This window comes from Streptomyces sp. NPDC048297 (assembly GCF_043201585.1).
Taxonomy (GTDB): domain Bacteria; phylum Actinomycetota; class Actinomycetes; order Streptomycetales; family Streptomycetaceae; genus Streptomyces.
Window position 1 is genome coordinate 57,672 of the sequence record NZ_JBICZA010000008.1, and the last position, 55,883, is coordinate 113,554.

Here is a 55,883-nt window from a genome sequence, read left to right on the forward strand (position 1 = left end):
AGACTACCCGCACAAAATTTCTACGCGAGTAGAGTTGGAGGAAACTACGTGAGGCGCATCACGATCGGGTGTCGAACGCGGATCACCGTGAAAAGTTCTGGGAAAGTTCTACGGTTCGTCCACGACATCTATTGCACCCGGACACGCGGACGGATTTAGTCGGGCTTCACAATGCAATGCCGGGCACTGTACAAATGAATTGGCAATAGCCGATACTCGGCACGTCATCGCCGTGAGCTGTATCGACGTGCCGCACGAAGGGACCGATATTCGTGGCGCAAAAGGTCGTGGTCACTCTCTTTGACGACATCGACGGCTCGGAAGCGGCGGAAACGATCGCCTTCGCGCTGGACGGCAAGTCGTACGAGATCGACCTGAACGAAACCAACGCCAAGAAACTGCGCAAGGCGCTCGCGCCCTACGTGGAGGCCGGCCGCAAGCGGTCGCGGTCCGGCAAGGCGTACAAGCAGACGGAGGTCGCGCCCGACCCGGCGGCCGTCCGCGCCTGGGCCCAGGCCAACAAGATGGACGTCCCGACGCGCGGACGTATCCCGAAGAAGGTCTACGAGGCGTTCAGCTCCGCCCAGTGAGCCCGCGAAGGGGCAGCTCCTCAGGGTCCGTCAGCGGGCCCTGGGAGCCGTTCACTTGACCTCGTTCCCGGCCGCGGGAGAGCCGGCCCGCGGCCTCGGGGGAGCCGACTTGCGTTACCCCCCTGCGGATCAGCTAATGTCTGGGACACGCCGAGGGGCGAGGCCGGAAGGCCGGATCCCACGGACCGTGCGGGTGTAGTTCAGTAGCAGAACATCCCCCTTCCAGGGGGAAGGCGCAGTGTGCAATTCCTGTCACCCGCTCTGGCACCGGTCGTCATGACCACTCTTGTGGATCAGGTAGGCTGGTGCTCGCACCGATCGGTGGGAGCCGGTCGGGGGCAGTGCGGACGTAGCTCAGTTGGTAGAGCGCAACCTTGCCAAGGTTGAGGTCGCGAGTTCGAGCCTCGTCGTCCGCTCCAGGAAAACCCCGGTCTTCGGACCGGGGTTTTTTCGTTCCGTGTCGCACGATCGCGGCGTCGCACGATCGCGGCGTCGCGCGGTCACGACATCGTGCGATCTCGGCATCACGCGATCACGTGAGGGAGATCACTGACGGGGTCTGCGACCCCCGGGGCGATCGGCGGGGCGTGGTGCCCAAGTGGCTCGCGTGGCAGTCCCACTCCACGGCGGTTCGTTGCACCCCTGCGGGGTTGCTATAGTTGCTCTCGCGCCACGGCGCAGTGCGGACGTAGCTCAGTTGGTAGAGCGCAACCTTGCCAAGGTTGAGGTCGCGAGTTCGAGCCTCGTCGTCCGCTCCATGACGAAAGGCCTCCGGTTTCCACCGGGGGCCTTTCGCGTTCGGGTTCTTCGGTGTCCGGGCTACGACCAGCTCAAGCCGGTGAGGCGCTCGTAGGCCTCCACGTACTTCTGCCGCGTCGCGTCCACGACCTGCTGCGGCAGCGCCGGCGGCGGCTGCTCGCTCCTGCGGTCCCAGCCGGACTCGGCCGAGGTCAGCCAGTCGCGGACGAACTGCTTGTCGTACGACGACTGCGCGCGGCCCGGCTCCCACTGGTCGGCCGGCCAGAAGCGGGAGGAGTCCGGGGTGAGGACCTCGTCCGCGAGGACGAGGGTGTCTGCCTCGAAGCCGAACTCGAACTTGGTGTCCGCCAGGATGATGCCCCGGTCCCGGGCGATGCCCCGGGCACGGCCGTAGACGGCGAGGGTGGCCTGACGCAGCTGGGCGGCGGTCTCGGCGCCGACCTGGCGGGCGACCTCCTCGTAGGAGACGTTCTCGTCGTGCTCGCCGACCTCGGCCTTGGTGGCCGGGGTGAAGATCGGGCCGGGCAGCTCGGAGCCGTCGACCAGACCCTCGGGCAGGGCGAGGCCGCACACGGTCCGGGACTCGTTGTACTCCAGCAGCCCGGAGCCGGTGAGATAGCCGCGGGCCACGCACTCGACCGGGACCATCCGCAGGGACTTGCAGATCAGCGTGCGGCCCGCCCAGTCGGCCGGAGCGCCCTCGGGCAGCTCGGTGCTGATCACATGGTTGGGCGCGAGATCGCGGAGCTGGTCGAACCACCACAGGGACAACTGGGTGAGAACGCGGCCCTTGTCGGGGATCTCCGTGGGCAACACCCAGTCGTAGGCCGACATACGGTCACTGGCGACCATCACGAGGTCGCCCGCCTCGTTCTGGTACAGCTCGCGCACCTTTCCGGTGTGCAGGTGCACCAGGCCCGGAACCTGGATCGGCTCGGGCTTTTCTACGAATCCGGACACGGTTCCTCCCCGTGGATATGACCAAGTGCCTCGATTCTCCCTTATCAGGGCGATCGGTTTCGGCCAGGGGTCGGTCGTGGTCCGTTCCCGGTTCCGTCGCGCGTTCGGTCGGGGTTCCGTCGCGCGTTCGCTCGCGGTCTCAGTCGCGCTTGCAGATACGGTCCAGCAGGTTCGCCGTGGCTCGCTGGATGCGGCTTTCCACATGGCCGGGGCGGTCGAGGGACGGGGACCAGGCGAAGGTGCCGGCGGCGAAGACCCAGGCGCCGGAGGGGGCGCGGTAGAGGGAGGTCTCCTGGTGGCGCAGGACGCCGTCGTTGTCGGTGTAGGGGGAGTGCGCGAGCAGGATGCGCTCCTCGTGGTCGGGGAGCGCGGTGCGCGGGAAGTAGCGGTCGGCCTCCCCGGCGACCAGGCCGTCGATCTCGTCGCCCTCGTGCGCGCCCGTCGCGTCCCACAGCCAGTGGCCGGCGTTGCGGACGACCAGCGGGGAGGGTTCGGGCACCCGGCCCGCGTACTGGATGCCGACCACCTGTTGCTCGGGCCGGTCGATCTCGCGCCACAGCACCGGCCTTCCGGGGCCCTTGCGCTTGCGGCAGGTCAGCAGCCGGTCGGGGACGCCGGACGGGGAGGGGCCCAACTCCACCTGCCAGTACATGGTGTTGGCGGAGAGGAAGACCAGTGAGGTGCCCCGGTCGCGGGCGTCCTCGACGGCGCGGCGCATCGGCACCGACCAGTACTCGTCGTGGCCGGGGAAGACCAGGCCCCGGTAGCGGCTCGGGTCGACGCGGCCTGCGTGCAGGTCACGGGCGTCGGCGTAGGCGAGGTCGTAGCCGTAGCGCTCGGCCCAGCGGATGAAGTCGTAGGCGTGGCCGACGTGCAGGGGCAGGCCCGCGCCCGCGTACGGGCGGTCGAAGGAGACCGTGGTGGCCGCGTCGGCCTCGCCGAGCAGCCGGCCCTTCGCGTCCCAGGCGTGGTAGAGGCTGGCGCCGGTGTGGCCGTCCTCCGGGTAGAGGTTGTACGCCTGCCAGGTGACGTCGGGCAGCAGCAGGAGCAGGTCGGCGCGGCGGGTGTCGCGGACCGTGAAGGGCACGTGTGAGCGGTAGCCGTCGGCGGTGGTGAGGACGGCCACGTGGGCACCGACGCTCCAGTGGGCGGGCACCTGGAGGCGCCAGGACAGCCACCAGTGGTGGCAGGAGACCGTGCGGTCGGCGGTCAGCGGCGGGGGCTGGACGATGCCGGACAGCCGGGGGCTCGTGGTGATCTTCGAGGCGCCGTCGCCGCCGTAGTGGCCGATCCGGTAGATGTCCACGCTGAACTGCTGGGGCGGGTCGACCGTGATGTGGAAGTCGATCGCCTCGCCGGGCGCGACCGCCCCGCTGGAGGTGAACCCCTTGATCTGGCGGTGCACGTCGTCGGCGGAACGGGGGCCGGGGCCCGACGTGCGCGGCGCGGGGACGCGTGCGGCCGCCGTGCTGGTGTGCTGCTGGGTGGCGTCGACGTACCAGGGGACGACCTGGCCGGTGTCGTCGAAGTACGTCTCGCTGCCGCGCAGCCAGGGAACCGGGCCCAGGCCGAAAGGATCGGTGACCGCGTGCGCGAGTGCTCCGGACTCCCAGCGGCGGATGTGGTCCGAGGCCATGGCCGCTCCCCTCCCTCGTGCCCCCGTCGGCAGTGTCGGCGGTGCGTCGGTGTCGGCAGTGCGTCGGTGTCAGTGGTGTGTCTGCGTCGGCAGTGCGTTGATGGTGGTGGCGTGTCCGCGTCGGCAGTGCGTCTGCGTCGGTGGTGCGTCTGCGTCGGTGGTGTGTCTGCGTCGGTGGTGTGTCGATGCGCCGGTTCGGGCGGTCCTCCGTGCCGGTCGTGCGTGGAGGTGCTGTCGTATGTCGCGCGCCCTTGCCATATGCGCGGTCGGTCCAGCACATCACATAAAGCACGGGTTTGGTCACTGTTCGTTGCGAATTGACCTTAATTGGAAGACGCCACTCCGGTACGGCGGGGTCCGGGCGGGGTCAGACCAGGCGGACCGGCTTCTCCGGGCGTATGCCGGACGCGGCCAGCCAGTCGCGCAGCGGGCCCGGGTCTCCCTCCTCGATCAGGCTGAGCACCTTCGGCGCGAGGTCGGCGGCCCGCTCGCCGTCCAGCAGCAGGGACGGGCCGTCCAGCCAGTCCAGGCCGGGAACCGCGCCGGCCGTGTCGACGGCGGCACAGCACACCATCGCGGTGACGTGGTCGGCGAGCAACTCCCGCCCGGTGCGCGGGGGCTGCAGCGGGAACAGCGGGAGGGCGCCGTCGTCCCAGAGCGCGCCGGCGGGCCCGGTCGCGGTCGCGTCCTTCGGCTCGCACACCTCCTCCCGGGCGAGCGCGGCGCTCAGGCCGGCGGCGAGGGCGGCGCTGCGTTCGGTGGAGGGGTCGTCGGAGTCGTCGGGGTCGTCGGGGTCGTCGGGGTCGTCCAGGCCGACTGGGTCGCCGTGGTCGCCGAGACCGGCAGGTCCGTCAGGTCCGTCAGGTCCGTCAGGTCCGTCAGGTCCGTCAGGGAGGAGATCGGGGCGGTCGGGGCGGTCGGGGCGGTCGGGGCGGTCGGGGGCGTCCGCACCGTCGGGGTATCCGTCCTCGTGGCCGTCCGCCCCGAGGTGGGTGGGTACGGGCTCGGCGGCGTGGGCCGTGTCCGCGGCCGGTGCGGGACCGGACGCGTGAGGTTCGGGCGCGTGGGGTTCGGGCGCGTGGGGTTCGGGCGCGTGGGGTTCGGCGAGGTGGTCCAGGACGCGGGCCAGGGTGGCGCCGGGGTTCGGGGTCGCCGGGCCGGCGGCGGGGCGGACGCCGAGGGCGTCGAGGACGCGGTGGAGGCGGGCCGCGTCGGCGCGCCAGGTGCGGTCGACGACCTCCTCCGGGTACGCCGTCCAGTCCACCGGCGACCACTGCGGGCCGGACTCGGCGGGGCCGCCGTGGAAGAGGCGGGCGGCGAGCAGGGAGGCGGCCTCGTCCGCCAACCCGGGCTCCTCCAGCAGGTCGCAGGCGGGGCGTTCGCCGAGCCGGGAGGCGAAGCCCTCGGCCAGACGGTCACGGCGGGACAGCTCGGTCAGCGCGGCCACCACGCCCGCGTCCAGCCGGGAGGGCCAGCGCCCCATGCGCCACGCGGGCAGCGCCACCCTGGTCAGCAGCCGGTCCCAGCCCGCGTAGGCGAGCCCGACCTGCTCCTGGGCGACGATCCGCAGGCCGTAGTCGACCGCCTGGGCGCGCTCGGCAGCCGCCGCCGCGACCCCGCGCTCCATCAGGACGGCATGGTCCCGGCAGGCCCGCAGCAGCAGCCGGGGCACCCAGCCGAGCGCCGCGCACACGCCCCGGGCCAGCGGACAGCGGCCCGGAGTGGCGGCGACGGCCACCGCGGCGTCGAGACCGCGCACGAAACGGCGGGCGGCGAATATGTCCGGGTGCGCGGAGGGTCCCGTACCGGCGACGACCGGCGCGAGGACCGCGCGCAGCTCACCGACGCGCATCCACCACAGGAACGGGGAGCCGATGACGAGGACCGGCGCGGCGACGGCCCGGTGGCGGGCGTGGGAGCCGGAACCGGGACCCGCTATCTCGTCGTGCGCCCGCGACGGGGGCGGGCCGTGCGCGGGGTGGGTGCGGTCCTCCAGCCAGCTGTCGCAGTCCGGGGTGAGCGCTATGGCCGAGGGGGCGGGGACGTCCAGCCGGTCGGCGAGGTCGCGCACCAGCCGGTACAGGTCCGGGGCGGACTTCTCCGGGATCGCGACCGTGGGGGTCACGGCGGGGCGCGCGCGGGCCACGACCGCGGCGATACCGGCGGCGACCAGCAGCACGAACACGGCGAGCGCGCCCACGACCCAGCGGGCCACGTCCCAGCCCCGGCCGACGAGATGCCCCGTGGAACCGCCGGTCAGCAGGATCACCTCGGTGGCCGCGGGCAGCACGGCCACGGCCAGCGCCCGGCCCCGGACGCGCAGCACGGCCAGGGCCCGGGAGCGCGCGGCCTGCGCGCCCGCTTCCGCACCGATTCCGGTCATGAGCGGATCTCGCCCCCTCCCTGCCGATCACGCGCTGTCCTGGCGTTGCCCACTCCCCCACTGTGACACCCGTCACTGACATCGCAATGCCGGTGGGCCAAGTGCCGGAACACTTGCGCCGCACCCTAGTTGGGGCTCCGGCCCAAGTCAGCCGGATGGCCGATTGCTCACTCGATGGAATGGCTTTGGTCAGAGGTGCGTGACAGAAAGCAAAGATCAGGCCCCGGATTCGCGGGCGGAATCCGGGGCCTGGGTGCGTGCGGGGTGTGTGCGTAAAGCGTGTGCATTACGCGGGTGCGTTACGCACAGGCACCTTACGCGGGTGCGTTACGCACAGGGCGCCTTGCCCGTGTGCGTAACGCGCGTGCGCTTTACGCCTGTGCCGCCTTCGCGGCGATGTCCGTGCGGTGCTGGGAGCCGTCGAGGCCGATACGGGCCACCGCCCGGTACGCCCGCTCGCGGGCCTGGGAGAGGTTCTCGCCGGTGGCCGTGACGGACAGCACGCGGCCGCCCGCGCTGACGACGGAGTCGCCCTCGCGCCGGGTGCCGGCGTGCAGGACGTACGCGTCCGGGGCATCCTGGGCGGCCACCTCGTCCAGACCGGTGATCGGGTCGCCGGTGCGCGGGGTGTCCGGGTAGTTGTGCGAGGCGACGACCACGGTGACGGCCGCGTCCCCGCTCCAGCGCAGCGGCGCCAGGTCGTCCAGGGTGCCCGTCGCGGCGGCGTGCAGCACACCGGACAGCGGGGTCCTCAGCCGGGCCAGCACGACCTGGGTCTCGGGGTCGCCGAAGCGGGCGTTGAACTCGATGACCCGGATCCCGCGCGAGGTGATCGCGAGACCGGCGTACAGAAGCCCGGAGAAGGGGGTGCCGCGCCGGCGCATCTCGTCGACGGTCGGCTGCAGCACCGTGCGCAGCACCTCGTCCACCAGCGTCGGGGCCGCCCACGGCAGCGGGGAGTACGCGCCCATGCCGCCCGTGTTCGGGCCCTCGTCGCCGTCCAGGGCGCGCTTGAAGTCCTGGGCGGGCTGGAGCGGTACGACGGTCAGGCCGTCGGTGATCGCGAAGAGCGACACCTCCGGGCCGTCGAGGAACTCCTCGATGACGACCTGCTCGCACGCGGCCGCATGCGCCTTGGCGGCCTCGATGTCGTCCGTGACGACGACGCCCTTGCCGGCGGCCAGCCCGTCGTCCTTGACGACGTAGGGGGCACCGAAGGCGTCGAGTGCCTCGGCGGCCTCCTCGGCCGTGGTGCAGACGTACGACCGGGCGGTCGGCACCCCGGCCCCCGCCATGACGTCCTTGGCGAAGGCCTTGGAGCCCTCCAGCCGCGCGGCCTCCCCGGAGGGGCCGAAGACGGGGATGCCCGCCTCGCGCACGGCGTCGGCGACCCCGGCGACCAGCGGGGCCTCCGGGCCGACGACGACGAGTTCGGCACCGAGGTCGACGGCCAGCGCGGCCACGGCCTTGCCGTCGAGCGCGTCGACCGGGTGCAGCTCGGCGACCTCGGCGATACCGGCATTGCCGGGGGCGCAGTACAGCGCGGTGACGTCGGGGTCGAGGGACAGGGAGCGGCACAGGGCGTGTTCGCGGGCGCCGCTGCCGATGACGAGGACCTTCACGGGGGTCAGCCTATCGGCTGGGTCACCGAAGACCGGCAGGCGGGGAAACCGTATGTTCCTACAAAGGGGGCGGAAGCGCGTGGGCCGGGCACCGGGCGCCGACCCCGGTCACTGATCGGGTCACTCGTCGGTCGCGCATCGGGTCATTCGCTGGTCACTGATCGGGGCACTCGTCGGTCACCCATCCGGCCACCCATCAGGTCATTCGTCGGTCACTCGTTGGAGAACTCCTCCATGACCGTCGCGCCCAGCTCCCGCACGATCAGTTCGTGGCCGGACAGGGCGGACTCGTCGAGGTCGGGGTCGTCGTCCTCGGGGGTGTCGTCCTCGGGGGCGACCGGGGGCGGTTCCGGAGCGGCTGCCGGCCGGGGAGCCGACGTGGCCGGTGCCGGGGCCGCCGGGGCGCTGCCCTGGGATGCGCCGGGCGCCGGGGCGGACGGCTGGGCCGGGGCGGGGCGCGACGTGGCGGGGGCGCCGTAACCACCGCCGCCGGGCGCACCGCCGTAAGCCTGGCCACCGCCACCACCGCCACCACCGCCGCCGCCACCGCCGCCTCCACCGCCTCCGCCGAAGCCCGGCGCCCCGCCGGACGGCGGGGGTGCGGAGCCGCCCGAGGGGTCGACGATCGCGTCGATCTTCCACTGCACGTTGAACTGCTCGGCCAGCGCCTGCCGCAGCACGTCCTCGCTGCCGCTGCTCGCGAAGTTGTCGCGGGCACCGGCGTTGACGAAGCCGAGCTGGAGAGTGGTGCCGTCGAAGCCGGCCACCTGCGCGTTCTGGCTGAGCAGGATCCACGTGAAGCGGCGGCGGTTCTTGACGGCCTCCAGGATGTTCGGCCACAGCATGCGGGGGTCGAGGCCACCGGCGGGGGCGGCCGGGGCCGGGGGCGGCGCCGGGGTGTGGCTCTGCGGTGCGGCGGCGGGCGCCTGGGGCTGCTGAGCGGGCTGGGCCGCCGGGGCCTGGCCCTGCTGCGCGCCCGCCTGAGCGGCCGTGGGCCAGCCACCGGGCCGCCGACCGCCACCGGCCGGGGCGGCGGTGGGCCAGGCGCCGGGGGCGGCGGCGGAGGGCCCTGCGGGAGCGGGCGCCGACGGAGCGGGGGGCGCCGCGTCGGGGCTGGGAGCAGCGGGGGCGGGGGCGGCAGCCGCAGGGGCCGCGGGAACCGCCGAAGCTGCCGGAACCACCGGAGCGGGTGCGGCCGGAGCGGCAGCAGCCGGAGCGCCGGTCACCGCCGGCGTCCCGCCCGAGCCCCGTACGGCCGCACGTGCGGCGGCAGGACCACCACCGGGCGGCACCGGCGCACCACCCTCGGCACCACCCGCTCCACCCGTACCCGTCACTCCACCCGTACCCGCACCCGCTCCACCCGCGGCCATACCCATGTGGGCCTCGGGGCCGGGGACGTACCCCACGGCGGGGGCGCCGGCGCCGGCCGAGAAGTTCACGCCGCGCTCTAGGCGGTCGAGGCGGGCCATCACGGATCGCTCGTCGCCGTAGGCGGCGGGGAGCAGGACGCGGGCGCAGATGAGTTCCAGCTGGAGGCGGGGCGAGGTGGCGCCGCGCATCTCGGTGAGGCCCGCGTTGACGAGGTCGGCGGCGCGGCTCAGCTCGGCGGCGCCGAACGTGGAGGCCTGGGCCTGCATACGTTCGAGGACGTCGACGGGCGCGTCGATGAGCCCCTTCTCCGCGACGTCCGGGACGGCCGCGAGGATCACCAGGTCCCGCAGCCGCTCCAGCAGGTCGGCGACGAACCGGCGCGGGTCGTTGCCCCCCTCGATGACGCGGTCGACGACCTCGAAGGCGGCGGCTCCGTCCCCGGTGGCGAAGGCCTCGACGACGGAGTCGAGCAGGGACCCGTCGGTGTAGCCGAGGAGAGAGGTGGCCATGGCATACGTCACACCCTCTGCCCCCGCCCCGGCGAGCAGCTGGTCCATGACGGACATGGAGTCACGCACGGAACCGGCACCGGAGCGCACCACCAGGGGCAGCACGCCTTCCTCGACGGGGATGTCCTCCTTGCCGCACACCTCGGCGAGGTAGTCCCGCAGGGTCCCCGGCGGCACGAGCCGGAAGGGGTAGTGGTGCGTACGCGACCGGATGGTCCCGATGACCTTCTCGGGCTCGGTCGTGGCGAAGATGAACTTGAGGTGCTCCGGGGGCTCCTCGACGACCTTCAGCAGAGCGTTGAAGCCGGCCGACGTGACCATGTGGGCCTCGTCGATGATGTAGATCTTGTACCGACTGCCGGCGGGTCCGAAGAAGGCCTTCTCGCGCAGGTCACGGGCGTCGTCCACACCACCGTGAGAGGCCGCGTCGATCTCGATGACGTCGATGGACCCCGGGCCGTTGCGCGCGAGGTCCTGGCAGGACTGGCACACGCCGCACGGGGTCGGCGTGGGACCCTGCTCACAGTTCAGGCAGCGGGCCAGGATCCGCGCGCTGGTCGTCTTGCCGCATCCGCGCGGACCGCTGAACAGGTACGCGTGATTGACCCGGTTGTTCCGCAGCGCCTGCTGCAGCGGGTCGGTGACATGCTCCTGCCCAATGACCTCGGCAAAGGTCTCCGGGCGATAGCGGCGGTACAGCGCGAGAGACGACACGCATACGAGGTTATAGGCGTCCACTGACAAGCAACCCCGCCGAAGGCTCCCGCTCCGCCCCCGCGCTGCAGCCGGACTGCACCCGGGCGGCACGCCCCGCAAACGCAAGCGCCCCCCACGCACCCGCCAGAGCCGACCTACCCTTGCTGCCTTCCGGCCCTGGGGGAGTTCAGTCAGATAGCGCCGCGTGAGGGGCTGCGCTCCACACTACCCGATCGCGGCTCGCGGGCAGTACCGGATCCGGCCCCGATCGGGACCCGATCCGGGCCTGCGGGAACGGGTTCGCGAGCACTCCCCTCGGTCATGTAATGTTTCCGGCGGAGGATTCGCCTAGAGGCCTAGGGCGCACGCTTGGAAAGCGTGTTGGGGGCAACCCCTCACGAGTTCGAATCTCGTATCCTCCGCCAGTGCCTCACCGGGCACGATGTCGAAGGGCCCCACCGTTCGCGGTGGGGCCCTTCGACGTTGTCCATACGCCTCGTTGTCCTGGTCTTTGTCCACAGCGGGGTTTCCCGGGGCTCCCCAGATGGCGCGCTCGATCTTCCGGGCCGCTTCCTTGAGTATGGGATCGGTCACGTGCAGGTACCGCGCCCGCATCCGGGCGGCGCCGTCCGGCTCCCAACCCACGGGGGCCGCAGCTCATCACTGCTGTAGAGGCCGCGCGGGAGCGCCCCGCAGCGCGTGGCTGCGGGGCGCCCAGTGGGGTTCAGTCGACCATTTGCCCGTCGTACATGCCGCCCTTGCAGGTCGGGGTCCCGGCCGCGGACGTGTGCGACCAGTTGACCGTTCCGCCGCCCTGCTCGCACTCACCCGGGGTGAGGCTGGCGGCGCTGGCGGTGGTGGCGCCTGTGAGGCCGAGTCCGGCGAGGGCTGCCGTGGCGATGACGGCGGCGAGGATTCGTCGAATGCGCATGTGGTTCGCCTTTCACGGATTGCCTCGGTTGGGACACCACTCAGCTTGATGTTGATCCATGCGGGTGACACGTCATGTTGGGCCGTTCGAGTGACATTGCTGCCGAGTGCGGGGAGGCGGTGACGCGAGCCGTCAGAGCAGTGGCCGGCGGTCTTCGGTGGCTGACCCTCAGTCCGCGCAAATGGACGCTTCGCAGGTCAGGAGCATGTGCCGGGCGCGCATCCGTCCGCGCGAGCGGGCCTCTTCGCTCAGAAGAAGCCGCCGTCCACGGGCAGTGTCCGGCCGGTCATGTAGGCGGCGTCGTCGCTGGCGAGGAAGGCGACCGCGGAGGCGATCTCGGCGGGGTCCGCAAGGCGCTCCAGGGCGATCTGCGTCCGCAGCCACTTCTCCAGGGGCAGCTCCAGGCCGGGGTGCCGATACGCCTCGCCGTGTTCGGCGGCCATGTCGGTGGCGGTGCCCCCGGGAGCGATGGCGTTGATGGTGATGCCTTGACGGCCGAGTTCGGCGGAGAGGTTGAGGACCATCGACTCCACCGCCGCCTTGCTGGCCGCGTACAGGGTGTGGTGGAAGATCGCCCGAGTGGCACTGACCGAGGACGTGAGCACGATCCTGCCCCCGGTACCCATGTGGCGGGCGGCGTGCTGCACGGCGAACAGCTGGCCGCGCGTGTTGACGGTGAAGACGCGGTCGAAGTCGCCCGGTGTCAGAGTCTCCAGGGGGCCGAAGTGCTCGATGCCCGCGAACGAGGCGAGCACGTCCAGCCGCCCGAAGGCGCGCACGGTCTCGTCCACGAGGTGGCCGGTCTGATCCGGGTCGGCGACGTCCGCCTGTAAGGCGATCGCCCGGCCGCCGTCGCCGGTGAGCCGCGCGACAAGGGCGTCGGCGGCATCGTGGTTGCCGCGGTACCCGATGGCCACCGCCGCTCCTTCGGCGGCCAGCCTGGTGGCGACCGCCGCTCCGATGCCGCGGCTGCCGCCCGTCACCACCGCCACTTTGCCCGCGAACCGCTTGTCCATGTCCGAACCTGCTCTCTTGGGGTCGTCCGGCAGCCGCACGGGGCGCGGTCGCCTTGATGTGCCGATAGTAATCGAAGGAAATCCTTCACTTAGGGGAGAGGTGAGGAGAGACGGGTGCCGTCGACGCGAAGAGGGATGATGGTCCTTCCCACCGGTCCCAGAGCGACGAAAGGCGTCTCCCCTCGTGACCACTGGCTCCGACCCGGGCAGCACTGGCGGCAGGCCGCGGTTGCGCGCAGACGCCGCTCGCAACCGCGAAAGGGTGCTGTCGGCGGCGAGGGAGGCCTTCCGTGAAAGCGGCACCGCCGCCCCACTGGATGACATCGCCCGGCGTGCGGGCGTGAACATCGCCACCCTCTACCGGCGGTTCCCGGACCGGAACACGCTCATCCGCGAGGTCGTCCTGGACGGTTTCCACTTCGTCCTCGCCGCTGCCCGCACCGCCCGCGACACCCCTCTCGATCCCCTGACGGCTGTTGAGGCGATGTTGCTCCACTTTGTCGACAACCGAGAGCTGCTGGTGCTTCCCCTGATCGGCGGCCCGTCTTTTGAGGACGACCAGATCGTGGAGGTGCAACGGCGGATCGCGGAGGCCCTGGAGGACGTCCTGGCCGCCGGCCGCCGACGCGGGGTTGTCCGCGAGGACATCAACGCCGTCGACCTGATCACCACCGGTGCCCTGGCCTGCCGACCGCTCCCTCACCTCCCTGCCGAGGACGCCACCGCCCTTGCCGTGCGACACGTCCGCATCTTCGTCGACGGGCTGCGGCCCGCAGCGGCCCACCCACTGCCTCCCGCCGTCGCTCATGACCGGATCACCCGGCCCAGCACCTGAACGGCGATCACGAGCGGCACACGTCAGTACGGCTCGACGGGGCTTCCGGCGGTCTTCGGTGGCAGCAGCAGCCGGACTCCGGTCGTCAGCGCGGTCGTCACCGCGGGCGGTGGGAGGTCGGGGGTTCCCGGGGAGGTGCGGCGGCCCTGGGTGCGGGCGGCCAGCGGGAGTTCGAGCTGGACGCCGCCCTCGGCGGTGAGGTTCACCGGGTTGCGGGGGTTGAGGCCGCGCAGGCCGGGCGGGATGTCCGGCAGGGCCGTCACGGGGTCGAAGTCCGGTGCCTCGCGGGCCAGGGCCTGACGGAGGGTGTGGGCCGCCTCGCGGTTGGTGCCGCCCAGGAAGATCGAGCGGGGCGCCGAGCGGCGGAAGTGGCCGTGCAGGGAGACCGTGAGGCTCACGTGGGCCAGGAAGTCACGCAGGGCCGCGCTGTGGGGCACCGACATCCGGTGCGAGGGAATGTGCACCGGGTCGCCGGCGGGCTGCGTGAAGACCAGGCAGCTGGCGCCGGTGCGGGCCGCCACCTCGTACGCCAGCTCCGCCGTACCGCCCTCCTTGCTGCCGTGCAGGGCCAGCACGCCGATCCGCGACCCGAGCGTCAGGGTGGCGAGGAACTCGGCGCCCTCGATCTCGATCCGCTCCTCCATCAGCTCCCCCATCCGTCCGCTCTCCCATCAGTTCCCCCATCGGTCCGCTCCTCCGTCCGCTCCTCCGTCCGCTCCCCCGTGTGTCCTCCCGCCCGATCCTCCGTCCACCCTCACCGCGTCACGCGCACCGTTCGGGACACGGTCACCTGGTCCAGCTCGGACACCCGTACCGTCGCCTTCATCGTCCACTCCCCGGGCATCGGCAGGTCGAAGGAGTCGGCGGCCCAGTAGCCGCCCCGGTCGGTGATCCGGGTGTCCAGGGGGCCGATCCGTCGGGCGGGCAGGGTCAGGGTGACGCGGAGTTCGGGAACCGAGGACAAGCCGCCGTCGGGGCCGTAGACCACCGCTTGGACGGAGGTCGCGCCGACCCGGCCGGGGTCCAGGGTGATCTGCACCTTGCCGTGGCCGCCGGGTGTGCCGACGTCGAAGGGGATGGTGGTGACGGAGGCGACCGGGATGCCGGTCCCGGTCGCCGTGCCCGCCGCGGACCGCGCCGCCTCGGCCGCCGTGCGGCCCGGCACCGTGCTCGTCAGCAGCGTCGTCAGCACGAGGACCACCATGCCCACGGCCACCTCGGCCAGCACTGAGCGGCGCAGATGGCCGGGTCGGTGATGGGCGGTGCCGGTCGTCAGGCGGCGGGACCAGGCCGCCGCCGCGAGCAGCACGGCCACCGCCGCGAGCTTGGCCAGCAGGACGCGCCCGTACGAGGTGCCGGTGAGCGCCTGCCAGGAGCCCAGGCCGCGCCAGGACTGGTAGACGCCGGTCACCACCAGGACCGTCACCGAGGCGAAGGCCAGCCGGGAGAAGCGGGTGACGACCTGGGCCGGCGCGGCGAGCGGGTCCGGTGGTGTGCCGCGCAGGGTCAGCAGCAGGGCCGGCAGACCGCCGAGCCAGGCCGCAGCCGCCAGCAGGTGGAGCGAGGTGGAGACGATGGCCAGGGGGACCTGGAGACCCGCCGAGGCGTGTTCGGCGGCCGACCAGGTCAGGGAGAGGGCGACGGCGAGGATCGCGCCGGCCGCGAGGACGGCCCGGCGGGGGATCCGGCGCCGCCCTCTCCTCAGGAACAGCGCGCAGGCGGCCGTGAGGAGGAGCAGGGCCAGGCGGACCAGGAGGAGTTCGCCCGGACGGGTGGTCGCCGTGCGGGTCAGGGAGGACAGGGCGAAGGCCCGCACCGGGGAGACGCCCTCCTCGTACGGGCCCCGCAGCAGGAACTGGGCGATCGTCGAGGCGAGCAGGGCCGAGCCGCCGGTGCGCAGCAGGACCAACAGGGGCGGCTGGAGGAGCGGGGGGAGCAGGTGGGATCGCGACGGCGGGCGGCAGTACGCCACGAACGCCGCCGTGCCCAGCAGGAGGGCCGCGGCCAGGTAGGAGAGGTAGCGCGCGATGTCGTACAGGCGCGTGGTCGTCCCGTTCTCCGCCGGGCCGGGCGGACTCGCCGGCCGGGCCGTGCGCTCGCCCACCGAGAACGTCAGTGCCCCGGACACCGGGTGGCTGTCCGCCGACACCACCCGCCAGGCCACCGTGTAGGTGCCGGTGCCCAGGCCCGCGGGGAGGGTGACACGGACCGTGTCGGAGCGGCCGGGGGCGTGGTCCGGCTCGCCCGTGCGGACCCGGCGGTTCCCGGGGTCGTAGACACGGAACGAGTCGGCCGGCAGCCCCACCGACTCGGTGAAGGTGAGCGTGACGTGCCGGGGAGCGCGCTGGAGGACGACTCCGTCGCCGGGGTCCGTCTCCCGCGGGGCCGCGTGGGCGAAGGCGGGGGCCGCGGAGCCGAGGAGAAGGGCGAGGAGGAGGGCGAGGAGGCCTGCCGCCGGCACCAGCGGTGTGCGCGGGCGCACGACGTCGTGCCCGCCGTGTTCTTCCCGCACGTCACCCCCCGCCCGCCCGCTGTCCCCGGACCCGTCGCTTCCTCTTCCGCACCCGCTTCCTCTTCCGCACCCGCTTCCTCTTCCGCACCCGCTTCCTCTTCCGCACCCGCTTCCTCTTCCGCACCCGCTTCTGCTCCCGCTCCCCGCATACGTACGTACGGACGGATCCGGGGCGGTGCTCAACCGGATACGGAAAGCACTGGCGGACGGAAAGCACGGCGGGCGGACCGCGGACCCGCGCGGGATCATCGACCCATGGACGTCACCCTGCACCGCTCCCAGGACCCCGAGGCCGACGCGCTGCTCGGGCGCAGTCCGCTCGCCGCGCTGACCGGGATGCTGCTGGACCAGCAGATTCCGATGGAGTGGGCGTTCAAGTTCCGTGTCCAGTCTTGGCGTGTTGCGTATCAGCCCGCGCGTGCCTGATGCGCTCGCCATAAGACGCCCCGGGCCCTGGCTCTCCGATGCCCCCATCTTCAGCAGTTGTGATGGAACCCCTGCCTGCAGCCTGTCCTCTCAGCAGGGCCGCTGCACCAGGTGCGTAGTCCACGGATTCAGGCCCTCGGTATGAACCAGAGTGGGCAGGTCAGATCCCGGCAGCCCTTCGAGTTCGACGGCAGCCTGACCTGAGGCATGCGCTGCGCCGATGGACTGCCCATTGGCGATCGCAGCGTAGAACTGCGCCGCGTAAGTGATCGCGGCCAGGTCGTCGACAGAGTCGGTCATGCCGATCGCGAACGGGGTGATGGCATCGGCCAAGTGCTCGATCTGGCCCGCCGACCGGCAAGAGTTGAGTACCACAAGCACCGGCGGGTCGTCAGTCGCTCCGACTGCCTTAGCGAAGGCGCCAGCAGTCACGACAGCTCCATCGTTGAATGAGTCGACATCCTGCTCAAACACGATGAGGTCCTCATTGCTGTGTCCAGAGAAGTGGACCACGTGGGGTCGGAACCTCGTGATGCCGTCAAGTAGATCGCCCGTGGTCGCCGCAGGCCTGAAGTCGAACTCAACGTGATCAGCGTGACGCCCGCGCTCAACCGCCTCACGGATCTTCTTCTGCTCACGAGGCACCCGCAAATCACCCTCCCCGGAGGAGGCGAGCATCAATATGCGTAGCTTCTCGGGGCGGGGTTCGCGTGCAGCCCGCGCCGTGGTGGGCGCGGGTTCGCGGGTCGGCCCGACGAGTTCCCTGACGGTGTCCAACCGACTGCCGATAGCAACGCGGAGATTCTCGATCAAGTCGGCGGCATCAGTCTGCTCGTAAATGTCCCGCGGGTTCCCGGTGACACGGTCCGCGACGGGGCGGTCCAGATACCCGCGCGCGTAATCATCGAGACTCTCGACCCACTTTGCCCCCTTTTCGATGGCCCGGTGTTTCGCTTCTTCCGCGAAAAGGCCGAGAGGCCTTGAGGAGAACTCCAGCTCTCTCGGATCGAGGCTGGGGACACCGAGGCGGCGAAGTGAGGCGTTGATCGCCTCCATCCTCTCGTCGCCCTGCCGAAGGTATGTGCGGAGCTTCTTGACGACGCTGGCGGAGAGTTCCGGGGTAGGCATGAGCCTCAGTGTGCATGAGTCTGCCCCTGCGGAAAGGCCCGGATGTTGTTGTCCTGTGGTTTCCGCAGCTGGGCATTCTCGACCTCCAGGACGTGGATCACTCGGACGAAGGTAGCCAGGCGTTCTTTCAATTCCCGGTGTTCCTGCCGTAGGGATACGAGCTGCTCGCGAAGCCGGTCGTTGTCATCTTGGAGCCGCTGGGCGATCTGCGGCCGGTGGTCCTGTGCTTGGACGAGGGCATAGAAGAGGTCCTTGAGCCCGGTGTGCTTGTGCGTCAGTTTGTGACGCTTGAGCTGGGCTTCCGCAGCCAGTGACTTGACGGTGAGCTGCCCGTCGGAGTGCAGGGGGACGCCGGCCAGGAGGCGGATCATGGCGTCGGTGATCGCGCGGATCTCTGCGCGGTCCTCAGCGTTCCCGTCTCCCGCGATCTCGGTGGCGATGGTCAGAGCGGTGCCGATGGTCTCGGCCAGTGCAGGAGGTGCGGTGTCAGGCATGGGCAGCCTCCGGAGTGTTGGTGGTGCGGGTTTGGCGGTGGTCCTCGATCAGGGCGGCGAGTGTCTGCCGTCGCTGTTCAAGGCGTCGTCGGATGGGGTGTGGCAAGAGTCCGTCGCTGACTTCGGCGTTGATCCGCTCGATCTCTGTCGATGCGAGGTCCATGTGTGTGTCGGTGCGGGCGATGTTGGGGCAGGCGGAGTGACAGCGGCTGTGGCTCGGGGTGCGCTGGGCGGTGGCGTCGCCTTTCCCTCGTGCGGGGTTGCAGAGCGCTGTGTGAGGGTCGTAGTTGCAGGTCAGGAACGATTCCGGGTGGTCGAAGACCTGAAGGCGGGGGTTGGCGATGAGCGCCTTGTGCTGCCGTTTACTGAGGAACCCGCCCGCGTAGGTGCTCTGGAACTCGTTGGCTGCGGCGATGTAGCGGCCAACGGCGGGACCGCTGACGCATTCGCCGGCGGTGAGGCGTTCGGCAGCGGCGGCGAGGGTTTCCGCGCTCGCCAGCGCTTGCTCCAAGTCGAGGAGTTGGAGCATGTCGGCGGTTGAGCGGCCTCCGTAGCCGTCCGCGAGCGAGGCTGTGACGTGGCCGTATTGGATCCCCAGGGCGATGCGGCCGGAGGGGCGGCGGACGATGAACCAGGCGATGGTGCGGCGGAAGCGTCGCAGGGTGATGGTGCCCTCGGGGTCGTCCAGGATGAGTTCGTGGTCGCGTCCGTGTTGGCGGGCAAGCTCGTTGGCCCAGGCGGTGAACCGGCGGATGCGGGCGATGGCCAGGGCCGGGGTGAGTGCTGAGCCGAGGTAGGTGCGGGGTTTGTGGCACTTGGACAGCGAGCGAGGGAAGAGGAGTCGGCCGTCGGTCAGGTCCTCCAGGGCGGTGACGGCTTGTTGGACGGGAGCGATGACTGTCCAGGGGTGGTCGCGCACGGCGCCCTGGGGGATGTGGTTCCCGCGGTTGTCGGTCACGGTCTTGAAGTGGCGCCCGGTGATGCGGTGGCGGACGGTGCCGTCGGGCCGGTGCTCGGTGGTGCAGCAGCTCCGCTCCAGTTGCAGAACCTCTTGAGGGCGGATGCCAGAGAGGTAGGCGATGACGATCAGGCCCGCGGTCATCAGGTGTTCGGACAGGTCCTGGACTTCTTCGAAGTCGATCACACCGCGCCATGGGCGGCCATCGATGCGGCCGGTGATCTCAGTGGACAGCGGGGCGCCGTCGCCGGTCGTGAGCCCGGGAAACGCCTGCATGATGGTGCCGATGCTCTGGTTGACCTGGCTCACGGACACACCAAGCAGGCCCGCGATGTACTGGTTGTGGTTCGGTAGCGGGGGCGGCGCCGCGTTCGTGCGCCGCATGTGGGCTTGCCGAATGGTCTGGACTCGGAGGCTGTTGAAGCCGGGGACCGGCTGGCCGGTCTCGTCCAGGTGCTGGAGGTAGGCACGGAGCTTGTCCCGGCCGCCGGGTTGGGCGTTTCGGGGAGCGCCATTGAGGATCCTGCGCATCTCCGCGCGCGCCTCCAGGATGTCCGGGGCGAGGTCCGTGAGCGTGCGTAGGGCCCAGACCAGCAGTGGTGACATCACGGAGGGGTGGATGGGGGCGGTAGCGTTCTCACCGCCGCGCTGCCACTGCCTGAGCCCGTCGGCGTAGGCCCCGGTTCCGCCGACTTCCGGGTTCTCCCAAGGCGGCATGGGAATGCGGTCCTCGGGCAGCAGGAACGGGGCAAAGGCCCAGAGCCGGGTGATGGAGAACAGTTCATGAATGAGGACCCGGCGGTCGATTTCCTGGCTCCCTCGCTCGGTGGCGTACTCCTCCATGAGTTCGGGCGTGATCTCCGCCAGTGAGCCGATGGGACGCGTGCCGAGCCAGCGAGCGAGGTAGCCCCAGGATCTGATCACGCTGCGGAGGGTGGCGACGGCTGGGCGTTCCCGGGTGGCGGCCCGTGACCCGGTCAGCAGTGACTGCGGGGTCGGGAGGTTGAGCAACGCCCAGCCTGCTCGTTTGAGGCCCAGCAGCAGGGGCGTGGGCTCCTTGTCCCAGACGACGCTGAGGTTCGTCGTCGACTCCCCGTGAGAGAGGGCTGCAAGGTTCCAGGTTGGATCGCCAAAAAGAGGGATGTCCCTGGCTGCTGTTCCGGGGCGGGCCCGGTCGAGGGCGAAGACCGGGGTGTCCGGTGCGGGGTTGACCAGTACGGCGTCGTGCTGGACGAGCGGATGGATCACGGGTCGAGGCGCCTTTCCAGCATGCGGTCGATCAGGGTGCGGTCGTCGTCCGTCAGCTCCGCCAGAAACTGGCGGCGGCTGTGCTCGGTGGTGTGGTCCTCGACCAGCGCAGAGACGCGGGCGAAATGCTCTGCCCAGTCGGCGGCCCAGACCTCAGGCGTGACCGTGGTGCGGACTGCGGCGAGGGCTTGGTGCAGGTAGGCGATTCGGGGCAGGTGGCGGCTGGTGGCCACCGCGTTGGGACAGGCGAAACACATCAGGAACGACACCGCGCAGGGCCCGGCCGGGGTGAACGGGCTGTGTTCGAAGTCGGTGCAGGCGGCGACGGGGGTGTCGAGTCCTCCACCAATGACGTCGAGGGCCGCGGCAGGCGTCAGACCTGAGGCGGCGGCCACGGCTTCCGCGCTCTCCCCGCTCGGGGAGGGTGTCGCGACGCGCATCCTGACCTGTGCGTATGCGTGCTCGACTGCCGCGTGCAGACCGGCAGCCACCACCTCGGCCGATGCCTCGCGGATGTGCGGGTTGCGCATGAGGTAGACGTCGTCGTGCGTGCGCTGGGTGTTGTTGCGCGGCCGTCCGTAGAGGCCCTGTGCGGTGTTGCGCAGGACCTGCGCGGAGAGCGGATGACCGTCGCGGGTCAGGGCCAGGCCCTGCGACCACGTGCGAATGAAGTAGGGCAGGGCTTGCCCGTCTTCTCTGTCGGCCTCGATCAGTCCGTATTGCGACCAGGCCAGCAACAGCCGGTCGTTCGGCGTGCCCAGGCTCTCCAGCAGGGTGCGCAACGGCTGGGTGATGTCCAAGATGCGGCGGACGACCCGACCCGCCGTGCCCTCACCGAGATCCACCAGGTTGTTGCTCGCGTGCCGGCGGCGGGCTCCGCGGCGGGGCTTGTCCGTTGTGATCCGGTGAATCACCTCGGCCCCACCAGCGGCGTCCGCGTTGGGCGACGAGCCTGGAATCCGCATCTTCTGCAAGACCGAGAGGTTCCATCCCTCGTGGCAGACCAGCAGGACAGCAGCGGCGCCCATCTCCGCGCAGGTAGGGAACAGCAGGGCCGTGGTCGCCGCGGCCCCACCCGCGCGGTCGACCACCGTGCGGACCGGTTCGTGCAGGTGGCGGTGACCGCGAGACGAGAGCTGCCAAGGCAGGCGCCCGGTCCGGCTGAGCCCGTCGAGGACTGCCGCCAGCTGTCCCTCAGCGCAGTTCGAGGCGATGTGTTCAGCCCGCCAGCGCTCAAGCAGCCTGATGCTCTCCTCGATGCGCAGCTGTGCGGCTCGGAGGGTGCGAGCTGCCGCCGTTTTGATCGCCTCGAACTCCTCCGCGGAGTAGGTCCGGGCGGGCCCAGGCTGCGGGGCTCCACTGCGGAAGAGCGTCAGGACCGTCCGTGTGGCCGACGGCAACGAGTCCACGGCCAGCAACAGCCTCCTCAGGCGCCACCGGTAGTCGCCAGGCAGCACCCATTCGTTCCAGACGGCAGGCGTGATCTGCCCGGCGGTGGCGACGGGCGGGGTGCGGTCGGCAGCCCACCGCAGGAAGTGCCGCGTCAGCTTGGCCCGGCTCTGTAAGGTCGCCGCCGCGTTCCACTCCCGCCCGGCCAATTTTCCAAAGGCTGCCGCCAGTTCGCGGCGCAGCTCCTCCGAGCCGGGACACTGCCCGAAGTCGAACCGACCCAGGTCCTCCCCGCGGGGCCCGCGTGCGTGAACGGCCAGCCCGTCGGTGGACAGGTTCGGCGGTCGCTGGTGCCGCTGGCCCGGCAGCGTGGCCTTGCGGCCCCGCCCGCTCACGCCACCGCCCCTGGGACGTCGAGAACGAGGCCGGTGCGTTCGGCGATCAACGCCAGCAGCTCAGTGGTCTCGCTGTCGTCCTGGCCCAGGAGCAGGCTTTCGAGTTGCAGCCCGCGCACCGGCTCCAGGTAGATCGCCCGAGTGGTCTCCTCCGACCGGTGTCCGAGGAGGTCTTTGACCATCGACCAGACACCGCCGTAGATGTCCTCGTAGTGGCGCCGCTGGTCGGGGCTGAGCCCCATCCGGCGGTCCATCGCGTAGTGCAGCGACACCAGCATGCGCAGCGCGAACGAGTGCCTGGCCATGTGCGGGGTGGCGAAGAGCTCCAGGCCCAAGGCCTCGCACCGTCGGTTGGCACGGGCGAACAGGTTGCTCCAGCCCCGGTAGCGGCGAGGCATGCCGGACTCGGTCAGCCACAGCATCGCGGGCTCCAGGCCCTGCGGGCCGCGGACGAACAGCCGCAGCCGCTGTCGGTCGTCGAGCTCGTTCAGCCCGACGCGCCCGGTGCGTCCGCCCGGGGCGCTCCAGCGGACTTCACCCCGCCGGGTGACCTCCTCAACGACCCGAATCCCTTCCAACCGCTCGTAAGTGCCCGCCTCCTGTGCCTGCCGCACGGCCAGAGCCCTCGTGGACAGCCGGTAGTCCCTCACCGCCCGAAGGCCGACGTGGCTGACGTAGAAGTAGCGGCCGGCGCGTTTGGCCGCGGCAGTCGCCAGACGTGCCGCATAGAACCGCTGGTCGCCGAGCGAGGGCAGCTCGGACTCCAGCAGCGTCCCGGCCTCCCGGCGTCGCAGGCCGCTGCCGTAGAGCAGGTCGGCGAACGCCGCATCCCGTCCGTCGTTGCGGCCCCGCCAGGCCGGATCCTCGGTCCCGTCCGGCAGCATCCCCCGCAAGCCGACGTCCCTCCACAGCCTCCAGGCCCGCGGCGTCAGCCACTTCACGTCCGACGTCCGCACGTCTGCCGGGGCCAGTTCTGGGATCTCCGCCATCACGCCGTCCCGCGTACGGACCGAACGCAGACGCACCGGGTTCACCGCGACGTATCCCCGCGCCGTCGCCCAGTCGTAGAGCAACCGGAAGGCTGCGAGCTCCCGTCCCCACTTCGCACCGCCGATCGGCGCGTCGTTGTCCTCGGCGCGAAGCCGCCAGTCCTCCCAGTCCTCCAGGTCCTCCGCCGTGGCGCGGTCCCAGGTCAGGCCCGACCGCCACAGGAACGTGAAGAACAAGCGGTAGTCCAGCGCGTACGACTCCTGCGTACCGGGTGCCTTCCCCACGAACGGCGGTCGCCGGAAGAACTCGCTCAGCCGGGCATCAACACGGCCCTCGGGAGATACCAAGATCGGCTGCCGTTGCCGGACCCCTAACCGCCGCTCGCGCTCTTCCAGATCGGCTGCCCCCGCGATCGCAAGATCCCCGAACGCGCCGCCCCGATCGGCCCAGAACAGCTGCCACTCACCCATCACAAAGACGCTCCGTAATCACAACACGACTTGCTGTAACACGCGGAACGTACACGGAATTCAAGGGGCCGGCCACGATCGCGCGGCGGATGGGGGCCGAGGACCTGGACGCGCACGACATCGCGGCCAAGGACCCGGAGGCGTTCGCCGCGCTGCTCTCCGAGAAGCCCGCCGTGCACCGCTATCCGGGGTCGATGGCCAAGAGGATCCAGCAGCTGTGCCAGTACCTGGTCGAGCACTACGACGGGGACGCCGAGGCGGTGTGGCGGGGTGTCGGCAGCGGGGCCGAACTGCTGAAGCGGCTGGAGGACCTGCCCGGGTTCGGGAAGCAGAAGGCGCAGATCTTCCTCGCCCTGCTCGGCAAGCAGCTGGGGGTGCGCCCCAAGGGCTGGCGGGAGGCCGCCGGGCCGTACGGGGAGGAGAGGTCCTTCCGGTCCGTCGCCGACATCACCGGCCCCGAGTCACTCGCCAAGGTGCGGGCGCACAAGCAGGAGATGAAGGCGGCGGCCAAGGCCGCGAAGGCAGCGAAAACAGCAGGTCAGTAGGGGGATCAGGGGATCTCGGCGGCCGTTTCGCAGCAGCGGGGCGGCGATCGGGTGGCCGCCCCGAGTGGCGGAACGGACCTGTTCGATCCAAGCATGGAACATGACCGAGGCACCCAGTGGCGGTCCCTCCTGGGACCGCGATTACGAAGACCGCAACGTCAAGGCGGAACACCCGCCACAGGCGGACCACTCCCGGCCCGCACCCACGGCACCGGCGGCACAGGCCGAACCGGTCGAACCGCCCTTCGAGGGACCGCTGCACGCCCTGTCGCAGGCCGCCTGGCAGGTGGTCCTGCTGACCGGGCTGGCCTCGCTGATCCTCGGAGTGCTCGTCCTGATCTGGCCGGGCCCCTCCCTGATCGTCGCCGGCGTCCTGTTCGGCGTCTACCTCGTGGTCAGCGGCGTCTTCCAGATCGTCGCCGCCTTCGGCACCCACAAGAAGACCTCGCTGCGCGTGCTGGCCTTCGTCAGCGGTGGCCTGTCGATCCTGCTGGGCCTGTTCTGCTTCCGCGGGGCCATGCAGTCGATCCTGCTGCTCGGCCTGTGGATCGGCATCGGCTGGCTGATCCGCGGGATCACCCAGACCATGGCGGCGATCTCCGACTCCACCATGCCCGCACGGGGCTGGCAGATCTTCCTCGGAGTCGTCACCTTCCTCGCCGGCATCGTGCTGATCGACTCGCCGGTCCAGTCCGTCGCCATCCTGACCCTGGTCGCCGGCTGGTGGCTGATCGTCGTCGGCATCGTGGAGATCGTCACCTCGTTCGGCCTCCGCGGACGCGCCAAGAAGATTCCGCAGACCGTGTGAGCCGTTCCGCGGGCGGTGCGAGCCGTTCCGCGGACCGGGCGGTGCGAGCCGTTCCGCGGACCGGGCGGTGTGAGCCGTTCCGCGGACCGGGCGGTGTGAGCCGTTCCGCGGGGACCGGGTGAGCCGCCGTCAACCGCGCGAACCGCGGGTACGCCGAGAGAGCGGTTCTCGTCCCGGGGCGATGAACACCCCGGTTCCCGCGGGGACATGACCCGTGTGAGCAGCACCGCACGCCACCGCCCGCCGCGCCCTCGCGCATGGCTACGGCTGCTCGTGCTGCTCCTCGCCCTCCTGGTGCCCGGCGTCCATGTCCAGGCCCAGGCCCTGCCGGCGCCGACGGTGGCGACCGCGGAGACCGAGCACGACGTCCACCACGGCACGCTGCTGCGGCCCCCGGCCCGCACCGTCCACCGGTCCCACGCCCCCGAGCCCGCCGCGCCCGTGCCCGACCCGGCGGCGGCGCGACCCGCGGCACCCCCGTGCCCCGGCGCGCCGCTGCCGCCGTACGCCGTACCCCTGCTGCGCACCGTGGTCCTGCGCTGCTGACCGACCCCGCTCACGCCCAGGTCAGTCAGTTCGACGCGAGGAACCGAGGAACACAGCATGCCCACCGACCTGTACGCGGTCCTGCGCGCCCTGCTGCGCGCGGAGGCCAGGCGCGGCGCGCCTCAACGACCGGACAGCAGCACACCACCGCGACCGCAGCGGCAGCCCGAGGCCCCGCCCGGGGAGAACGGCCGCTGACGCGGAGGCGGAGGCGGGGAGTGTCGTCGAACGTCCGGTGAACAGCCGACCGTCCGCCGGGCAGAGACCTACCGCCTCTGCCGGGCCGTCCCGAACAGGGACCGGGTGATCTCGCGGCCGAGCTGCGTGCCCACCGAGCGGGCCAGGGACCGGAACATCCCGCTGGTGACCACCTGCTCCACGAGGGACGGCTCCTCCTCGGGCGCCTTCGTCCCCGCCCGCGCCCGCCCCCCGGTCCTCGGCGCGGAAGCGGCCTCCGCACCGGCCCGGTCCCCCTCCGCGGCAGCCTTCTCCTCCTGCGCGGCGGTCAGCTTCTCGTACGCCGACTCGCGGTCCACAGCCTGTGCATAACGTCCGTACAGCGAGGACTCCCGCACCTCCCGGTCCGGTTCGGCCGCGTCCACCGGGCCCATCAGGGACTGCGGGGCGCGCAGCCGGGTGGCGGCGACCGGGGTCGGGGCGCCGTTCTCGCTGAGCAACGGTGACCACGGCCTCGCCGGTGCCGAGGCCGGTGAGGAGTTCCTCCAGGTCGTAGGCGGAGTTCGGGAAGGTCTTCACGGTGGCCCTCAGGGCCTTCTGGTCGTCCGGTGTGAACGCGCGCAGCGCGTGCTGGACACGGTTGCCGAGCTGGCCGAGGACGTCGGAGGGGACGTCCTTCGGGGTCTGGGTGACGAAGAAGACGCCGCCCCCCCTTGGAGCGGATCAGCCGCACGGTCTGGGTGATCGCGTCCAGGAACGCCTTCGAGGCGTCGTCGAAGAGCAGGTGGGCCTCGTCGAAGAAGAACACCAGCTTGGGCCTGTCCGCGTCGCCGACCTCCGGCAGGTCGTGGAAGAGGTCGGCCAGCAGCCACATCAGGAACGTCGAGAACAGCAGCGGCTTGTCCTGGACGGCGGGCAGTTCCAGCACGGATACGACGCCGCGCCCGTCCGGCGCCGTACGCAGCAGGTCGGCGGTGTCGAACTCGGGCTCGCCGAAGAAGTCCGTCATGCCCTGGGCCTCGAAGGCGGTCAGGGAGCGCAGGATCACCCCGGCCGTGGCGGTGGACAGGCCGCCGATGTTCTTCAGCTCGGCCTTGCCCTCGTCTGAGGTCAGGAAGGCGACGACGGCCCGCAGGTCCTTGAGGTCGAACAGTTCGAGGCCCTTGGTGTCGGCGTAGTGGAAGATCAGGCTGAGGGACTGCTCCTGGGTCTGGTTGAGCCGGAGGACCTTCGACAGCAGCACGGGGCCGAAGCTGGTGATCGTGGCCCGGACCGGGATGCCGTGGCCGAGCCCGCCGAGCGCGAGGAACTCCACCGGGAAGCCGGCCGGGGTCCAGCGCTGGCCCACCTCGTCCGCGCGGGCGGTCACCCGGTCGGCGGGCTGTCCCGGCCGTGCGATGCCGGACAGGTCGCCCTTGACGTCCGCGAGGAACACGGCGACACCCTGCGCCGACAGCTGCTCGGCGATCAGCTGGAGGGTCTTGGTCTTGCCGGTGCCGGTGGCGCCCGCGACCAGGCCGTGGCGGTTGGGCATGGCCAGCGGGATGCGCACCTGCGCGTCGGTCCGGCACCGCTCGCCCCACATCAGGGCGCCCAGGTCGAGGGCGGGACCGGTGAAGGCGTACCCGGCGGCGATCTCCCGGGCGGGGGCGGGCAGTTCCGGCCGCGCGGCGGAGGGCTCGGGTGACCCGGGAGAGAACTCGGGTGTCCCGGGGGCGGGCTCAGGTGTCCTGGAGGAGGGCTCAGGTGACCCGGAAGGAGGAGTGGCGGCCGGTGCGGTCTCGCGGTCACTCACCTCAGGCCCCTGTTCCCGGCGGTACTTGATCCCGGCGGTGCTCCCGGTAGTCGCCGTTTTGCCCTGATTCACCCGGTCTTTTCCAGCGTCGTACTCCGCCGCCATGGCTGCGCCCGGAACGTCTTGGCCGGTAGGCTTTCCGTGTGATCTTCAAGCGCATCGGAAACGGCCGGCCGTACCCCGACCACGGCCGGGAAAGCACCCGGCAGTGGGCGGACGTCGCGCCGCGCCCGGTCCGCCTCGATCAACTCGTGACCACGAAGCAGCAACTCGACCTGGAGACCCTGCTGGCCGAGGACTCGACGTTCTACGGCGACCTCTTCGCCCACGTCGTGAAGTGGCAGGGCGATCTGTACCTGGAGGACGGCCTCCACCGTGCGGTCCGCGCCGCTCTTCAGCAGCGCCAGGTGCTGCACGCGCGCGTGCTCGAACTCGACTGACCCCGGCGGCGACACGGGCGTTGACCCTTTCGGGTTCCGCTGAGCGGCGCCGACTGATCATCTAATAGGCATCGCCGCTCAGGCGCACTACGCTGCGCTCATGAGCATGCTGACGCCCCCCGGCATGGGCGGCAAGTACCGGATCACGGGGGACATCTACCCTCGGATGCGCCCGCGCCGGCGGCGCGCCAGGCTCGTGGCCGCCGTGCTGGCGTCCGTGGCCGCGCTGGGCCTGGTCGGCTGGGGCACGCTGCAGCTCATCGACGTCTTCACGGGCGGCGACAAGCACATGGCGGCGGGCGGCTCCACGACGGACTGCCGTATCAAGGCCGCGACCGCCGCGCAGACCAAGGTGCTGCCCAAGCCCGGCACGATCACCGTGAACGTCTACAACGCCACCGCGCGCACCGGGCTCGCCAAGCAGACGGCGGACGAGCTGAAGAAGCGCGGCTTCAAGATCGGCGCTGTGGGGAACGCGAGCAAGGACTTCGACAAGAAGGTCAAGGGCACCGGCATACTCCTCGGCCCGGCCTCCGCGCTCGACTCCTCGCTGCCGGTCCTGTCCACCCAACTGGCCGACGCCCAGCGCCGTACGGACGCGGCCCGCAAGGGGACCGACATCGACCTGATCATCGGCGACGCGTTCAAGACCCTCACGCAGCGCACGGCCGCGGACCTGGCGGTCGCCAAACTGACGGCGCCGGCACCTGCGGCAACGCAGAAGAAGAGCTGCTGAATTCTCGCTGACAAGGGGCGGGGGGCCGCACGTCGTCGTCCGGCCGCGGGCCGTTCGCGGCCGGACGCGCAGTTCCCCGCGCCCATCAGGGTGCTTTACACGGCGGCGCCATAAAGGCGGTCACCCCCGCTCACGGCACGGGCACCGGCACCGGCACCGGCACCGCAAACCCGCACCCGTCCCCGCGCCCAGGCGCAGCGCGCCTACTCCGCCGCGCCGTAGAGGCGGTCGCCCGCGTCGCCGAGGCCCGGGACGATGTAGCCCTGCTCGTTGAGGTGGTCGTCGACGGCGGCCGTCACGACCGTCACCGGCGTGCCCGCCAGCTCGCGCTCCATCACGGCGACGCCCTCGGGGGCGGCCAGCAGCACCACGGCGGTCACGTCGTCCGCGCCGCGCTTGATCAGCTCCTGGATCGCCGCGACCAGGGTGCCGCCGGTGGCCAGCATCGGGTCCAGGACGTACACCTGGCGGCCCGAGAGGTCCTCCGGCATGCGCGAGGCGTACGTGGAGGCCTGCAGCGTCTCCTCGTTGCGGATCATGCCCAGGAAGCCCACCTCGGCGGTCGGCAGCAGCCGGACCATGCCGTCCAGCATGCCGAGGCCGGCGCGCAGGATCGGCACGACCAGCGGGCGGGGGCGGGCGAGCTTGACGCCGGTGGTCTGCGTGACGGGCGTCCGGATGTCGACGGCCTCGGTGCGCACGTCCCGCGTGGCCTCGTAGGCGAGCAGGGTGACCAGTTCGTCGGCCAGGCGGCGGAAGGTCGCGGAGTCGGTGCGCTCGTCGCGCAGCGTGGTGAGTTTGTGGGCGACCAGGGGGTGGTCGACGACGTGGAGACGCATGTCCCTAACAGTAACCGCGCCCGACCACCGCTCGCTCTGGCATCAAACCCCCCGTCCGAGGGAAAGTGAGAGGACGGACTGGGGTGGTGTGACGTGTCTGACCTGCCTGACGTGCCCGCGGACGTCTGCGAGGACCTCTGCGAGGAATCCTCCGACAACGCCGACAACGCCGACCGCGACGCCGACGACGCCGTTCTCGCTCGCGCCACCGAGCCGGAGCGGACCGCGCCGGAGCAGGCCGAGACAGAGCGGACCGAGCCGGAACACACCGAGACCGACGCCGAGCGCCGCCTCAGGCGTGCCCGGTTCCTGCGCGATCTCGCCGAGGCACGGCAGTTGCGCGACCGCGTCCAGCCCCGCCGCGCGAAGGCCGCCCGGCTGCGCCACGCCATGCGTATGCGGACGTTCCGTTGGTAGGCCGGTCCGGCGTACGGTCCTGAGGGCAAGGACCCGGGGAAGATCCCGGCGAGAAGGACAGCGGAAGAGCGAGGCGGCCGGAGGAAGATCAACGCCCGCCGTCGAGATGCGGAGGTGGCGTGCATGAGCTCGGGAAAAGCCGCGTACGATCCGCAAGTGGCGGCAACGAGTGCGCTGGTGGGTCGTTCACCGATGCACGATCGAAACAGCCAGACACAGGGTGTCGAAGACGTCCCCTGAACGCCTTGTTTCTGCCACGATTCCGAGTGGGTGGGGCTCGGAGCGAAGCTCTCTCCGCCCAGAACCTCCGCCGGGGGGACCCCCAACCGGCACGCCTACGACCAGTGGGAGAGTCACGGTGTACTTCGCCGCACTGCTCGCGCGCACCGAAGACGGGTGGGAAGCGAGCGACACAGAGCTCGACGATGTGGAGACCCTGTCGGATCTGGCCGACCTCGCCCGGGAAGCCTCTCCCGAGGAGGACACGGTTCTCGTCCTGATCGAGCAGGAGGACTCCTGGTTCGGTGTCGTCCGCGTGGACGGCGAGGAGGACCCTCGCATCTACGTCTCGGACGCCGCCGCCGCCCAGCGCAGCGCGTACGGCGAGCTGCTGCTCACCGACGAGCTGCTGGGCCGTGATCCCGGCGCCGACGACGGCACGGACCTGGACGCCCTGGACCTGGACGGCACCGAGGACGGTGAGTCCGGCGACGAGGACGAGGACGACGCGGCCGGCGCCTCCGGGGACGCCGTCCCGCACAGCCCGGTGGGCGACAGCCGGATCCTCGACGACCTGGGCGTCGACGAGAAGGAGCTGCGCTCGCTGGACGCCGATGACGCGCTGGGCGCGATCGCCGGGGCCCTGGGCGCCTCGGAGGTGCTGGAGACCGTCCGCTGACCGCACGACAGGCCCCGGAAGCCGCAGGCGCTCCCGACCCGGTACGGGACCGCTGGCGGGCGGCGATGCGACTCGCCCTGGACGAGGCCGAGCGGGCCGTCCGGGGCGGGGACGTGCCCGTCGGCGCCGTCGTGCTGTCCCCGGACGGCACGACGGTCCTCGGGGCCGGGCACAACGAGCGCGAGGCCACCGGTGACCCCACGGCCCACGCGGAGGTCCTCGCGCTGCGCCGGGCCGCCCGGTCCCTCGGGGAGTGGCGGCTCACCGGCTGCACGCTCGTGGTCACGCTGGAGCCCTGCACGATGTGCGCGGGCGCGCTGGTGCAGTCCCGGGTGGACCGGGTGGTCTACGGCGCCCGCGACGACAAGGCGGGCGCGGCGGGCTCCCTGTGGGACGTCGTACGCGACCGCAGGCTCAACCACCGGCCCGAGGTCGTCGAGGGCGTCCTGGCCGAGGACTGCGCGCGGCTGCTCACGGACTTCTTCCGGGACCGCTGAATACCGATTTCGGACCACACACCACCGTGCTGTAAGGTCTCTCCCGGTAGCGTGTCCGAGCGGCCGAAGGAGCTCGCCTCGAAAGCGAGTGTGGCGCAAGTCACCGAGGGTTCAAATCCCTCCGCTACCGCTTATGAAGGGCCCCGTCAGCTGACGGGGCCCTTCATGCGCATACCCTCAAGTGGCGAAGAGGGGGCGGACGTTACACTCACCGCCGGCAACAGGGGGCCCACGCGGCACAGGCAACGGGGCACCGGCAGCAGAGCACAGACGACGGGGCACAGACAGGGGAGGCCGCGGTGGCGGTGAACGCCAAGAAGATCGCCGTGTACGCGCTCGTGGTCTTCGGGCTGTACGTGATCATCACGAACCCGGCGAAGGCGGCCGACTACGTCCAGATAGGCTTCGAGGGCATATCGGACGCGGCCAAGGCCATAGGCGACTTCATGACCTGGGTCGTCAATGGAGGAAAGAACTGAGGTAGCCCATGATCCGCCACCTGGTCCTCTTCAAGCTCAACGAGGGCGTCGAGCGCGACGATCCGCGGGTCGTGGCAGGCGCCAAGGCCTTCCGGGAGCTCGGCGACCAGATCGAGGAGCTGCAATTCTGGGAGTGCGGCTGGAACGTCTCCGACCGCCCCATCGCCTACGACTTCGCGATCAACTCCGCGGTCGAGGACGCGGACGCGCTGAAGCGCTATGCCGAGCACCCCGCCCACCAGGCCGGCGTGGCCATCTGGCGGGAGTTCGCCACGTGGGTGATGGCCGACTACGAGTTCTGAGCCGTACCCGCCCTCCGGAAGCCGTCCGGAAGCCCTCCAGAGGCTCCCCGGAAGCCTTCCGGAAGCTCCCCTGAAGTCCTCCGGGAGCCCCCTCGAAGCGAGCCCTCCGCCGGAAACGGCGGGGGGCTTTCGTGCGTCTCGGGACCCAACTTAGCCCAGTTTGAACACAACACGGCGTTATCGGGTGCTTGCACACAGTGCACATGTCTTGTGATGCTATGACCGCTTTTGACGGATGATTGACCGATGAAGAGGTGGCGTTGACCGTGTCGGCCAGTACTGCGCCGCCCCAGGCGGAGGCGCCCGCCCCCGCCCCCGTTCCGCCCACTTCTCCCGCCCCCGAGAAGCGTCGCGGCGCAGACACCCGAGCCCTGACCCAGGTGCTCTTCGCCGAACTGAAGGACCTCGCGCCGGGCACGCCGGAGCACACCCGGGTACGGGGAGCGCTCATCGAGGCCAACCTCCCGCTCGTGCGCTACGCCGCCGCCCGCTTCCGCTCCCGCAACGAGCCGATGGAGGACGTGGTCCAGGTCGGCACCATCGGCCTGATCAACGCCATCGACCGCTTCGACCCGGACCGGGGCGTGCAGTTCCCGACCTTCGCGATGCCGACCGTGGTCGGGGAGATCAAGCGCTACTTCCGGGACAACGTCCGCACCGTCCACGTACCGCGCCGGCTGCACGAGCTGTGGGTGCAGGTCAACAGCGCGACCGAGGACCTGACGACAGCCTTCGGGCGCTCCCCGTCGACCGCCGAGATCGCCGAGCGGCTCCGGATCAGCGAGGAGGAGGTGCTGTCCTGCATCGAGGCGGGACGCTCGTACCACGCCACCTCGCTGGAGGCCGCGCAGGAGGGCGACGGGCTGCCGGGCCTGCTGGACCGGATCGGCTACGAGGACCCGGCCCTGGACGGCGTGGAACACCGCGACCTCGTCCGGCATCTCCTCGTCCAACTCCCCGAACGCGAACAGCGAATCCTGCTGCTGCGCTACTACAGCAATCTCACCCAGTCACAGATCAGCGCGGAACTCGGCGTCTCCCAGATGCACGTCTCGCGCCTCCTCGCCCGGAGTTTCCAGCGGCTGCGTTCCGCGAATCGCATCGAGGCATAGGAGCATGACGGGCGCACGGGAGCACAACCCCGAACACACCAGGTCACACGCGTTCGCAAGCAAGATCGATCGTTAACCGTCGAGAGCGAATCGCTCACCAGGGCTGTTCCCGACAGTTGTGCGCCGAAAAAGCGTCAGACCCCTTCTTTCCAGGGCCGATTCACCTCCGGTGTGTCGACATGTCTCTACAGCGCGTTGCCGACATGTGACATTCTGCGGGAAGCGCGTTTGCCGGACCTCCCGCTCCGGTATTCAGGTGAAGGTCGCGTTGCCCGACAGGCAGCGCGCCACGACCGTCCGCGACCCAAAGGGGGTGGCATGTCCGCAGACAAGGGCAGCTCGAAGGTGCTCACGCCCACGAGCGAGGCAGCGCCCAAGGAGCTCGACGTCCTCGACGGCATCGAGGGCGTCTCGGCCCTCGACACCGTGCCGTCCCCCGCCGGTGCGGCGCCGACCCCCGAGCCGGTCCTGCCGGCCACGGCGGACATCGACACCCGCACCCTGTCCCGCTCCCTGTTCCTGCGGCTCGCCGCCCTCGGCGAGGACAGTCCCGAGCGCGGCTACGTCCGGGACACCCTGATCGAGCTGAACCTCCCGCTCGTGCGCTACGCGGCGGCCCGCTTCCGCTCGCGCAACGAGCCGATGGAGGACATCGTCCAGGTCGGCACGATCGGCCTGATCAAGGCGATCGACCGCTTCGACTGCGAACGGGGCGTGGAGTTCCCGACGTTCGCGATGCCGACGGTCGTGGGCGAGATCAAGCGCTTCTTCCGCGACACCTCCTGGTCGGTGCGCGTCCCGCGCCGCCTCCAGGAACTGCGCCTGGCCCTCACCAAGGCCAGCGACGAGCTCTCCCAGAAGCTCGACCGCTCCCCGACGGTGACGGAGCTGGCCGCCGTGCTCGGCGTCTCCGAGGAGGACGTCGTCGACGGCCTCGCGGTCGGCAACGCCTACACCGCCTCCTCGCTGGACTCCCCGGCCCCGGAGGACGACGGCGGCGAGGGCTCCCTGGCGGACCGCCTCGGCTACGAGGACACCGCGCTGGAGGGCGTGGAGTACCGCGAGTCCCTCAAGCCGCTGCTGGCCAAGCTGCCGCCCCGCGAACGCCGGATCATCATGCTGCGCTTCTTCGCCAACATGACCCAGTCGCAGATCGGCGAAGAGGTCGGCATCTCCCAGATGCACGTGTCCCGGCTGCTGACCCGGACGCTGGCGCAGCTGCGGGAAGGGCTCATCTCCGACTGAGGGTTCTTCACCGAGGGTTCTTTTCTGACGGAGCGTCAGCCACCATGGCGGAATGCTTCGTACGACATGGACACATGGCCGCCGGGGCGCGCTCGTGGCAGCGTCGGCGGCCGTCGTGTGCCTGGGTGTGACGCTGGGCGCCTGCGGTGGCGGCGACGGCCGGGACGGTTACGTGGCGGTGGGCGCGGTGCCGGGCCCCGGGAAGACGTCCGGCGCCCCGACCGGGGGCGTACGGATGGTCCCGCTGGACGGACCGAGCAGGACGGCCGGACCGGCCGGGACGGCCGCGGGTTCCACGGGGAGCGCCAACTCGGCGATCGGTACGGGGACTTCGGGCCGGCCCTCGGAGCAGGATCCTCCGGCCGCCGAAGGCACCGCGCCCGGCGCGACGGCCGACGGGACCGGTGCCGCGCAGGGAGACCTCTCACCGACGCCGGCCCCCTCGCATACGAAGCCTCACGCACCTCCCACGCCCCCCGCCCCCGCGAAACTCACCTGGAGCGACCCGACGGGTGAGGCCACGGACCAGCGGTGGTGCGAGAAGGTGACCGTCACCTTCGACAACTTGGGCGGTACGGCCGTGCGTTCGGGGACGGTGACGTTCGGGACGCACATCATCGGCCTGCTCGGCATCGACTGGGGCACGGTCGGCTCGACCGAGGACCTGCCGGTGCCGATCGCGGCCGGGGCGCGCGAGAAACACACCTGGACGGTGTGCGTCGACGCGTGGCGCGTCCCGCTGGGGATGCACGTCGAGACGCGGGACGTGTCCGTCCGGTGGGAGTGAGCGCCGCAGCGGACTCCTGACGGACCCGCGGGCCCGCAGGTACGGTCACGGACCCGCGGGCCCGCCAGGCACTGGGCGAGTTCAGCTACCGCATCACTTCAGCGCGAGCCAGGCCACCGCCGCGACGACGGCCACGGCCACGACGATGCCGACGATCAGGCCGATGCGCGGACCGGAGGAGGCGGCCTGCTGCTGCTGCGCCTGGGGAGCCTCGTCGACGAACGCGCGGAACATCTGCGTGCTGCCGGCGGGGTCGTAGTTGCCCTGGGGGCCCTGGGTGTTAGCCATGGCCCGAGACACTAGCGAATACAGGGGTGCGGCCCAAGTGCGGGGCCATCGGGACAGAGGGGGGCACCTCACCCGCGGCGACCTGCACGTTTACGTTCGCAATACTTGCCTTTGCCAAGTTTTTGCGCCACCCCTCGCCCATTTGTTTGCCTGCAGCAACCAAACAGGCTTATGGTTGCCCCAAGCAACGAATACGGGAGGTGTGATGGCCGGGCAGGCGCAGTTCGAGGAGCTGGCACGTCAGCTCAGCGCCGTCGGCGCCGTCAAAAGGGACATGGGGCGGATCCTGCCCCCCGACTGTCCGGGCGGCTCGGCAGCCGTGCTGACGCTGCTCGGCCGCCACGGCGACATGCGCATGAGCAAGCTCGCCGAGCTGCTGGCCGTGGACATGTCGGTCACCAGCCGGCACGTGGCGCACGTCGCCGACCGCGGCTGGATCGAGCGGTCGCCGGACCCCGCGGACAAGCGCTCGCGCATCCTGCGCCTGACACCTACGGGCCAGGAGCAGCTGGACGAGCTGTCGCGGCGGACCACACACCTGCTCACCGAGCGGCTGGGCGACTGGAGCGACGACGACGTCGGCGAACTGATCCGCCTGATGACGCGTCTACGCGCATCGTTCGGTGACTGCCGGTCCGCCCCGCCGCGGCCGTCCGCGCCCGTACTCGAAGAGACCACCCGTACACCCGCAAGAACGTAAGAAAAGGAAGCCCATGGCAACGACCACACCAGCCGGTGTGCGGGCCCACGCCAAGCACGGGGGAGGCTCCCAGGGGACCTCCGGGCATGCCCCGATGACCCACCGGCAGATCATGGAGGCCCTGTCCGGGCTTCTGCTCGGCATGTTCGTGGCGATCCTGTCGTCCACGATCGTCTCCAACGCCCTGCCGCACATCATCGGAGACCTCGGCGGCGGCCAGTCCGCCTACACCTGGGTGGTCACCGCGGCCCTGCTGGCGATGACCGCGACGACCCCCCTGTGGGGCAAGCTCGCCGACCTGTACAGCAAGAAGGCACTCGTCCAGATAGCCCTGGTCATCTACGTCCTGGGATCCGCCGCCGCCGGTCTGTCGCAGAACGCCGGCATGCTGATCGCCTGCCGTGTCGTGCAGGGCGTCGGCGTCGGCGGTCTGTCCGCGCTGGCGCAGATCGTCATGGCCGCGATGATCTCCCCGCGTGAGCGCGGCCGTTACTCCGGCTACCTGGGCGCCACCTTCGCGGTCGCCACCGTCGGCGGCCCGCTGCTCGGCGGTGTCATCACCGACACCTCCTGGCTCGGCTGGCGCTGGTGCTTCTACGTCGGTGTCCCCTTCGCCGTCATCGCGCTGATCGTCCTGCAGAAGACCCTGCACCTGCCCGTGGTCAAGCGGGACGTCAAGGTCGACTGGGGCGGCGCGTTCTTCGTCTCCGCCGCCGTCTCCCTGCTGCTGGTCTGGGTCACCTTCGCCGGTGACAAGTACGACTGGATCTCGTGGCAGACGTACGCGATGGTCGGCGGCTCGATCGCCCTCGGCGCGTTGTTCGTCCTCGTGGAGGCCAAGGCCAGCGAGCCGATCATCCCGCTGCGGCTGTTCCGCAACCGCACGATCACGCTCGCGTCCCTCGCCTCGCTGTTCGTCGGTGTCGCGATGTTCACCGGCACCGTGTTCTTCAGCCAGTACTTCCAGCTGGCCCGCGACAAGTCCCCGACGATGTCCGGTGTCCTGACCATCCCGATGATCGGTGGTCTGTTCATCTCCTCGACCGTCTCGGGTCAGTTCATCACCCGCACCGGCCGCTGGAAGGCGTGGCTGGTCAGCGGTGGCGTGCTGGTGACCGCCGGCCTGGCGCTGCTCGGCGGCATCCGGTACGACACGGACTACTGGAAGATGGCCATCTTCATGGCCCTGCTGGGTCTCGGCATCGGCATGATGATGCAGAACCTGGTCCTCGCCACGCAGAACCAGGTGGCCCCCTCGGACCTCGGCTCGGCCAGCTCCACGGTCACCTTCTTCCGCTCCCTCGGCGGTGCGGTCGGCGTCTCCGCCCTCGGCGCGGTGATGGCCCACCGGATCACGCACTACGTCCAGGACGGCATCTCCTCGCTGAGCCCCAAGTACCAGGCTGCCATGGCCGGTTCGGGCTCCACCGACAGCATCCCGGACATGAACGCGCTGCCGAAGCCCATCCGGACGCTGCTGGAGAGCGCCTACGGCCACGGCATCGCCGACGTCTTCCTCATCGCGGCCGCCCTCGCCGCCGTCGCCTTCCTGATCACGCTGTTCATCAAGGAGGTCCCGCTGCGGACCAAGGGCGCGCTGGCCCAGGCCGCCGACGGTGAGACCCCGGCCGAGGCCCCGGCCCCCGTCGAGGCCGCCGTCATGGAGAGCACCACCGAGCTGCCGGCCCTGGAGCGGGTGCCCGCGTGGGCCGTCCCCGCGGCCGACGAGAACGCCGCCGCGGCGAGCGCCGCCACGCAGCTCACCGCCGTCGCCACCCTCGCCGAGCCCGGCTCCGCCGGCACCGGCGGCACCCCGGTGCACGGCTACGTCCGCGGCGCCGAGAGCGCCCCGGTCCCGCAGGCCGCGATCACGCTGATCTCGCTGTCCGGCCGCCAGCTGGGCCGCTCGGTCGCCCAGGCCGACGGTTCCTACTCGCTGGCCGCCCCGGGCACCGGCTCGTACGTGCTGATCGCCTCCGCCGACGGCTACCAGCCACAGGCCTCCACGATCGTGGTGGGCGAGGAGGCGCTGTCGTACGACATCCTGCTCAGCGGCACCAGCGGGCTGACCGGTGTCGTCCGGGCGACCGGGAGCGCGCTGCCGGTCAAGGACGCCATGGTGATCGTCACCGATGTGCGCGGGGACCTGCTGGCCAGCGCCGCAACCGGTGAGCAGGGCGAGTTCGCCTTCGCCGACCTGGTGCCGGGCGTGGTGACCGTCGCGGTCAACGCGAGCGGTTTCCGGCCGCGGGCGCTGCCGGTCGAGGTGGCGACCACCGGGATCACCCGGGTCGAGGTCGCCCTGGACGCCGGCGCCCGGCTGCAGGGTGTCGTCCGCGCCCCGCACGGTCCGCTGGCCGACGCCCGCGTGACCCTCGTGGACGCGGCGGGCAACGTGGTCGGCACCGCCACCACCGGGACGGACGGGGCGTACGCCTTCGCCGACCTGAACACCGGCGACTACACCGTCATCGCCACGGGCTACCCGCCGGTCGCCACCGCGCTGACCGTCGCCGGCCCCGGCACCGACGGCCACGACATCGAACTCGCCCACCCCGGCGAGTAGTACGGCCACCGGCCCGTGGTGCGCGCACCGCCATGCGCGCACCACGGGCCGGATCCTTTACGACCCATGTGTAAGCGTTCGTAGTGCCTTGCAGGGAGAAAACGGGATGGGACTGACCGCGAGGATCCGCACCCGGGACGGATGGGCCGTGTCGCACGCGGTCGTCACGGTGACCGACATGACCGGCACCCAGGTGCTGCGCGCCGAGGCCGACGCCGAGGGCGCCGTGCGGGACACCACCGAACTGGCACCGGGGGCGTACACGGTGATCGTGACCGCCGTGGGGTACGCGCCCGTCGCCTCCAGCGCGATCGTCACCGCGAGCGGCCGGGCCGAGGTGGGCGCGGTCACGCTGACCCGGCAGGGCGGCACCGAACTGCCGCCGCCCGGCCCGTGGACCATCGACCCGGTCCACTCCTCCGTCGCCGCCGTCGCCCAGCACCTGGGGATCTCCAGCGTGCACGGCCGGTTCACCGAGTTCGGCGGGGCGATCGAGATCGCGCCGGACGACGTCGCCAAGTCCCGGGTGGAGGCGGTGATCCGGGCCGCGTCCATCGACACCGGCAACGGGATGCGCGACACGCACCTGCGGTCCGCCGACTTCCTCGACGTCGAGCGGTACCCCGAGATCACGTACCGCTCGACCGGTCTGACGCAGGCCGGTCCGGACCGCTGGACGGTGCACGGCGATCTGTCGATGCGCGGGATCGTCCGGCCGGTCGACCTGGACCTGGCCTACCTCGGCACCGGCGCCGACCCGTGGGGCGGCACCCGGGCCGCGTTCCGCGCGACGGCCGAACTGCACCGCGAGGACTTCGCGATGAACTACAACCAGGTCCTCCAGGCGGGCATCGCCGCCATCGGCACGACCCTCAGGATCGAGCTGGACGTCCAGGCCGTCCAGGGCGACGCTCTGCCGCAGGCCTAGGCACGGCAGGCGCAGCAGGCATAGCGGTCCTGGGCACAGCAGGGTCAGGCACATCCCGGGCGGCTGCCCCTAGGCTGCGGCCATGGCACCGAACATCGCGACCAACACGCGTGTATCACGGGACGAACTGCTGGACTTCGTACGGCCCCGCCACCGCGCCCTGCTCCTCACCCGCCGCTCCGACGGCACCCCGCAGGCCTCTCCGCTGACCTGCGGGGTCGACGACTCGGGGCGCATCGTGGTCTCGACCTACCCCGAGCGCGCCAAGACCCGTAACGCCAAGCGGGACCCGCACGTCAGCGTGGTCGTCCTCAGCGACGAGTGGAACGGACCCTGGGTCCAGATCGACGGCACCGCCGAGGTCCTGGACGTCCCCGAGTCCGTCGAGCCGCTGGTCGAGTACTTCCGCAACATCTCCGGTGAGCACCCCGACTGGGACGAGTACCGGGAGGCGATGGTCAAGCAGGGGAAGTCGATCATCCGGGTGACACCGCAGCGGTGGGGGCCGGTGGCCACCGGCGGCTTCCCGGCGGGGGTCGCTCCGCGGGACTGACGGTGGCCTGAGGGGTCGGGGTTGAGTCGCCTGAGCGGCCGGGAGTGAGTCGCCTGACAGCTCGGGGGGTGAGTCGCCTGACAGCTCGGGGGCGGGGTGCGCGGGCGGCTGCGGGTCGTCCGTGGTTGCTCGCGCGGTTCCCCGCGCCCCTTCAGGGCGCTTCAGCCGGCGTTCCTTTGGGGGCGCTTCAGCCGGCGTTCTTCTTCACCATCGCCTCGATCCCGGCGATCAGGAGGTCCAGGGCGAAGGCGAAGTCGCGGTCCATCATCTCGGCGACCGTGTCCCCGCCCCGGGCCGCCATGATGTCCTCCGCCTCGTGGATGACATCGGCGGTCTCCGGGGTCTCGGCCACCATGCGCATGGCCTGCTGGTGGTACTCGTCCGCGCTCAGCCCGGTGTCCGCGATCCGGGCGAAGAAGTGGCCCTCGATCGTGCCGTAGCCGTACACGAACTGGAAGACGGCCGAGATCGCCCCCGTCACGCCGTGCGCGGGCAGCCCCGTCCGGCGGACCACCCGCTGCACCACTCGGGAGAAGGCGAGCGAGTTCGGGCCGATGTTGAGATAGCGCCCGGCGAGCGGGGACAGCCAGGGGTGGCGCACCAGCAGCGCCCGGTACTCGGTGGCCAGCCCCCGCAGCTGGTCGCGCCAGTCGGCGCCGGTGTCCTCCAGGTCGGGCAGCGGCAGCTCGCCGTAGGCGGCGTCCAGGGCGAGTTCGAGCAGGTCGTCCTTGGTGTCGACGTACCAGTACAGGGACATCGCGGTGACGTTCAGCTCGCCGGCCAGCCGCCGCATGGAGAACTTCTGCAGCCCCTCGGCGTCCAGCAGCCGTACGGACACCGCGGTGATCCGCTCCCGGTCGAGCCCGGAGGGCTGCGTGCTCCGCCCGCCGCGCCGCGCCTTGCCTCCCAGCCAGACACTGCCTCGCGCAGCTGACTCCGCCATCGGCGCACCCTCCTGAAACTCCGGCCACTTCTCTAGATGCTAGGGCTGCGACGAACCTCCCGGGCTCTCAGACGGCCTTCCGCTCCGCCCGCCGCAGCAGCCCCGCGGCCAGCACTCCCCCGGCCAGCACGGCGACGGCGCCCACCAGTTGCCCCGCCCCGAGCCCGGCCGACAGCGACCGCCCCGAGGCGACGGACGAACTGAGCACGGCACCCAGCACGGCCACCCCCAGCCCGTTGCCGAACTCGGCGAGAGTGCCGTTGATCCCGGCGCCCACGCCCGCCTTCTCCGGCGGGATCGCGCTCATGATGGCGTGCGCCATGGCCGGGTTGGCGATCGCGCACCCCGCCCCGATCAGCACCAGACCCAGCAACGTTCCCGTGTAACCCGTGGAATCCAGCTCCGCGACGGACACCAGGCCCAGGGACATCAGCACCATCCCGACCGCGACGGACACCGGTGTCCCCAGCCGCGCCGCCCACTTCGCCGACAGCCCGGTGAAGTTGAGCAGCACGACCACCAGCGCCAGCGGCGCCGTTCGCAGGCCCGCCTCCAACGGTTCGTATCCGAGCACGAGTTGAAGGTGCTGGGTCAGCAGGAACAGTGCACCGCCCATCCCGAAGGTGATCAGCACGGCCCCGGCGACCGCCCCGGTGAACCTGCGGTTCCGGAAGAAGCGCAGATCGAGCATCGGCCCCTCCACCCGGCTCTCCCAGAAGCCGAAGAGGCCGAGCACCACCACCGCGACGGCCGCCGGCGCGAGCACCCGCGACGAGGTCCAGCCGTGGTGCGGCCCGGAGATGATCGCGAACACCAGGCAGGCCATGCCGACGGTCGACAGCAGCGCGCCCGGCGGGTCCGGGCGGTCACCGCGCGGACTCTTCGACTCGGGTACGAGGGCGACGACCGCGACCAGGCCCAGCGCCGCGACCGGGATGTTGACCAGGAAGATCGCGCCCCACCAGAAGTGGTCCAGCACGAAACCGCCGATGAGCGGGCCCGTGGCGAAACCCAGCGCGTTGACCGCGCTCCAGATGCCGATCGCCCGCGGCTGCTCCTCGGGAGCGAAGATCTGCATGGCCACGGCGAGGGTGGTGGTCAGCAGCAGCGCGCCGCCGACGCCCATCCCGGCCCGCGCGGCGATCAACTGGGCCGTGCTGTCCGCGAGTCCGGCCGCCAGCGAACCGATCCCGAACAGGACGAGCCCCGCGATCAGCATCTTCTTCCGGCCGTACCGGTCGGCCGCGCTGCCCGCGGTGAGAAGCAGACCGGACTGCACCAGCGAGTACGCGTTGATCATCCACTGGATGTCGGAGGTGTCCGCGTGCAGCTCGCGGGTGAGCGAGGGGATGGCCACGTTCAGGACGGTGTTGTCGAGCAGGACGGTGAGCTGGGCGAGGCAGATGACGCCGAGGATGAGCCAGCGTTGGGGGTGACCTGGGGAGACGGCGGGAGCGGGGGTGGAGGCGGGGGCGGGGGCGGGGGCGGGCATGTTGTACACCGTATAGCGGTCGCTATACGGTGTACAACATGCTTCGGGTCAGCCGCTCGCCCTCTGCTCTTCTGCTACTGCTTCTGCGTGAGGTCGTAGAACGTGGCCGAGCCGGCCGTCACCTTCTTGAAGGTGCTCTCGACCCACGCGCTGATCTGCGAGCCGGTCGAGCCGCCACCGCCGCCGCCACCGGTTTCACCACCGCCGAAGCCTCCGCCGCCGCCGAAGCCGCCGCCCGCGATGAAGTAGTGGATCCTTCCGTCCGCCACGTACTTCTTGAACTGGCCGAGCGTCGGGGACGGGTCCGTTCCGTTGAAGCCGCCGATCGCCATCACCGGGTCACCGGTGGCCAGTTGGTAGCTCGCGGCGTTCTGGGAGCCGATGGAGGCGGCGACCCAGGTGTAGTTCCCGGCGTCCTTCTCCAGCAGCTTCTTGGCGGCGGAGCCGACCTTCGCGCCGTCCAGCAGGCCGCCGGCACCGCCACCGCCCATACGGCCGCCCTCGCCCATGGCGCCGCCCCGGCCGCCGGTGTTCTGGCCGGGCATGCCCCCGCCGGGGAAACCCTGGCCTTGCCCCTGGCCCGGCAGGGCACCACCCGGCATACCGCCGCCGGCGCCGAACCCACCCCGCGCTGCCCCACCGAAGCCATCGAAGCCGCCGAAACCCCCGAAGCCGCCCTTTCCGCCCGGCCTGCCCCCGCCGAAGCCCATCCTGCTCGCGCCCGCCGGGCCGGCCGTCGGGATGGAGCCGGTGTGGGCGGAGTTCACCGTGCTGAGGGTGTATGCCGTCGGGCCCGCGAGCGCGGCCACCAGGCCGGCCGCCGCCGCACCGAGCGCGAGCCGCCGCGGGATCCGGCCGGCGAAGACCAGCCCGAACGCGGCCGCGAGCCCGCCGACCAGGACCAGCCACTTCAGCCAGGGCAGATAGCCGGAGGTGCGGTTGAGCAGGACGTATCCCCAGGCCGCGGCGGCCACCACGGAGGCGGCGAGGGTGAGCGACGCCCAGGTCTGCTTCCGCCTCTCCCACAGCAGCCCGGCGCCCATGCCGGTCACGGCGGCGATGTACGGGGCGAGGGCCACCGTGTAGTACTGGTGGAAGATGCCCGCCATGTAGCTGAACACCGCCATGGTGATCAGCAGCGAGCCGCCCCACACCAGGAACGAGGCGCGCGTGACGGACGTCCGTCGTGCCTTCCTGGTCGCCCACAGGGCCGCGACCAGCAGGATCAGCGCGGCCGGGATCAGCCAGGAGACCTGGCTGCCGACCTCGGAGTTGAACATCCGGTCCCAGCCGGTGGAACCCCAGGCGCCTCCACCGCCCATACGGCCGCCGGGACCTGCGGCACCGCCGCCTCCGAAGCCACCGCCTCCGACGCTGCCGGTCTCCTCGCCGTTGATCCGGCCGAGGCCGTTGTAGCCGAAGGTCAGCTCCAGGAAGCTGTTGTGCTGCGAACCGCCGACGTAGGGGCGGGAGGAGGCCGGCCACAGCTCGACGACCGCGACCCACCAGCCGCCGGACACGACGAGCGCGACCGTGGCCAGGCCCAGCTGCACCAGCCGCTTGCGCAGCCGCACCGGACCGCACACCGCGTAGACGATCGCCAGCGGCGGCAGGATCACGAAGGCCTGGAGGGTCTTGGCGAGGAACGCGAACCCGAGCGCGACCCCCGCCCGCACCAGCCACCCGGTCCGCCCGTCCTCCACGGCCCGTACGACGAAGTAGCAGGCCAGCGACATCAGCAGGGCGAGGAGCGCGTCCGGGTTGTCGAACCGGAACATCAGCGCCGCGACCGGGGTGAGCGCGAGCACCGCGCCCGCGATCAGGCCGGCCGCCGGGCTGAACCTGCGCCGTACCGCCGCGTACACGACCGCCACCGTGCCGACGCCCATGAGGACCTCGGGGGTGAGGATCGCCCACGAGTTGACGCCGAAGATCCGCGCCGACAGTTCCATCGGCCACATGAAGGCCGACGGCTTGTCGACGGTGATGGCGTTGCCCGCGTCCAGCGAACCGAAGAAGAACGCCTTCCACGACGTGCTGCCCGCCTGGACGGCCGCCGCGTAGAAGGAGTTGGCGTAACCGGAGGCGCTGAGGTTGCAGAGGTAGGTGACGAGGGTGGCGGCGAGCAGGGCGAGGAAGGCCGGGCGCGCCCAGCGCGGATCCTCGGGACGGCCGCGCCACAGCCTCCGCACGAACGGCTGCCGGGGCGCGGGGGCCGCCGGGGGAGCGGCCGGGCCCTGCTGGGCCGCCTGGTCCGTTCCAGCCAGCTGATCCGAACCAGCCGTCCGGGCCGACGGGGCCGACGGGGCCGGCTGTGCCGAGGGGTCGTAGTGGGTGGTCATCGGGGCTCCCCCGGGTCGGTGTCGTGAGGCAGGCGGCGCACCGGCTGCGGGTTTGGCCGCGGGTACGGCTCGTGGCGGTCCGGGAAGACCCAGGCGCGGAAGAGCAGGAAACGCAGGACGGTCGCCGCGAGGTTGGCGGCGATGAGGACCGCCAGCTCGGTGGAGTGCGCGGGGTTGCCGGTGGCCGCGTTCAGGGCGGCCAGGGAGCCGCTGGTCAGGGCGAGTCCGATGGCGAACACGACCAGGCCCTGCGCCTGGTGGCGTACCGCGCCGCCCCGGCCGCGCACCCCGAAGGTGAGCCGGCGGTTGGCGGCCGTGTTGGCGACCGCCGAGACCAGCAGGGCGAGCGCGTTGGCGGTCTGGGAGCCGGAGAAGTGCCGGAAGAGGCTGTAGAGCGCCAGGTAGAACAGCGTCGACAGGCCCCCGACCACGCAGAACCCGACGACCTGGCGGGCCAGCCCCCTGGGCACGTCCTTGATCTCGCGGTCGCGCGGGTCGTCGCCGAAGGGCCGGGTGAGCCGGTCCAGTGGCAGCGAACCGGTCGCCAGGGCCCTGCCGATACGCCACACGCCCCTGAGGTCGTCGGTGGCCGTCTTCACGATGTGCACGGTGGAGTCCGGGTCGTCGACCCAGTCGACCGGCACCTCGTGGATCCGGAGCCCGGCCCGCTCGGCGAGCACCAGCATCTCGGTGTCGAAGAACCAGCCGGTGTCCTCCACCAGCGGCAGCAGCGCCTGGGCCACGTCCCGCCGGATCGCCTTGAAGCCGCACTGCGCGTCGGAGAAACGGGCCTGGAGGGAGCCGCGCAGGATCAGGTTGTAGGCCCGGCTGACGACCTCCCGCTTGGGTCCGCGCACCACCCGGGAGGTACGGGCGAGCCGGGAGCCGATCGCGAGGTCGGAGTGGCCCGAGATCAGCGGTGCCACCAGCGGGAGCAGGGCGTTGAGGTCGGTGGACAGGTCGACGTCCATGTAGGCGAGGACCGGCGCGTCGGACGCGGACCACACGGCCGCGAGGGCGCGCCCGCGGCCCTTCTGCTCCAGCCGGACGTGGGCGACCCCGGGGAGTTCGTCCGCCAGCAGCGCCGCGACCCGCGGGGTGCGGTCCGTGGACGCGTTGTCCGCGACGGTGATGCGGAAGGCGTAGGGGAAGGTGCGGGTGAGGTGCGCGTGCAGGCGCAGCACGCACGGCCTGAGGTCCTTCTCCTCGTTGTGGACGGGGATCACCACGTCCAGGACAGGCGTTCCGGCGTCCTTGGCCGGGAGGTGCTCCCGCGCCGGCAGGGTGCCGGGAGAAGAGTCGGTTCGCATGGAACCGACTCTTCTCATCCGCCCTGTCGCGTCCGTGTGGTGAGGCTGTGCCGTACCTGTGAGTGCTGTCGCGCGGGTGTTTCGGGTGAGGGCTGTCGCGCGGGTGTTTCGAGCGTGGGAAGTGGCGCGGCGACGGCGGCGGCGATTACGGGGACGGACGCGGGCAGACTCACGGTGAACACCGTGCGGCCCGGGACGCTGTCCACGCTCACGGCACCGCCGTGCGCGGCGGCGACGGCCCGCACGATGGCGAGACCCAGACCGGTGGACCCGGCGGAACCGGCGGAACCGGCGACACGGGAGCGGGCGGAATCCCCGCGCGCGAACCGCTCGAAGACGTGCGGCAGCAGGTCCGGTGGGATGCCCGGCCCGTCGTCCTCGACGTCGACGCACGTCCACGTCGGCATCCGTGGCCCGCCGCGCCGCACGCGCGCGGTGACGGTCGTACCGGGCGGGGTGTGGTTGCGGGCGTTGCCCAGCAGGTTGACCAGCACCTGGTGCAGGCGGGCCGCGTCGGCGCGGACGAGCGCCGGCTCGTCGGGCAGGTCGAGCCGCCAGGTGTGGTCCATGCCGGCCGCGCGGACGTCGCTGACGGTGTCCACGACGAGCGGCACGAGGTCGGTCCGCTCGAACTGCAGCGGCCGGCCGGCGTCCAGCCGGGCGAGCAGCAGCAGGTCCTGCACGAGGAGGGTCATCCGCCCGGCCTCGGACTCGATCCGGCCGAGGGCGTGCCGGGTGTCGGGCCCGACCTCCTCCCGGCCGCGCCGGGTCAGCTCGGCGTATCCCCGTATCGAGGCGAGCGGGGTCCGCAGCTCGTGGCTGGCGTCGGCGACGAACTGCCGTACCCGCGTCTCGCTCTCCTGCCGGGCGTGCAGGGCGCCGTGGACGTGGTCGAGCATCCGGTTGAGCGCGGCGCCGACCTGGCCGACCTCGGTGTGCGGGTCGCACTCGGACTCCGGGACCCGCTCGCTGAGGTTCACCTCGCCGCTGTGCAGGGGGAGTTCGGAGACCCGGGTGGCGGTGGCGGCGACCCTGCGCAGCGGGCGGGTGGCGACGCCGACGATGACGGTGCCGGCGAGACAGGCGGCGAGCAGGCCCGCCACGGTGACGCAGACCTCGACGAGGATCAGGGTGTCGATGTTGTCGTCGACGTCCTTGGTGGGCAGGGCGACGTAGTAGGCGTCGCCGCTGTCCGGGCTCTGCCTGTACCGGACGCGGTAGTTCCCGAGACCGGGCAGCTCCACCGTGTGCGCCCTGCCGTCCTTCGGCACCTGGCCGAGCAGCCGCCGCTGCGCGGTGGTGAGGGAGACGGTGTCCATCCTGCGGAACCGGTGGTAACTGTCGTTCACCTGAACGGCCTTGCCCGAACTGACGAGGGAACCGCCGCGCACGTACGCCGCGACCGTGCCGGGCTGCGTCGGGCCCATGGTGAGCAGGCGCTCGATCCGCCCGCCCGGCGTGTCGGCGGCCTGGGCCGGCGGGTCGGGCTCCGGGGCGGCCGGTGCCGTACCGCCGGGGGCCTGCGGATACCCGGCGCCCGCCGCGCGCATCGCGATCTCGCCGACCTTGTCGTCGAGCTGGTCGTACAGATGGGTCCGCAGGGCCAGCGTGGTCACGGTGCCGATCACCGCGCACACCACGGCGATCAGCACCACGGAGACGACGACGAGCCGGGTCCGCAGGGTGCGCGGCTGCCCCGCTCGCCACTGCCTCTGGCTCTGGCTCTGCTGCCTCTGCTGCCTCTGCTGTCGCGGACCCGGTTGCCCGTCAGCGGACCGTCCGCTCACGACGCGGCGGGCGTGACCGCGGGTTTGATCAGATAACCGGCTCCGCGCCGCGTGTGGATCATCGGTTCCCGCCCGGCGTCGATCTTCCGGCGCAGATACGAGATGTACAGCTCGACCACGTTGGCCTGCCCGCCGAAGTCGTACGACCACACGCGGTCCAGGATCTGCGCCTTGCTGAGCACGCGGCGCGGATTGCGCATCAGGAAGCGCAGCAGCTCGAACTCGGTGGCGGTCAGGTGGATGTTCCGGCCGGCCCGCGAGACCTCGTGGCTGTCCTCGTCCAGGGTGAGGTCCCCGACGACCAGCACGGAGTCGGAGCGCCGGTCGGCCGCCCCGGAGCGCCGGATGAGTCCGCGCAGCCGGGCCACGACCTCCTCCAGGCTGAAGGGCTTGGTCACGTAGTCGTCGCCGCCCGCCGTGAGCCCGGCGATACGGTCCTCGACGGCGTCCTTGGCGGTGAGGAAGAGGACCGGCACGTCGGGCATCTCACGGCGCAGCCGCCCCAGCACGGCCAGCCCGTCCATGTCGGGCAGCATCATGTCCAGGACGACGACGTCGGGCCGGAACTCACGAGCCGCCTGTACGGCGCCCTGCCCGTCCCCCGCACTCCTGATCCGCCAGCCCTCGTAACGAAGGGCCAGGCTCAGCAGTTCGGTGATCGACTGCTCGTCGTCCACCACCAGCACGCGGACGGGACTCCCGTCCGGCCTCAGCAGTTCCGTGCGCCCCTGGGGCGAGGTCGTGGTCATGGCGGACACCATGTCGCTGTCCTCTGAAAGAAGGCTTTCCTCAATCTGTGAATTGCCTGAGAAACACGGAGGGGCACTCCACCGCACATCCGTATACAGGCGGGGTCAGAACAACCCGTCCTGCTCCCGCCTCCTGAACTCCCGTACCGGGAGGCCGAATCCAGCGCCGGCCGCGGGCAACGGACCCGCAGTCAGCGGAGACGCGGGCACCGGCACCAGCTCCCACCCGGCCAGCAGCCGTGTGTCGAGGACGACGACCCCGCGTCCGGCGACCGCCAGATGCAGATCGGGCCCCGCCGCCGCGACCAGCTCCCCGCTCACTGCACCGCCCGGCACCAGCTCGACGACGTCACCGACGGCCGCCGGTCCGTGCCCGAGCCCGAACACCCCCACATGGTCGACGGGACGGCACGGCTCCCGGACCAACGACTCGGGCCACCCGTCGAGTACGACGGCCCGTGCGTGCAACTCCCGTACTTCCTGCGCCCGTTCGTCCTCCGTCTCCGGCAACACCGCCCGTACGGCCCGCTTCTCGGCGTACGGAATCCGGTCCGGCACCTGGAGGGCCGCCCGCAACAGCTCCTCGGTGCGGCGGGCGGCCATCAGCGGCCCGGCGCCGAGCCAGGTGAAACAGACGGCCCCCTGTTCGAGCAGCCGCGCCGAGCCACGCTCCACCGCGGTGATACCGACCTTGACCATGCCCGGCCCGAACCACGCCAGGTACACCCGGTACGGCCGCGGATCGTCGGCGATGGTGTCCGCGGCCACGGAGTGCGCCCGGTCCAGCCGCGCACACTCCTCGCACCGCGCCCCCGTACTCCGCCCCGACACCACGGCCCGCACCGGACATGCGTTCCCCCGCGCCCCCACACACGTCCGCACACCCCCCTGCGGCACCGCGAAGGCGACCCGCTTCCCCCACGTCAGCCCACTGCGCCGCCCGCCCTCCCACAGCAACACGGGCCCTTCGGGCGACCAACGCAGTCCCGAGCACTTCCACATCTGTGCCATCACGTTTGAGGGTAGGGGCTGGGTCTGACAACGGCCCGCGGCCGGTAGCGAGGGCTCAGCTGGTGAATTGGTGAATTGGTGAATTGGTGAGCTGGTGAATTGGTGAGCTGGTGAATTGGTGAGCTGGTGAATTGGTGAGCTGGTGAATTGGTGAGCTGGTGAATTGGTGAATTGGTGAGCCGGTGAGGCCTCAGCCGGTACGGACTCAGCTTCGGCAGGCGTCGGGGCCCTTCTTGGCGAAGGAGGTCTTGGAGCAGTAGGTGACGGTCGGGTAGTAGTCGCCCATCACCTTCGCCGGGTCGTCGCCCTTCCCGACCTTCTGGACCGCCTGGTGGAAGTTGCCCGCCGGGAGCATGTTCCGCAGGAGCAGGACGCCGGTGACGTCGGTGGGTCCCCAGTCGAGCCAGGTGACCCCGTGTCCGGTCGTGGCGTTGGAGGGGCGGTCCGCCGGGGTGGACACGACGTAGGTGTAGCGCCCGTTCTTGTCGGTGGCGGTCTGGAAGTCGGCGGCGCAGGCGGTGACCGGGTAGGGGAAGCGGTTCTGGCTCTGGCAGAGCGACCAGTACCGCAACCGGGACGGGGTGAGCACGGACCGGCCGTTGACGGTGTCGGGGAACGTGGGCGCCTTGCCGCGGACGACCGCGACGCGGCCCTTCTCGTACTTCAGCGGCGTGCACAGGTATTTGTTGTACGGGTTGGGGAACAGCCCGCCCGTCTTGTCGGGCACCGCGAAGCCCGGATCACTCGGCGTGGACGTCCCGCAGCCCTCGAACGTCGCTCCGGGCGGCTCGTGCTTCTTCACCAGGTCCCTCAACTCGGTGGCGACCGGCCCCGAGGGACCCTTCGCCCGGTCCGCGCCGGGGCACGCCGTGACCGCCTTGGGGCTGCTGCCCTGCCGCTGGACGGTCAGGGCGGGCAGCGGCACTCCGCCGGTGATGTCGGAGTCCTTGTCCGGGACGTAGATCCGCAGCACCAGCCAACCCACTCCCGAATCGGCGCTGTTCGCGGTGGCGGCGAGGGTGTTGCCCCCGGAGCCGGCGGCGACACCGGGCTCGACGGTGACCCGGTAGCGGTGCTGCGCGGGATCCGTGCCCGCGTCCGTGACGGCGAACGGGTTCTTGCTGCCCGGACCCGGCGCGATCTGGTGGTCGGCGAGCGAGTCGACGGGCGAGCCCGTGGCGTCGTACGCGGTCAGCGAGGTGAACCGGGCGGACGGATACGTCCCGTCCACCGCGATGCGGTCCCCCTTGCCGAGCCGGTACGGCATCAACCAGTAGGTCGCGTTGGTCTCGGGGAAGGCGAAGTTCAGCCTGCCCGGCCGCACGACAGCCGGCCACGCGCACGACACCTCGGGAGCCGCAGCGGCCACCCCGGTCCGCCCCGGGACAGCGACCGCCGACGACGGCGCCGTCAGCAGTGTCACGGCCGCCAGCCACGCCGGCGCGGAGACCTTCACAGTTCGCCAAGGGGCACACGTCATGAAAGCCCCTCCGTCCACGGGTGTCGGGAGCGGCGGAAAGGAGACGTCCCCGCAGAACCCCACCCCGGGCACCGGCACACGACGCGCCCCACACCCCCGGAACGCCACCGCCACCCCCCAGTCTCACTCCACCCCGACCCCCCTGCAACTGATCGCCGACGGTGGTGGGCACGTTCTAGACGGTGGTGGGCACGTTCTCGTGGAGCCGGGCCAGCAAGTGGGCGTCGAGGAAACCCCGCTCAGAAGCCGGATCGTGGACCAGCCGGGCGAACGTGACGAGCCCGGCTCCCGCCAGCGACTCGGCGAACCGGTCCACCGGCCAGCCGTAGGCGGGCGTCACCTTGTGGTCGAAGCGGACCGGCTCCGGCCCGTCGGTCGCGAAGAACGAGACCAGGAACAGTCCCCCTGGTGCCAGCACACGTACCTGCTCGGCGAGCAGCGCCGGCAGTTCCCCGGGCGGGGTGTGAATCATCGAGTAGTGAGCCAGCACACCGCCGAGCGCGCCGTCCTCGACCGGCAGAGCCTCCATCCGCGCCTCCTCGAACCGCAGCGCCGGACGGGCCCGCCGGGCATGCTCGACCATGCCCGGGGAGAGGTCGAGCCCAAAGGCATCCAGCCCCAGCTCGTGCAGCATGGCCGTCAGATGTCCGGGCCCGCACCCGACATCGGCCACCCGCGAGTTCCCCGTCGCCCGCACCAGCTCGGCAAAGGTGCCGATCATGTTCCGCGAGAACGGCCGCGTCTCCAACCGATCGTCGAACAACGACGCATACAGCTCGACGACCCCGTCATAGGCCACCCTGGTCTCGTCCTGGTGCTCCCTCACGGGCACGGAAGCTAGCATCCGCGAGGCAACCGCCCATGACCTCTGCGGTTCCCGCAAGATCTTGCTCGCCACCTGTCGCGGCCGTTCCCCCCACCTGGCCCGCCCGCACTTCGCTGCTGCGTACGCCCTTGAAACGAAAGAGGCCCCGGATTTCTCCGGGGCCTCTCGTCTATGTGCACTCGGCAGGATTCGAACCTGCAACCTTCTGATCCGTAGTCAGATGCTCTATCCGTTAAGCTACGAGTGCTTGTTCTTTTGTTTTTTGTCTTTGCTCCCGGCCCTTCCGGCCCGCTCGCGGCGACAGGAAGAACATTACATGACTGCCGCCGCCATGTGAAATCCGATTCACGCACCCCTTGTGACCTGCGAAAACGCCGATCGGGTGAGCGGTGGGGTGCAGCGCGTGGCCGGGGGGGCGCGGGCTGGGGAGGGCGGTCGCGGAGGGTGGGCGGGGCTGGGGGTGCGGGGAGTTCCGGGAATGCCGAAACCCCGGTCCTGGGGACCGGGGTTTCGGGATCAGGTGCGGAGGCGGAGGGATTTGAACCCTCGATGGGCTTTAAGACCCAAACCGCATTAGCAGTGCGGCGCCATAGACCGGACTAGGCGACGCCTCCAGCACAGCCGCTCACGCGAGTGCGTGATCGGTGCGTGCAGATGATGACACAGTCGAGCGCGGTGTCACCAATCGCCCCCCACGGTACTAGGCACGAGGGCCGCAGGGCAAAGGGCTTCGCCCGGCGGGGCGGGCGGGTGCCTGGCCCGGTGGCTGGTCGGGGGCCTGGCCCGATGCCTGGTCGGGTGCCTGGCCTCGTGCCAGGCCAGGTGCCCGGTGGGGCGCAACCGTCGGGGAGCGGCGGCGTTGGGCAGGGCATGGTCTCTGTCATGTCCGACGCCCACACGTCCGGCGTCCCTACGTCCGGCGTCCCTACGTCCGGCGTCCCTACGTCCGGCGTCCCTACGTCCGGCGTCCCTACGTCCGGCGTCCCTACGTCCGGTGCCAACACGCCCGGCGGCCCGCGCGGCGTCCCGGTGTCGTCCCTCGCGCCCCTGGCGTCCCTGGTCTCTCTGGTGTCCCTGGTCGCCCTCGCCGCCGTACCCGCCGCGCCCGCCGCCGCGGCGTCCGCCGCCGCAGCATCCGCGATGCCGCCGCCCGTGCGGCCCGAGGACCGCGCCGGTGATCACCTCACCGTCGTCGTCGCGCACGCGGGGTCCGGGCGGGACGGGACGTACGAGCTGTTCTGTCACCCCGGCGGCGGCAGTCACCCGGACGTGTCCGGGGCCTGCCGGGTGCTGGACGAGAACACGCACTGGGGGAAGGACACCTTCGCCCCGGTGCCCCCCGACAGCGTCTGCACGATGATCTACGGCGGCCCGGCCACCGCCCATGTCACCGGCACCTGGGCCGGCCGCCCGGTCGGCGCCCGGTACGACCGCAGCAACGGGTGCGAGATCGGGCGGTGGGACCGGCTGACACCCTTCCTGCCCGGCATGGATTCACCCGTCTGAGTCGTCCGGGGGCGGCCGGGGTGGTCGCCGGGGCATGGCCGTACGGTCGCGGGAGCGCCGCCGTAAAGGTCCCGCGAAGGTCTCGGGGAGCCGGTGCGGGGCAGGCGCGGAGCAGGTGCGGAGCAGTTGTGGGGTGCGTGAGGGGTTTCCGCGGGGAGGGAGGTGCGGTTATTTGTTCGCCGTCACTTCGTCGTGCGACGTCCCTCTCATCCGGCGCCGCGAGCGCGACCCGAGCCTTTAGACTCCCTCGCGTGACACGTCGCGGGCCGGTTGGCAAGATGGCCCGAGCGGTCGGCAAGGTGCGGTAACAGGGAGGAAGCGTCTCGTGAGCAGCAGGCCATCCCGAGGCGCTGCTCGCCTCGCAGCCATACTCGACGCGCTGCCGGACGCGTTGGTCCTGGTCAACGCCAACGGAACCGTCGTCAACGCCAACACCATCGCCCTGGAGGCGTTCGAGGCGCCGGGCACGGCACTCGTCGGGCGCGGGCTGCTCGATCTGCTGCCGCAGTTCGACTCCCGGCTGATCCCCGGCTCCATGCGGCGGCCCGATCACATGGACCCCCATGGGCGGACCAAGCCGGCCCGGATGATCGCCCGGCGCACCGACGGGACCGAGTTCCCCGTCGAGGTCACGAGCGCCACCCTGGAGAACGGGCAGCAGGCGTACGACGGTTACGGCTACACCGGCGACGAGTTGCTGATGATCGTCGTACGGGACCTGTCCGGGACCGTCGACACCGAGGCCGAGCTGGCCCGCTCGCAGCGGCAGACCGAGATGATCCTGCGCGCCGCCTCGGAGGGTGTCGTCGGCACCGACACCGACGGCCGGATCGTCCTCGTCAACCCGGCCGCCGCGCAGATCCTGGGCTACCGGGCCGGTGAGCTGGGCGGCAAGGAGCTGCACGCGCTGGTGCTGCACTCCCGTGCCGACGGAAGCCCGTTCCCGTACCCCGAGTCGCCGCTCGCCGACACCCTGCGCTCCGGGCGCAAGCACCGGGTGCGCGGGCAGGTGCTGTGGTCCAAGGGCGACAAGAGGGTCCCGGTCGACCTGACGACCGCGCCGGTGCGCGACGGCGACCAGCTCGTCGGCGCCGTCATGACCTTCACCGACCGGCGGCCGTACGACAGCCTCGCCGACGAGAAGTCCACGCTGGAGAAGGCCCACGCGGACGAGCTGGAGCGGCTCTCCGAGGAGCACGCCTCCGACCTGACCGCGCTGCGCCAGCAGCACGTCACCGAACTGGAGGAACTGCGCGAGCAGCACCAGGAGGAGGTGGCGGCGGCCGAGGAGCGGTACGCGGCGCTCGCCGAGCGCGAGAAGGACCGGTACGAGGCGCTCGCCGGGCGCCACGAGCAGCTGCTCACGCTCCTCGCCGGGTCCCTGCGCGGACCGCTCGACGAGCTGCGCCGCGAACTGGCCGCCCTCGCCACGGACGACGCCGGCCAGCTGTGGCCCGAGGCCAACCAGGTGCTGCACCACCTCTCGGCCGGCTACTCGCGCATCACCACCCTCATCGACAACGTCCTCGGCTACCAGCGGCTGGACACCGGCGCGGAGGACATCACCCGTACGAAGGTGATGCTCGACGCCGTCGTCGCCGCCGGTGTCGACGGGGCCGTCGAGCTGATCGGTCCGGGCCGCGTGCAGTTCGCCGTACACGCGCCGCCCATCGAGGCCGAGGTCGACGCGCAGCGGCTCGCCACCGCGCTCGCGCATCTCGTCGCGGACGTGGCGGGCGTGGACGCCACCGGCAACGCGCCCGTCTCGGCGGGCGGTTACCTGGACAACACGGTCGTGGTCGCGGCCGCCCAGCGCGGCGAGGTCGCGCGCATCGAGGTGCGCGGGCCGTACGCCGGGGGCGACCCGGTGCACGAGCCGATCGTGCGCGGGATCGTGCGCGCCCACGGCGGTGTGCTGCAGACGCACGAGGTGCCGGGCATGAGCGGCAGCGCGTACGTGCTGGAGGTGCCGCTCGGGGGCGGGGCCGGGGCGGTCGCCGCCCGGGTCGCGGACACCGAGGAGAGCAGCGGCGGGAGCGCCGTACCGGCCCTGCGCGCCGAGCAGGGATCCGGCGGACAGGGTTCCGGCGAGCAGGGATCCGGCGAGCAGGGATCCGGCGAGCAGGGATCCGGCGGGCGGCGGCGGGCCCGGCGGGCGTCCACCGACGCCTTCCTGGAGCGGGACGTCCAGGGCGACGCCCCCTCGGCGGCGTCGGCGGACGGGTCCGGGGACGGTGAGACCGACGGATCCTCGCCGACGGGGCGGCGCCGCAGGCGTGCCGGTGCGCCGGCCGAGGAGAGCGCCCCGGCCGCGATCGAGAACGCGCAGTCCGCGTCCGGCGGCACCGGCAGGCGGCGCGCCCGCTCCGCCGACGACGCTTCCGCCGACGGCGCTTTTGGCGAGGGCACTTCCGCCGACGGCGCTTTTGGCGGGGTCGCTTCCGCCGACGGCGCTTTT

At 71.3% G+C, this 55,883-nt stretch carries 47 protein-coding genes, 7 tRNA genes, 1 other RNA gene and 5 pseudogenes (1 of these 60 only partly in view); 28 read left to right on the forward strand and 32 right to left on the reverse strand.

Features of this window, described 5'->3' with window-relative positions; translation table 11 throughout:
- The first annotated feature begins 272 nt into the window (after window positions 1-272).
- The 4 genes from ACGFYV_RS10945 (at window position 273) to ACGFYV_RS10960 (ending at window position 1,348) form a co-directional block, all read left to right on the forward strand.
- Window positions 273-590 (forward strand): Lsr2 family protein, encoded by a 318-nt coding sequence (locus tag ACGFYV_RS10945; protein WP_393878052.1) that lies wholly within the window; start codon window positions 273-275, stop codon window positions 588-590.
- 189 nt (window positions 591-779) lie between these two features.
- A tRNA-Gly gene (locus tag ACGFYV_RS10950) sits at window positions 780-851 on the forward strand.
- A gap of 82 nt (window positions 852-933) precedes the next feature.
- Window positions 934-1,009 (forward strand) — tRNA-Gly (locus ACGFYV_RS10955).
- Between the two features lie 263 nt (window positions 1,010-1,272).
- Window positions 1,273-1,348, forward strand: a tRNA-Gly gene (locus ACGFYV_RS10960).
- 61 nt (window positions 1,349-1,409) lie between these two features.
- Here ACGFYV_RS10960 and ACGFYV_RS10965 read toward each other — a convergent pair.
- The 6 genes from ACGFYV_RS10965 to ffs all read right to left on the reverse strand — a co-directional run bounded on the left by ACGFYV_RS10965 (window position 1,410) and on the right by ffs (window position 10,747).
- Complete coding sequence (locus ACGFYV_RS10965; protein ID WP_393878053.1) at window positions 1,410-2,309, reverse strand: phosphoribosylaminoimidazolesuccinocarboxamide synthase; 900 nt, start codon at window positions 2,307-2,309, stop codon at window positions 1,410-1,412.
- Between the two features lie 139 nt (window positions 2,310-2,448).
- Window positions 2,449-3,945, reverse strand: coding sequence for a N,N-dimethylformamidase beta subunit family domain-containing protein (locus ACGFYV_RS10970; RefSeq protein ID WP_393878054.1), 1,497 nt, complete (start codon window positions 3,943-3,945; stop codon window positions 2,449-2,451).
- 367 nt (window positions 3,946-4,312) lie between these two features.
- A complete protein-coding gene (locus ACGFYV_RS10975) occupies window positions 4,313-6,328 on the reverse strand; it encodes a hypothetical protein (RefSeq protein WP_393878055.1) in 2,016 nt (671 codons plus the stop codon).
- A gap of 371 nt (window positions 6,329-6,699) precedes the next feature.
- Window positions 6,700-7,950: a phosphoribosylamine--glycine ligase gene (gene purD / locus ACGFYV_RS10980; protein WP_393878056.1), complete on the reverse strand. Its 1,251-nt coding sequence runs from the start codon at window positions 7,948-7,950 to the stop codon at window positions 6,700-6,702.
- 212 nt (window positions 7,951-8,162) lie between these two features.
- Window positions 8,163-10,547, reverse strand: coding sequence for a DNA polymerase III subunit gamma and tau (locus ACGFYV_RS10985; protein ID WP_393878057.1), 2,385 nt, complete (start codon window positions 10,545-10,547; stop codon window positions 8,163-8,165).
- A 101-nt stretch (window positions 10,548-10,648) separates the two neighbouring features.
- Window positions 10,649-10,747, reverse strand: an RNA gene (ffs, locus tag ACGFYV_RS10990) — signal recognition particle sRNA small type.
- A gap of 119 nt (window positions 10,748-10,866) precedes the next feature.
- On the opposite strand from ffs, the gene ACGFYV_RS10995 reads away from it, so the two are divergent.
- Window positions 10,867-10,954: transfer RNA gene (locus ACGFYV_RS10995), tRNA-Ser, on the forward strand.
- Between the two features lie 70 nt (window positions 10,955-11,024).
- On the opposite strand, the pseudogene ACGFYV_RS11000 reads toward ACGFYV_RS10995, so the two are convergent.
- From ACGFYV_RS11000 to ACGFYV_RS11010, 3 genes and pseudogenes are all read right to left on the reverse strand, one after another.
- A pseudogene (locus ACGFYV_RS11000) lies at window positions 11,025-11,174 on the reverse strand (site-specific integrase); the annotation flags it as partial.
- A gap of 79 nt (window positions 11,175-11,253) precedes the next feature.
- Complete coding sequence (locus ACGFYV_RS11005) at window positions 11,254-11,460, reverse strand: hypothetical protein (RefSeq protein ID WP_393878058.1); 207 nt, start codon at window positions 11,458-11,460, stop codon at window positions 11,254-11,256.
- A gap of 248 nt (window positions 11,461-11,708) precedes the next feature.
- Complete coding sequence (locus tag ACGFYV_RS11010; RefSeq protein WP_393878059.1) at window positions 11,709-12,476, reverse strand: SDR family NAD(P)-dependent oxidoreductase; 768 nt, start codon at window positions 12,474-12,476, stop codon at window positions 11,709-11,711.
- A 262-nt stretch (window positions 12,477-12,738) separates the two neighbouring features.
- Here ACGFYV_RS11010 and ACGFYV_RS11015 point away from each other — a divergent pair, with 262 nt between their 5' ends.
- Window positions 12,739-13,311, forward strand: a complete 573-nt coding sequence (locus ACGFYV_RS11015; RefSeq protein ID WP_393878214.1) for a TetR/AcrR family transcriptional regulator — start codon at window positions 12,739-12,741, stop codon at window positions 13,309-13,311.
- 23 nt (window positions 13,312-13,334) lie between these two features.
- Here ACGFYV_RS11015 and ACGFYV_RS11020 read toward each other — a convergent pair whose 3' ends face one another.
- Both ACGFYV_RS11020 and ACGFYV_RS11025 read right to left on the reverse strand, forming a co-directional pair.
- Window positions 13,335-13,967, reverse strand: a complete 633-nt coding sequence (locus ACGFYV_RS11020; RefSeq protein ID WP_393878060.1) for a poly-gamma-glutamate hydrolase family protein — start codon at window positions 13,965-13,967, stop codon at window positions 13,335-13,337.
- 98 nt (window positions 13,968-14,065) lie between these two features.
- Window positions 14,066-15,772 carry a copper resistance protein CopC gene (locus ACGFYV_RS11025; RefSeq protein WP_393878215.1) on the reverse strand — a complete coding sequence of 569 codons (1,707 nt, stop codon included), beginning with the start codon at window positions 15,770-15,772 and terminating at the stop codon, window positions 14,066-14,068.
- Window positions 15,773-16,078: 306 nt separating this feature from the next.
- On the opposite strand from ACGFYV_RS11025, the pseudogene ACGFYV_RS11030 reads away from it, so the two are divergent.
- Window positions 16,079-16,201 (forward strand): annotated as a pseudogene (locus tag ACGFYV_RS11030) (Fe-S cluster assembly protein HesB); the annotation flags it as partial.
- A 138-nt stretch (window positions 16,202-16,339) separates the two neighbouring features.
- On the opposite strand, the gene ACGFYV_RS11035 reads toward ACGFYV_RS11030, so the two are convergent.
- Genes ACGFYV_RS11035 through ACGFYV_RS11055 form a run of 5 tightly spaced genes read right to left on the reverse strand, consistent with a single transcriptional unit; the run spans window position 16,340 to window position 23,321 of the window.
- A complete protein-coding gene (locus ACGFYV_RS11035; RefSeq protein ID WP_393878061.1) occupies window positions 16,340-17,377 on the reverse strand; it encodes a CHAT domain-containing protein in 1,038 nt (345 codons plus the stop codon).
- Window positions 17,378-17,382: 5 nt separating this feature from the next.
- Entirely contained in the window at window positions 17,383-17,871 is a 489-nt protein-coding gene (locus tag ACGFYV_RS11040; protein ID WP_393878062.1) for a hypothetical protein, read from the reverse strand.
- The gene (locus ACGFYV_RS11045) at window positions 17,864-20,077 is read right to left on the reverse strand and encodes a hypothetical protein (RefSeq protein ID WP_393878063.1); all 2,214 of its coding nucleotides are present in this window, start codon (window positions 20,075-20,077) and stop codon (window positions 17,864-17,866) included. The genes ACGFYV_RS11040 and ACGFYV_RS11045 overlap by 8 nt, the downstream gene beginning before the upstream one ends.
- Window positions 20,074-21,861 (reverse strand): hypothetical protein, encoded by a 1,788-nt coding sequence (locus ACGFYV_RS11050; protein ID WP_393878064.1) that lies wholly within the window; start codon window positions 21,859-21,861, stop codon window positions 20,074-20,076. The genes ACGFYV_RS11045 and ACGFYV_RS11050 overlap by 4 nt, the downstream gene beginning before the upstream one ends.
- Window positions 21,858-23,321 (reverse strand): integrase, encoded by a 1,464-nt coding sequence (locus tag ACGFYV_RS11055; protein ID WP_393878224.1) that lies wholly within the window; start codon window positions 23,319-23,321, stop codon window positions 21,858-21,860. Before ACGFYV_RS11055 ends, ACGFYV_RS11050 begins: the two co-directional genes overlap by 4 nt.
- A 59-nt stretch (window positions 23,322-23,380) precedes the next feature.
- Here ACGFYV_RS11055 and ACGFYV_RS11060 point away from each other — a divergent pair.
- The 4 genes and pseudogenes from ACGFYV_RS11060 to ACGFYV_RS11075 form a co-directional block, all read left to right on the forward strand.
- Window positions 23,381-23,866 (forward strand): annotated as a pseudogene (locus ACGFYV_RS11060) (HhH-GPD-type base excision DNA repair protein); the annotation flags it as partial.
- Between the two features lie 100 nt (window positions 23,867-23,966).
- Window positions 23,967-24,674 carry an HdeD family acid-resistance protein gene (locus tag ACGFYV_RS11065; protein ID WP_393878065.1) on the forward strand — a complete coding sequence of 236 codons (708 nt, stop codon included), beginning with the start codon at window positions 23,967-23,969 and terminating at the stop codon, window positions 24,672-24,674.
- 216 nt (window positions 24,675-24,890) lie between these two features.
- Window positions 24,891-25,220 (forward strand): hypothetical protein, encoded by a 330-nt coding sequence (locus ACGFYV_RS11070; protein WP_393878066.1) that lies wholly within the window; start codon window positions 24,891-24,893, stop codon window positions 25,218-25,220.
- Window positions 25,221-25,277: 57 nt separating this feature from the next.
- Window positions 25,278-25,418 (forward strand): hypothetical protein, encoded by a 141-nt coding sequence (locus ACGFYV_RS11075; RefSeq protein WP_393878067.1) that lies wholly within the window; start codon window positions 25,278-25,280, stop codon window positions 25,416-25,418.
- A gap of 68 nt (window positions 25,419-25,486) precedes the next feature.
- Here ACGFYV_RS11075 and ACGFYV_RS11080 read toward each other — a convergent pair whose 3' ends face one another.
- The 3 genes and pseudogenes from ACGFYV_RS11080 to ACGFYV_RS11090 all read right to left on the reverse strand — a co-directional run.
- A complete protein-coding gene (locus ACGFYV_RS11080; RefSeq protein WP_393878216.1) occupies window positions 25,487-25,831 on the reverse strand; it encodes a helicase HerA-like domain-containing protein in 345 nt (114 codons plus the stop codon).
- A 97-nt stretch (window positions 25,832-25,928) separates the two neighbouring features.
- A pseudogene (locus ACGFYV_RS11085) lies at window positions 25,929-26,045 on the reverse strand (helicase HerA-like domain-containing protein); the annotation flags it as partial.
- A gap of 121 nt (window positions 26,046-26,166) precedes the next feature.
- Window positions 26,167-27,297 (reverse strand): annotated as a pseudogene (locus ACGFYV_RS11090) (helicase HerA-like domain-containing protein); the annotation flags it as partial.
- Between the two features lie 38 nt (window positions 27,298-27,335).
- On the opposite strand from ACGFYV_RS11090, the gene ACGFYV_RS11095 reads away from it, so the two are divergent.
- Both ACGFYV_RS11095 and ACGFYV_RS11100 read left to right on the forward strand, forming a co-directional pair.
- Window positions 27,336-27,632, forward strand: coding sequence for a type II toxin-antitoxin system VapB family antitoxin (locus ACGFYV_RS11095; protein ID WP_004943146.1), 297 nt, complete (start codon window positions 27,336-27,338; stop codon window positions 27,630-27,632).
- A gap of 100 nt (window positions 27,633-27,732) precedes the next feature.
- Entirely contained in the window at window positions 27,733-28,368 is a 636-nt protein-coding gene (locus tag ACGFYV_RS11100) for a LytR C-terminal domain-containing protein (RefSeq protein WP_393878068.1), read from the forward strand.
- Window positions 28,369-28,571: 203 nt separating this feature from the next.
- Here the strand turns inward: ACGFYV_RS11100 and upp are convergent, their stop codons facing one another.
- A complete protein-coding gene (gene upp, locus ACGFYV_RS11105; protein ID WP_393878069.1) occupies window positions 28,572-29,207 on the reverse strand; it encodes a uracil phosphoribosyltransferase in 636 nt (211 codons plus the stop codon).
- A 93-nt stretch (window positions 29,208-29,300) separates the two neighbouring features.
- Here upp and ACGFYV_RS11110 point away from each other — a divergent pair, with 93 nt between their 5' ends.
- The 9 genes from ACGFYV_RS11110 (at window position 29,301) to ACGFYV_RS11150 (ending at window position 34,944) form a co-directional block, all read left to right on the forward strand.
- Window positions 29,301-29,624 carry a hypothetical protein gene (locus ACGFYV_RS11110; RefSeq protein ID WP_393878070.1) on the forward strand — a complete coding sequence of 108 codons (324 nt, stop codon included), beginning with the start codon at window positions 29,301-29,303 and terminating at the stop codon, window positions 29,622-29,624.
- 358 nt (window positions 29,625-29,982) lie between these two features.
- Window positions 29,983-30,522, forward strand: coding sequence for a hypothetical protein (locus ACGFYV_RS11115; RefSeq protein WP_393878071.1), 540 nt, complete (start codon window positions 29,983-29,985; stop codon window positions 30,520-30,522).
- Between the two features lie 65 nt (window positions 30,523-30,587).
- The gene (gene tadA / locus ACGFYV_RS11120; protein WP_393878072.1) at window positions 30,588-31,019 is read left to right on the forward strand and encodes a tRNA adenosine(34) deaminase TadA; all 432 of its coding nucleotides are present in this window, start codon (window positions 30,588-30,590) and stop codon (window positions 31,017-31,019) included.
- A 45-nt stretch (window positions 31,020-31,064) separates the two neighbouring features.
- Window positions 31,065-31,149 (forward strand) — tRNA-Ser (locus ACGFYV_RS11125).
- A 169-nt stretch (window positions 31,150-31,318) separates the two neighbouring features.
- Window positions 31,319-31,498, forward strand: a complete 180-nt coding sequence (locus ACGFYV_RS11130) for a hypothetical protein (protein WP_393878073.1) — start codon at window positions 31,319-31,321, stop codon at window positions 31,496-31,498.
- Window positions 31,499-31,506: 8 nt separating this feature from the next.
- On the forward strand, window positions 31,507-31,800 hold the full coding sequence (locus ACGFYV_RS11135) for a Dabb family protein (protein WP_393878074.1): 294 nt from the start codon (window positions 31,507-31,509) through the stop codon (window positions 31,798-31,800).
- Window positions 31,801-32,060: 260 nt separating this feature from the next.
- Complete coding sequence (locus tag ACGFYV_RS11140) at window positions 32,061-32,912, forward strand: RNA polymerase sigma factor SigF (protein ID WP_393878217.1); 852 nt, start codon at window positions 32,061-32,063, stop codon at window positions 32,910-32,912.
- 318 nt (window positions 32,913-33,230) lie between these two features.
- Window positions 33,231-34,157 carry an RNA polymerase sigma factor SigF gene (locus ACGFYV_RS11145; RefSeq protein WP_393878075.1) on the forward strand — a complete coding sequence of 309 codons (927 nt, stop codon included), beginning with the start codon at window positions 33,231-33,233 and terminating at the stop codon, window positions 34,155-34,157.
- A 52-nt stretch (window positions 34,158-34,209) separates the two neighbouring features.
- The gene (locus tag ACGFYV_RS11150; RefSeq protein WP_393878076.1) at window positions 34,210-34,944 is read left to right on the forward strand and encodes a hypothetical protein; all 735 of its coding nucleotides are present in this window, start codon (window positions 34,210-34,212) and stop codon (window positions 34,942-34,944) included.
- A 93-nt stretch (window positions 34,945-35,037) separates the two neighbouring features.
- On the opposite strand, the gene ACGFYV_RS11155 is transcribed toward ACGFYV_RS11150, so the two are convergent.
- Window positions 35,038-35,232 carry a hypothetical protein gene (locus ACGFYV_RS11155; RefSeq protein WP_393878077.1) on the reverse strand — a complete coding sequence of 65 codons (195 nt, stop codon included), beginning with the start codon at window positions 35,230-35,232 and terminating at the stop codon, window positions 35,038-35,040.
- A 205-nt stretch (window positions 35,233-35,437) separates the two neighbouring features.
- Between ACGFYV_RS11155 and ACGFYV_RS11160 the strand changes: the two genes are divergently transcribed.
- From ACGFYV_RS11160 to ACGFYV_RS11175, 4 genes are all read left to right on the forward strand, one after another.
- The gene (locus tag ACGFYV_RS11160) at window positions 35,438-35,932 is read left to right on the forward strand and encodes a MarR family winged helix-turn-helix transcriptional regulator (RefSeq protein ID WP_393878078.1); all 495 of its coding nucleotides are present in this window, start codon (window positions 35,438-35,440) and stop codon (window positions 35,930-35,932) included.
- A gap of 13 nt (window positions 35,933-35,945) precedes the next feature.
- Entirely contained in the window at window positions 35,946-38,498 is a 2,553-nt protein-coding gene (locus tag ACGFYV_RS11165; protein WP_393878079.1) for an MFS transporter, read from the forward strand.
- A gap of 106 nt (window positions 38,499-38,604) precedes the next feature.
- Complete coding sequence (locus tag ACGFYV_RS11170; RefSeq protein ID WP_393878080.1) at window positions 38,605-39,426, forward strand: YceI family protein; 822 nt, start codon at window positions 38,605-38,607, stop codon at window positions 39,424-39,426.
- Between the two features lie 82 nt (window positions 39,427-39,508).
- A complete protein-coding gene (locus ACGFYV_RS11175; protein WP_393878081.1) occupies window positions 39,509-39,979 on the forward strand; it encodes a PPOX class F420-dependent oxidoreductase in 471 nt (156 codons plus the stop codon).
- Window positions 39,980-40,166: 187 nt separating this feature from the next.
- Here ACGFYV_RS11175 and ACGFYV_RS11180 read toward each other — a convergent pair whose 3' ends face one another.
- The 11 genes from ACGFYV_RS11180 to ACGFYV_RS11230 all read right to left on the reverse strand — a co-directional run bounded on the left by ACGFYV_RS11180 (window position 40,167) and on the right by ACGFYV_RS11230 (window position 52,533).
- A complete protein-coding gene (locus ACGFYV_RS11180; protein ID WP_393878082.1) occupies window positions 40,167-40,922 on the reverse strand; it encodes a TetR/AcrR family transcriptional regulator in 756 nt (251 codons plus the stop codon).
- Between the two features lie 67 nt (window positions 40,923-40,989).
- Complete coding sequence (locus ACGFYV_RS11185) at window positions 40,990-42,414, reverse strand: MFS transporter (protein WP_393878083.1); 1,425 nt, start codon at window positions 42,412-42,414, stop codon at window positions 40,990-40,992.
- Between the two features lie 74 nt (window positions 42,415-42,488).
- Window positions 42,489-44,756, reverse strand: a complete 2,268-nt coding sequence (locus tag ACGFYV_RS11190; protein WP_393878084.1) for an ArnT family glycosyltransferase — start codon at window positions 44,754-44,756, stop codon at window positions 42,489-42,491.
- A complete protein-coding gene (locus tag ACGFYV_RS11195; protein WP_393878085.1) occupies window positions 44,753-46,066 on the reverse strand; it encodes a glycosyltransferase in 1,314 nt (437 codons plus the stop codon). Before ACGFYV_RS11195 ends, ACGFYV_RS11190 begins: the two co-directional genes overlap by 4 nt.
- 14 nt (window positions 46,067-46,080) lie before the next feature.
- Window positions 46,081-47,853 carry an ATP-binding protein gene (locus ACGFYV_RS11200; RefSeq protein ID WP_393878086.1) on the reverse strand — a complete coding sequence of 591 codons (1,773 nt, stop codon included), beginning with the start codon at window positions 47,851-47,853 and terminating at the stop codon, window positions 46,081-46,083.
- Complete coding sequence (locus ACGFYV_RS11205) at window positions 47,850-48,602, reverse strand: response regulator transcription factor (protein ID WP_393878087.1); 753 nt, start codon at window positions 48,600-48,602, stop codon at window positions 47,850-47,852. Before ACGFYV_RS11205 ends, ACGFYV_RS11200 begins: the two co-directional genes overlap by 4 nt.
- A gap of 105 nt (window positions 48,603-48,707) precedes the next feature.
- On the reverse strand, window positions 48,708-49,613 hold the full coding sequence (locus ACGFYV_RS11210; RefSeq protein ID WP_393878088.1) for a DUF2797 domain-containing protein: 906 nt from the start codon (window positions 49,611-49,613) through the stop codon (window positions 48,708-48,710).
- A gap of 205 nt (window positions 49,614-49,818) precedes the next feature.
- Window positions 49,819-51,093 carry a hypothetical protein gene (locus tag ACGFYV_RS11215; RefSeq protein ID WP_393878089.1) on the reverse strand — a complete coding sequence of 425 codons (1,275 nt, stop codon included), beginning with the start codon at window positions 51,091-51,093 and terminating at the stop codon, window positions 49,819-49,821.
- 175 nt (window positions 51,094-51,268) lie between these two features.
- The gene (locus tag ACGFYV_RS11220; protein ID WP_393878218.1) at window positions 51,269-51,919 is read right to left on the reverse strand and encodes a class I SAM-dependent methyltransferase; all 651 of its coding nucleotides are present in this window, start codon (window positions 51,917-51,919) and stop codon (window positions 51,269-51,271) included.
- 174 nt (window positions 51,920-52,093) lie between these two features.
- Window positions 52,094-52,166, reverse strand: a tRNA-Arg gene (locus tag ACGFYV_RS11225).
- Between the two features lie 276 nt (window positions 52,167-52,442).
- Window positions 52,443-52,533 (reverse strand) — tRNA-Ser (locus tag ACGFYV_RS11230).
- 268 nt (window positions 52,534-52,801) lie between these two features.
- Here ACGFYV_RS11230 and ACGFYV_RS11235 point away from each other — a divergent pair.
- Entirely contained in the window at window positions 52,802-53,425 is a 624-nt protein-coding gene (locus ACGFYV_RS11235; protein ID WP_393878090.1) for an SSI family serine proteinase inhibitor, read from the forward strand.
- A 325-nt stretch (window positions 53,426-53,750) separates the two neighbouring features.
- Window positions 53,751-55,883, forward strand: the 5' portion of a protein-coding gene (locus ACGFYV_RS11240) for a PAS domain-containing protein (RefSeq protein WP_393878091.1). It continues 2,562 nt past the right edge of the window; 2,133 of the gene's 4,695 nt are visible here — the first part of the coding sequence; the start codon lies at window positions 53,751-53,753; its stop codon lies off the right edge, out of view.

What these genes read in the sequence shown, in the direction of transcription:
- ACGFYV_RS11170 (WP_393878080.1), top strand. Translation starts at nt 38,605, where the DNA reads ATGGGACTGACCGCGAGGATCCGCACCCGGGACGGATGGGCCGTGTCG.
- ACGFYV_RS10970 (WP_393878054.1), bottom strand. Translation starts at nt 3,945, where the DNA reads ATGGCCTCGGACCACATCCGCCGCTGGGAGTCCGGAGCACTCGCGCAC.
- ACGFYV_RS10975 (WP_393878055.1), bottom strand. Translation starts at nt 6,328, where the DNA reads ATGACCGGAATCGGTGCGGAAGCGGGCGCGCAGGCCGCGCGCTCCCGG.
- ACGFYV_RS11005 (WP_393878058.1), bottom strand. Translation starts at nt 11,460, where the DNA reads ATGCGCATTCGACGAATCCTCGCCGCCGTCATCGCCACGGCAGCCCTC.
- ACGFYV_RS11205 (WP_393878087.1), bottom strand. Translation starts at nt 48,602, where the DNA reads ATGACCACGACCTCGCCCCAGGGGCGCACGGAACTGCTGAGGCCGGAC.
- ACGFYV_RS11160 (WP_393878078.1), top strand. Translation starts at nt 35,438, where the DNA reads ATGGCCGGGCAGGCGCAGTTCGAGGAGCTGGCACGTCAGCTCAGCGCC.
- ACGFYV_RS11075 (WP_393878067.1), top strand. Translation starts at nt 25,278, where the DNA reads ATGCCCACCGACCTGTACGCGGTCCTGCGCGCCCTGCTGCGCGCGGAG.
- ACGFYV_RS11210 (WP_393878088.1), bottom strand. Translation starts at nt 49,613, where the DNA reads ATGGCACAGATGTGGAAGTGCTCGGGACTGCGTTGGTCGCCCGAAGGG.
- ACGFYV_RS11180 (WP_393878082.1), bottom strand. Translation starts at nt 40,922, where the DNA reads ATGGCGGAGTCAGCTGCGCGAGGCAGTGTCTGGCTGGGAGGCAAGGCG.
- ACGFYV_RS11080 (WP_393878216.1), bottom strand. Translation starts at nt 25,831, where the DNA reads ATGGGCCCGGTGGACGCGGCCGAACCGGACCGGGAGGTGCGGGAGTCC.
- ACGFYV_RS11035 (WP_393878061.1), bottom strand. Translation starts at nt 17,377, where the DNA reads ATGCCTACCCCGGAACTCTCCGCCAGCGTCGTCAAGAAGCTCCGCACA.
- ACGFYV_RS11150 (WP_393878076.1), top strand. Translation starts at nt 34,210, where the DNA reads ATGCTTCGTACGACATGGACACATGGCCGCCGGGGCGCGCTCGTGGCA.
- ACGFYV_RS11235 (WP_393878090.1), top strand. Translation starts at nt 52,802, where the DNA reads ATGTCCGACGCCCACACGTCCGGCGTCCCTACGTCCGGCGTCCCTACG.
- ACGFYV_RS11215 (WP_393878089.1), bottom strand. Translation starts at nt 51,093, where the DNA reads ATGACGTGTGCCCCTTGGCGAACTGTGAAGGTCTCCGCGCCGGCGTGG.
- ACGFYV_RS11145 (WP_393878075.1), top strand. Translation starts at nt 33,231, where the DNA reads ATGTCCGCAGACAAGGGCAGCTCGAAGGTGCTCACGCCCACGAGCGAG.
- ACGFYV_RS11185 (WP_393878083.1), bottom strand. Translation starts at nt 42,414, where the DNA reads ATGCCCGCCCCCGCCCCCGCCCCCGCCTCCACCCCCGCTCCCGCCGTC.
- ACGFYV_RS11195 (WP_393878085.1), bottom strand. Translation starts at nt 46,066, where the DNA reads ATGCGAACCGACTCTTCTCCCGGCACCCTGCCGGCGCGGGAGCACCTC.
- ACGFYV_RS11190 (WP_393878084.1), bottom strand. Translation starts at nt 44,756, where the DNA reads ATGACCACCCACTACGACCCCTCGGCACAGCCGGCCCCGTCGGCCCCG.
- upp (WP_393878069.1), bottom strand. Translation starts at nt 29,207, where the DNA reads ATGCGTCTCCACGTCGTCGACCACCCCCTGGTCGCCCACAAACTCACC.
- ACGFYV_RS11135 (WP_393878074.1), top strand. Translation starts at nt 31,507, where the DNA reads ATGATCCGCCACCTGGTCCTCTTCAAGCTCAACGAGGGCGTCGAGCGC.
- ACGFYV_RS11065 (WP_393878065.1), top strand. Translation starts at nt 23,967, where the DNA reads ATGACCGAGGCACCCAGTGGCGGTCCCTCCTGGGACCGCGATTACGAA.
- ACGFYV_RS11020 (WP_393878060.1), bottom strand. Translation starts at nt 13,967, where the DNA reads ATGGGGGAGCTGATGGAGGAGCGGATCGAGATCGAGGGCGCCGAGTTC.
- ACGFYV_RS11100 (WP_393878068.1), top strand. Translation starts at nt 27,733, where the DNA reads ATGAGCATGCTGACGCCCCCCGGCATGGGCGGCAAGTACCGGATCACG.
- ACGFYV_RS11010 (WP_393878059.1), bottom strand. Translation starts at nt 12,476, where the DNA reads ATGGACAAGCGGTTCGCGGGCAAAGTGGCGGTGGTGACGGGCGGCAGC.
- ACGFYV_RS11165 (WP_393878079.1), top strand. Translation starts at nt 35,946, where the DNA reads ATGGCAACGACCACACCAGCCGGTGTGCGGGCCCACGCCAAGCACGGG.
- ACGFYV_RS11040 (WP_393878062.1), bottom strand. Translation starts at nt 17,871, where the DNA reads ATGCCTGACACCGCACCTCCTGCACTGGCCGAGACCATCGGCACCGCT.
- ACGFYV_RS11155 (WP_393878077.1), bottom strand. Translation starts at nt 35,232, where the DNA reads ATGGCTAACACCCAGGGCCCCCAGGGCAACTACGACCCCGCCGGCAGC.
- tadA (WP_393878072.1), top strand. Translation starts at nt 30,588, where the DNA reads ATGCGACTCGCCCTGGACGAGGCCGAGCGGGCCGTCCGGGGCGGGGAC.
- ACGFYV_RS11055 (WP_393878224.1), bottom strand. Translation starts at nt 23,321, where the DNA reads ATGGGTGAGTGGCAGCTGTTCTGGGCCGATCGGGGCGGCGCGTTCGGG.
- ACGFYV_RS11175 (WP_393878081.1), top strand. Translation starts at nt 39,509, where the DNA reads ATGGCACCGAACATCGCGACCAACACGCGTGTATCACGGGACGAACTG.